Annotated in this window: 54 protein-coding genes, 1 tRNA gene and 1 riboswitch (2 of these 56 cut by a window edge); of the genes, 38 read left to right on the top strand and 17 right to left on the bottom strand. The window is 65.7% G+C overall.

Translation table 11 applies throughout. The annotated features are described in order from the left end of the window. The 5 genes from CK489_RS02105 to CK489_RS02085 form a co-directional block, all read left to right on the top strand. Positions 1-387, top strand: partial view of a UPF0262 family protein gene (locus CK489_RS02105; protein WP_050630088.1) — the 3' portion only. Its footprint begins 120 nt before the window's first position; only the last 387 of its 507 coding nucleotides appear in the window; the start codon falls outside the window, past its left edge; its stop codon occupies positions 385-387. Positions 388-498: 111 nt separating this feature from the next. Next, complete coding sequence (locus CK489_RS02100; protein WP_021076517.1) at positions 499-960, top strand: arsenate-mycothiol transferase ArsC; 462 nt, start codon at positions 499-501, stop codon at positions 958-960. Positions 961-1,147: 187 nt separating this feature from the next. Further along, complete coding sequence (locus CK489_RS02095) at positions 1,148-1,777, top strand: Maf-like protein (RefSeq protein WP_050630089.1); 630 nt, start codon at positions 1,148-1,150, stop codon at positions 1,775-1,777. A gap of 63 nt (positions 1,778-1,840) precedes the next feature. Then, the gene (gene yacG / locus CK489_RS02090) at positions 1,841-2,023 is read left to right on the top strand and encodes a DNA gyrase inhibitor YacG (RefSeq protein ID WP_050630090.1); all 183 of its coding nucleotides are present in this window, start codon (positions 1,841-1,843) and stop codon (positions 2,021-2,023) included. Positions 2,024-2,163: 140 nt separating this feature from the next. Then, positions 2,164-2,239, top strand: a tRNA-Phe gene (locus tag CK489_RS02085). Positions 2,240-2,995: 756 nt separating this feature from the next. Here the strand turns inward: CK489_RS02085 and CK489_RS02075 are convergent. The 3 genes from CK489_RS02075 to CK489_RS02065 form a co-directional block, all read right to left on the bottom strand. Next, positions 2,996-3,202, bottom strand: coding sequence for a hypothetical protein (locus CK489_RS02075; protein WP_143278072.1), 207 nt, complete (start codon positions 3,200-3,202; stop codon positions 2,996-2,998). Between the two features lie 14 nt (positions 3,203-3,216). Then, on the bottom strand, positions 3,217-3,651 hold the full coding sequence (locus tag CK489_RS02070; protein ID WP_143278071.1) for a hypothetical protein: 435 nt from the start codon (positions 3,649-3,651) through the stop codon (positions 3,217-3,219). A 364-nt stretch (positions 3,652-4,015) separates the two neighbouring features. Further along, positions 4,016-6,457 (bottom strand): bifunctional diguanylate cyclase/phosphodiesterase, encoded by a 2,442-nt coding sequence (locus CK489_RS02065; RefSeq protein WP_095731101.1) that lies wholly within the window; start codon positions 6,455-6,457, stop codon positions 4,016-4,018. A 331-nt stretch (positions 6,458-6,788) separates the two neighbouring features. Between CK489_RS02065 and CK489_RS02060 the strand changes: the two genes are divergently transcribed. Together CK489_RS02060 and CK489_RS02055 are read left to right on the top strand one after the other, a co-directional pair. Then, positions 6,789-6,998 (top strand): hypervirulence associated TUDOR domain-containing protein, encoded by a 210-nt coding sequence (locus tag CK489_RS02060; protein WP_095731100.1) that lies wholly within the window; start codon positions 6,789-6,791, stop codon positions 6,996-6,998. Positions 6,999-7,010: 12 nt separating this feature from the next. Beyond that, positions 7,011-7,559, top strand: coding sequence for a DUF488 domain-containing protein (locus CK489_RS02055; protein ID WP_095731099.1), 549 nt, complete (start codon positions 7,011-7,013; stop codon positions 7,557-7,559). A 42-nt stretch (positions 7,560-7,601) separates the two neighbouring features. On the opposite strand, the gene CK489_RS02050 is transcribed toward CK489_RS02055, so the two are convergent. Further along, entirely contained in the window at positions 7,602-8,762 is a 1,161-nt protein-coding gene (locus CK489_RS02050) for a caspase family protein (RefSeq protein WP_095731098.1), read from the bottom strand. Between the two features lie 73 nt (positions 8,763-8,835). Next, a complete protein-coding gene (locus CK489_RS02045) occupies positions 8,836-10,068 on the bottom strand; it encodes a hypothetical protein (protein ID WP_143278070.1) in 1,233 nt (410 codons plus the stop codon). 210 nt (positions 10,069-10,278) lie between these two features. Here CK489_RS02045 and glf point away from each other — a divergent pair, with 210 nt between their 5' ends. Together glf and CK489_RS02035 are read left to right on the top strand one after the other, a co-directional pair. After that, positions 10,279-11,484: a UDP-galactopyranose mutase gene (gene glf, locus CK489_RS02040; RefSeq protein ID WP_095731096.1), complete on the top strand. Its 1,206-nt coding sequence runs from the start codon at positions 10,279-10,281 to the stop codon at positions 11,482-11,484. Positions 11,485-11,546: 62 nt separating this feature from the next. After that, positions 11,547-12,818, top strand: coding sequence for a serine hydrolase domain-containing protein (locus CK489_RS02035; protein ID WP_095731095.1), 1,272 nt, complete (start codon positions 11,547-11,549; stop codon positions 12,816-12,818). Positions 12,819-12,922: 104 nt separating this feature from the next. Here the strand turns inward: CK489_RS02035 and CK489_RS02030 are convergent, their stop codons facing one another. Beyond that, positions 12,923-13,204: a hypothetical protein gene (locus CK489_RS02030; RefSeq protein ID WP_050631361.1), complete on the bottom strand. Its 282-nt coding sequence runs from the start codon at positions 13,202-13,204 to the stop codon at positions 12,923-12,925. A 450-nt stretch (positions 13,205-13,654) separates the two neighbouring features. Between CK489_RS02030 and CK489_RS02025 the strand changes: the two genes are divergently transcribed. After that, positions 13,655-14,956: a PQQ-dependent sugar dehydrogenase gene (locus tag CK489_RS02025; protein WP_050631360.1), complete on the top strand. Its 1,302-nt coding sequence runs from the start codon at positions 13,655-13,657 to the stop codon at positions 14,954-14,956. Positions 14,957-14,972: 16 nt separating this feature from the next. On the opposite strand, the gene CK489_RS02020 is transcribed toward CK489_RS02025, so the two are convergent. From CK489_RS02020 to CK489_RS02010, 3 genes are read right to left on the bottom strand one after another with little or no spacing between them, the layout of a single operon-like run. Further along, positions 14,973-15,836, bottom strand: a complete 864-nt coding sequence (locus CK489_RS02020; RefSeq protein WP_095731094.1) for an alpha/beta fold hydrolase — start codon at positions 15,834-15,836, stop codon at positions 14,973-14,975. A 40-nt stretch (positions 15,837-15,876) separates the two neighbouring features. Next, on the bottom strand, positions 15,877-16,476 hold the full coding sequence (locus tag CK489_RS02015) for a TMEM175 family protein (protein WP_095731093.1): 600 nt from the start codon (positions 16,474-16,476) through the stop codon (positions 15,877-15,879). Between the two features lie 33 nt (positions 16,477-16,509). After that, entirely contained in the window at positions 16,510-17,217 is a 708-nt protein-coding gene (locus CK489_RS02010; RefSeq protein ID WP_095731092.1) for an alpha/beta fold hydrolase, read from the bottom strand. Positions 17,218-17,378: 161 nt separating this feature from the next. On the opposite strand from CK489_RS02010, the gene CK489_RS02005 reads away from it, so the two are divergent. From CK489_RS02005 to CK489_RS01970, 8 genes are all read left to right on the top strand, one after another. Next, entirely contained in the window at positions 17,379-17,981 is a 603-nt protein-coding gene (locus CK489_RS02005; protein ID WP_095731091.1) for a CGNR zinc finger domain-containing protein, read from the top strand. A 30-nt stretch (positions 17,982-18,011) separates the two neighbouring features. Next, positions 18,012-18,695, top strand: a complete 684-nt coding sequence (locus CK489_RS02000; protein ID WP_244486408.1) for a haloacid dehalogenase type II — start codon at positions 18,012-18,014, stop codon at positions 18,693-18,695. Between the two features lie 191 nt (positions 18,696-18,886). Beyond that, complete coding sequence (locus CK489_RS01995; RefSeq protein WP_050631357.1) at positions 18,887-19,246, top strand: hypothetical protein; 360 nt, start codon at positions 18,887-18,889, stop codon at positions 19,244-19,246. Positions 19,247-19,764: 518 nt separating this feature from the next. Next, the gene (locus CK489_RS01990; RefSeq protein WP_128089670.1) at positions 19,765-21,228 is read left to right on the top strand and encodes a phenylacetate--CoA ligase family protein; all 1,464 of its coding nucleotides are present in this window, start codon (positions 19,765-19,767) and stop codon (positions 21,226-21,228) included. A gap of 120 nt (positions 21,229-21,348) precedes the next feature. Beyond that, positions 21,349-22,146, top strand: coding sequence for an ABC transporter permease (locus CK489_RS01985; RefSeq protein ID WP_095731090.1), 798 nt, complete (start codon positions 21,349-21,351; stop codon positions 22,144-22,146). Positions 22,147-22,157: 11 nt separating this feature from the next. After that, entirely contained in the window at positions 22,158-22,985 is an 828-nt protein-coding gene (locus CK489_RS01980; RefSeq protein ID WP_095731089.1) for an ABC transporter ATP-binding protein, read from the top strand. Beyond that, complete coding sequence (locus CK489_RS01975) at positions 22,985-23,578, top strand: GNAT family N-acetyltransferase (RefSeq protein ID WP_095731088.1); 594 nt, start codon at positions 22,985-22,987, stop codon at positions 23,576-23,578. The genes CK489_RS01980 and CK489_RS01975 overlap by 1 nt, the downstream gene beginning before the upstream one ends. Positions 23,579-23,764: 186 nt before the next feature. Then, the gene (locus tag CK489_RS01970; protein ID WP_095731087.1) at positions 23,765-25,813 is read left to right on the top strand and encodes a DEAD/DEAH box helicase; all 2,049 of its coding nucleotides are present in this window, start codon (positions 23,765-23,767) and stop codon (positions 25,811-25,813) included. Between the two features lie 263 nt (positions 25,814-26,076). Here CK489_RS01970 and CK489_RS01965 read toward each other — a convergent pair whose 3' ends face one another. After that, the gene (locus CK489_RS01965) at positions 26,077-27,573 is read right to left on the bottom strand and encodes a GGDEF domain-containing protein (RefSeq protein ID WP_095731197.1); all 1,497 of its coding nucleotides are present in this window, start codon (positions 27,571-27,573) and stop codon (positions 26,077-26,079) included. 116 nt (positions 27,574-27,689) lie between these two features. On the opposite strand from CK489_RS01965, the gene CK489_RS01960 reads away from it, so the two are divergent. Continuing rightward, on the top strand, positions 27,690-27,947 hold the full coding sequence (locus tag CK489_RS01960; protein ID WP_095731086.1) for a DUF7662 domain-containing protein: 258 nt from the start codon (positions 27,690-27,692) through the stop codon (positions 27,945-27,947). Between the two features lie 96 nt (positions 27,948-28,043). Here CK489_RS01960 and CK489_RS01955 read toward each other — a convergent pair whose 3' ends face one another. From CK489_RS01955 to metG, 3 genes are all read right to left on the bottom strand, one after another. Continuing rightward, positions 28,044-30,920, bottom strand: a complete 2,877-nt coding sequence (locus CK489_RS01955) for an EAL domain-containing protein (protein ID WP_050631352.1) — start codon at positions 30,918-30,920, stop codon at positions 28,044-28,046. Between the two features lie 120 nt (positions 30,921-31,040). Then, entirely contained in the window at positions 31,041-32,039 is a 999-nt protein-coding gene (locus tag CK489_RS01950) for an NAD(P)H-quinone oxidoreductase (protein ID WP_095731085.1), read from the bottom strand. A 69-nt stretch (positions 32,040-32,108) separates the two neighbouring features. After that, complete coding sequence (gene metG / locus CK489_RS01945; RefSeq protein WP_095731084.1) at positions 32,109-33,788, bottom strand: methionine--tRNA ligase; 1,680 nt, start codon at positions 33,786-33,788, stop codon at positions 32,109-32,111. 272 nt (positions 33,789-34,060) lie between these two features. Here metG and CK489_RS01940 point away from each other — a divergent pair, with 272 nt between their 5' ends. From CK489_RS01940 to CK489_RS01920, 4 genes are all read left to right on the top strand, one after another. Then, positions 34,061-34,252, top strand: a complete 192-nt coding sequence (locus CK489_RS01940; RefSeq protein WP_050631350.1) for a DUF1192 domain-containing protein — start codon at positions 34,061-34,063, stop codon at positions 34,250-34,252. A 501-nt stretch (positions 34,253-34,753) separates the two neighbouring features. Next, entirely contained in the window at positions 34,754-35,266 is a 513-nt protein-coding gene (gene rcdA, locus CK489_RS01930; RefSeq protein ID WP_021081334.1) for a protease adaptor protein RcdA, read from the top strand. A gap of 5 nt (positions 35,267-35,271) precedes the next feature. Continuing rightward, positions 35,272-35,589, top strand: coding sequence for a hypothetical protein (locus CK489_RS01925; protein WP_095731083.1), 318 nt, complete (start codon positions 35,272-35,274; stop codon positions 35,587-35,589). Between the two features lie 65 nt (positions 35,590-35,654). Further along, positions 35,655-36,191, top strand: coding sequence for a hypothetical protein (locus CK489_RS01920; RefSeq protein ID WP_143278069.1), 537 nt, complete (start codon positions 35,655-35,657; stop codon positions 36,189-36,191). A 31-nt stretch (positions 36,192-36,222) separates the two neighbouring features. Here CK489_RS01920 and pdxR read toward each other — a convergent pair whose 3' ends face one another. After that, positions 36,223-37,716, bottom strand: a complete 1,494-nt coding sequence (gene pdxR, locus CK489_RS01915; protein WP_095731081.1) for a MocR-like pyridoxine biosynthesis transcription factor PdxR — start codon at positions 37,714-37,716, stop codon at positions 36,223-36,225. 98 nt (positions 37,717-37,814) lie between these two features. On the opposite strand from pdxR, the gene CK489_RS01910 reads away from it, so the two are divergent. The 3 genes from CK489_RS01910 (at position 37,815) to CK489_RS01900 (ending at position 39,830) form a co-directional block, all read left to right on the top strand. Next, complete coding sequence (locus CK489_RS01910) at positions 37,815-38,441, top strand: FMN-binding negative transcriptional regulator (RefSeq protein ID WP_095731080.1); 627 nt, start codon at positions 37,815-37,817, stop codon at positions 38,439-38,441. A 13-nt stretch (positions 38,442-38,454) separates the two neighbouring features. Then, on the top strand, positions 38,455-39,072 hold the full coding sequence (locus CK489_RS01905) for a LysE family translocator (RefSeq protein WP_095731196.1): 618 nt from the start codon (positions 38,455-38,457) through the stop codon (positions 39,070-39,072). A 263-nt stretch (positions 39,073-39,335) separates the two neighbouring features. Continuing rightward, a complete protein-coding gene (locus tag CK489_RS01900; protein ID WP_245350233.1) occupies positions 39,336-39,830 on the top strand; it encodes a hypothetical protein in 495 nt (164 codons plus the stop codon). 485 nt (positions 39,831-40,315) lie between these two features. Here the strand turns inward: CK489_RS01900 and rpmE are convergent, their stop codons facing one another. After that, positions 40,316-40,543: a 50S ribosomal protein L31 gene (gene rpmE / locus CK489_RS01895; protein WP_016845230.1), complete on the bottom strand. Its 228-nt coding sequence runs from the start codon at positions 40,541-40,543 to the stop codon at positions 40,316-40,318. A gap of 194 nt (positions 40,544-40,737) precedes the next feature. Here rpmE and CK489_RS01890 point away from each other — a divergent pair, with 194 nt between their 5' ends. The 6 genes from CK489_RS01890 (at position 40,738) to CK489_RS01865 (ending at position 49,947) form a co-directional block, all read left to right on the top strand. Further along, a complete protein-coding gene (locus CK489_RS01890) occupies positions 40,738-42,594 on the top strand; it encodes an ABC transporter ATP-binding protein/permease (RefSeq protein WP_095731079.1) in 1,857 nt (618 codons plus the stop codon). A 152-nt stretch (positions 42,595-42,746) separates the two neighbouring features. Further along, positions 42,747-43,139 carry a hypothetical protein gene (locus CK489_RS01885; RefSeq protein WP_245350225.1) on the top strand — a complete coding sequence of 131 codons (393 nt, stop codon included), beginning with the start codon at positions 42,747-42,749 and terminating at the stop codon, positions 43,137-43,139. A 152-nt stretch (positions 43,140-43,291) separates the two neighbouring features. Continuing rightward, positions 43,292-44,782 carry an amidohydrolase family protein gene (locus CK489_RS01880; protein ID WP_095731077.1) on the top strand — a complete coding sequence of 497 codons (1,491 nt, stop codon included), beginning with the start codon at positions 43,292-43,294 and terminating at the stop codon, positions 44,780-44,782. A gap of 1 nt (position 44,783) precedes the next feature. Beyond that, positions 44,784-45,710, top strand: coding sequence for a CobW family GTP-binding protein (locus CK489_RS01875; protein WP_095731195.1), 927 nt, complete (start codon positions 44,784-44,786; stop codon positions 45,708-45,710). A gap of 96 nt (positions 45,711-45,806) precedes the next feature. Further along, positions 45,807-46,002, top strand: a riboswitch (cobalamin riboswitch). 106 nt (positions 46,003-46,108) lie between these two features. Further along, positions 46,109-48,388, top strand: coding sequence for a TonB-dependent receptor (locus CK489_RS01870; protein WP_095731076.1), 2,280 nt, complete (start codon positions 46,109-46,111; stop codon positions 48,386-48,388). A gap of 2 nt (positions 48,389-48,390) precedes the next feature. Beyond that, positions 48,391-49,947 carry a PepSY-associated transmembrane domain-containing protein gene (locus CK489_RS01865; RefSeq protein WP_095731075.1) on the top strand — a complete coding sequence of 519 codons (1,557 nt, stop codon included), beginning with the start codon at positions 48,391-48,393 and terminating at the stop codon, positions 49,945-49,947. Between the two features lie 104 nt (positions 49,948-50,051). On the opposite strand, the gene CK489_RS01860 is transcribed toward CK489_RS01865, so the two are convergent. Together CK489_RS01860 and gspD are read right to left on the bottom strand one after the other, a co-directional pair. Then, complete coding sequence (locus CK489_RS01860; RefSeq protein WP_095731194.1) at positions 50,052-50,525, bottom strand: tetratricopeptide repeat protein; 474 nt, start codon at positions 50,523-50,525, stop codon at positions 50,052-50,054. A 76-nt stretch (positions 50,526-50,601) separates the two neighbouring features. Next, positions 50,602-52,977 (bottom strand): type II secretion system secretin GspD, encoded by a 2,376-nt coding sequence (gene gspD, locus CK489_RS01855; RefSeq protein ID WP_198960802.1) that lies wholly within the window; start codon positions 52,975-52,977, stop codon positions 50,602-50,604. Between the two features lie 336 nt (positions 52,978-53,313). On the opposite strand from gspD, the gene CK489_RS01850 reads away from it, so the two are divergent. The 6 genes in view from CK489_RS01850 to CK489_RS01825 are tightly spaced (at most 53 nt apart) and all read left to right on the top strand, a layout consistent with a single transcriptional unit that may run on beyond the window. Further along, positions 53,314-54,990, top strand: a complete 1,677-nt coding sequence (locus CK489_RS01850) for a GspE/PulE family protein (RefSeq protein WP_095731074.1) — start codon at positions 53,314-53,316, stop codon at positions 54,988-54,990. A 4-nt stretch (positions 54,991-54,994) separates the two neighbouring features. After that, the gene (locus CK489_RS01845; RefSeq protein WP_095731073.1) at positions 54,995-56,206 is read left to right on the top strand and encodes a type II secretion system F family protein; all 1,212 of its coding nucleotides are present in this window, start codon (positions 54,995-54,997) and stop codon (positions 56,204-56,206) included. A 53-nt stretch (positions 56,207-56,259) separates the two neighbouring features. Next, positions 56,260-56,739 carry a type II secretion system major pseudopilin GspG gene (gene gspG, locus CK489_RS01840; RefSeq protein WP_198960801.1) on the top strand — a complete coding sequence of 160 codons (480 nt, stop codon included), beginning with the start codon at positions 56,260-56,262 and terminating at the stop codon, positions 56,737-56,739. A 15-nt stretch (positions 56,740-56,754) separates the two neighbouring features. After that, positions 56,755-57,219: a type II secretion system protein gene (locus CK489_RS01835; protein ID WP_050631338.1), complete on the top strand. Its 465-nt coding sequence runs from the start codon at positions 56,755-56,757 to the stop codon at positions 57,217-57,219. Then, positions 57,194-57,604, top strand: a complete 411-nt coding sequence (locus tag CK489_RS01830; protein WP_143278068.1) for a prepilin-type N-terminal cleavage/methylation domain-containing protein — start codon at positions 57,194-57,196, stop codon at positions 57,602-57,604. Before CK489_RS01835 ends, CK489_RS01830 begins: the two co-directional genes overlap by 26 nt. Beyond that, positions 57,601-57,671, top strand: the start of a protein-coding gene (locus CK489_RS01825; protein ID WP_050631336.1) for a PulJ/GspJ family protein. 637 nt of this gene lie beyond the right edge of the window; the window shows 71 of its 708 coding nt (coding positions 1-71); the start codon lies at positions 57,601-57,603; the stop codon falls past the right edge of the window. The genes CK489_RS01830 and CK489_RS01825 overlap by 4 nt, the downstream gene beginning before the upstream one ends.

Raw genomic sequence — 57,671 nt, 5'->3', positions numbered from 1 at the left:
GACCTGGTCGAGCAGAACCTGTTCGCGCCTGAGGGCGTCGCCGGGCCGGGGCCGTATACCCTGCATATCGCGATCACCGGCAACCGCCTGATGTTCGATATCAGGAAGGAAGACGGCACGCCTGTCGTGGCGCATCTGTTGTCGCTGACGCCGTTCCGCCGCGTCGTGAAGGACTACTTCATGATCTGCGACAGCTACTATCAGGCGATCCGTACCGCGACACCGGACAAGATCGAGGCGATCGACATGGGCCGCCGCGGCATCCATGACGAGGGCTCACGCACGCTGCAGGAACGGCTCAAGGGCAAGGTGCGCGTCGACTTCGAGACCGCGCGGCGGCTGTTCACGCTGATCACTGTGCTGCACTGGAAGGGTGAGGGCGCATGATCCCGAAACGTGGCTACCGGTTTTCGGATCGGATCATGCGCCGAAACGAGGGGCGCATGATCGTCGACGCGATTGACGGGGGCGTACCCCGGTCGAAAAAAGCCTGATCGCATGGCAGCGCCAAGCGCGCGCACCCCGCAGGCCGTGCTGTTCGCATGCGGCCACAATGCCGTGCGCTCGCCGATGGCCGAAAGCCTGCTGCAGCAGATGTTCCCGCAAGGCCTCTATGTGCGCTCGGCCGGCGTCAAGAAGGGCGAGCTCGATCCGTTCGCGGTCTCCGTCATGGCCGAGTTCGGCCAGGACATTTCCGGCCACAAGCCGCAGACCTTCGAGGAGCTCGAGGACTGGGAGGGGCTGAACTTCGACCTCATCATCACACTGTCGCCGGAGGCGCACCACAAGGCGCTGGACCTGACCAGGACGCTCGCCGCCGATGTCGAGTACTGGCCGACGCACGACCCGACCGGCACCAGCGGCAATCGCGAGCAGAAGCTCGCCGCCTATCGCGAGGTCTGCGACGGCCTCCTGATGCGGATCCGCCGCCGCTTCGCCAAGGCCGCGGCGAACCTGTGAGGCGAACACGCGGCGTGTTCCGATTCGCAGGTTCGGCCCTTGTCGCCAGACTGACAAACAGCTGTGCTTATGGGGCCTTGTCTCCAAGCGGGAGCGCGATTCGCGGCCGGTTCCAAGGTTGTGCATCCATGCCCCATCCGATAGGTTCCGCCCGCGTCCGTCCCCCCGATTCAGCCCAAAAGCCCGCATGCTAGGCCGTCCCAAATTCGTTCTTGCTTCCGGTTCGCCGCGGCGGCTGGCCCTGCTCAACCAGGCCGGCATCGAGCCCGACGCGCTGCGCCCGGCCGATGTCGACGAGACCCCGCGGCGGGGCGAGTTGCCGCGCGCCTGCGCCAACCGCCTGGCGCGCGCGAAAGCCGATGCGGCGCTGAAATCGGTGCAGCTCGACGACGATCTGCGCGGCTCCTTCATCATCGCCGCCGACACCGTGGTCGCGGTCGGCCGCCGCATCCTGCCCAAGGCCAATCTGGTGGACGAGGCCGCGCAGTGCCTGCGGCTGCTGTCGGGCCGCAACCACCGCGTCTACACCGCGATCTGCGTGGTGACGCCGCGCGAAGCGTTCCGCCAGCGCCTGGTCGAGACCCGCGTGCGCTTCAAGCGGCTCAGCGAGGACGATATCCAGGCCTATATCGGCTCCGGCGAATGGCGCGGCAAAGCCGGCGGCTATGCCGTGCAGGGCATCGCCGGATCCTTCGTGGTCAAGATGGTCGGCTCCTACACCAACGTCGTCGGCCTGCCGCTCTACGAGACCGTGACGCTACTCGGCGGCGAAGGCTTTCCGATCCGCCACGGCTGGCTCAACTCCGTCGCGGTGTGAGGCCGAGGAACCTCGTGCCCTCAGCGCCCTTGCATCTCGATTGATGTAAGCTACCTCCGAGCCATGACCGACCAAGCCCGAACGCCCCCGGCTACCCCGCGCGCCTGCCCGATCTGCGGCAAGCCGGTCGAGCAGGCCTTCCGCCCGTTCTGTTCGTCGCGCTGCCGGGATGTCGACCTCAACCGCTGGCTGACCGGCCACTATGTCGTTCCCGGCCGCGAGGACGACGCCGACGACCCGGAATAGCCAAGTTTTCCCAACAAGTTGGGGAAATTTCACAGAGCGGGCCGCGCCCGGCAAAGCGTTTCGCGAAGCCGGGTGGACACGGCGCTCCGACCTCTCTATAAACCGCCCGCTCGCTTCGGCCTTTCCGGCCCCGCGGGTATGCCCAGGTAGCTCAGTTGGTAGAGCATGCGACTGAAAATCGCAGTGTCGGTGGTTCGATCCCGCCCCTGGGCACCACTCCTTTCTACTCCCAAACCTGTCCGTGGTTCGGTTCCTGTTTGCCCCTCTCCTGTTCGCGCTATGAGCAATTATGGGCGCCGATGGTGTGAGTAGGAGCGGGAGTAATCCCGCTTCCGAAGAAGCCTACTCACACATTTGGGTGGTGGTTCGATTCCACTTTTGATTCACAGACGGGTTGTTCCAGGATTTCTAGTTCGTGATTCAACAAGGGCATGTACGAATATGTGGTGTACAGCTACTCGACAGTTGGCGGATTTCAATTTGTCTTCACCGACCGAGGCAGACTGTTCAGAGCACCAACAAATTCGTTTGGACTCTGGAAGCTTATTCCGGGTCCGAACTACGAACAGAACCTATGAGCCCGGTCTTATCGTTTAATCGGTAATTGAAGCACTGGCCTTCCCGGACAGTACGCTTTGAAAACCCTTGCAAGCTCATCCTGGGCAAACTTCTTTTGGGCCGGCGTCGGTTTGCCGCCTGTCGAGCTGTAATCGATCTGTCCCGGCCACCCGGTGTTTGCTTGCAAGACGATGATGGTAACGTCGGGTTTGGTGAAGCTGATTTCGTCTAACACCGCCTTCCACAAAGTCCACCTAGGAGGCTTCCCGATAGTCGCACCCAGGTCTTTGTAGTACGTCACTCGTCCGGCACGAGCTAATCTTTCAAGCTCCCTCTGAACAGCCGGAACGTATTGCGATGCATTAGACATCCTGTGCCCCACCATGTGAACACGCGAGCTGCGGCCACAACTCTCTACGAAAAGTAGTAGCTCGCCGTGCCTCCATCCATCGAATAGAGATACTTGCCACGCTGATAAAACAACGCTCCGTTTGTCTCCATTGAGTAGAAGTAGTCGCCGTTTTGATAAAGCGCGCACTCGTTGGTCTCTGCAGAGTAGAGATATTTCCCTCGCTGATAAAAGCTGCAATCGCCATTCATGCTGTAGAGATTGCCAGACACGCTCCTCTCCCCTCTTAATCAGTGTAAGTACGAAGCCCGTCGTACCTTCCTTTGCAATTAGGACATTGAAGAGCCTGGATGCCTTTCCCAGCGATTGTCGCGGTCTCCATCAACAAGGCTTCTTTCTGAAAGCAGACGTCACACATCGGGTTGCCGGCGACGGGTCCCTTGTCGTCTTTGCGGTTTCGATAACGGTAGCCGTATTGCTCAACAGTGTCCTCGAGTACGCGACGTTGTAGCTTTTTCAGCCGATTGATTTCTGCGTCTTTTTCCGCGGTGTCAGTCCGAGCTTCGGTCAAGATGATCTTTAGGTCAGCCAACGTGCTCGTGAGGTCAGCGACCTTCAGCTTTAGCTCGGCCTGGCTCACTTCCTTGTCAATCGATCGCAGCTCATCGGCAAACTTGAAGGCTTGTGAAGCCGTAGAGAGTGCGAGTGCCCAATCAATCACATTTGTCTCCAATCGACTCACTGACACGATGGAGTATCATAGCGTCTCACTGTATCTCGCGCTTGTGTGGGTAGCCGTGCGAGTAGGTTTTTTGAGATTGAGAGAATCGGTAGCGATGTTAGCTACTTATAGCCAACCGATTCGCCGCCCCTGGGCACCACGCTTCGCCCTTGCGGGCTATGCGTGGCGGCGCCACGCAAGATTGCGATGGCGAAGCATGTCCGGCGTAGCTTGAACGAAGCGAAAGCGAAGACGGACGTTTCGATCCAGACGCTGGGCGTCATCACCTCGACTTGACGGTAGCCTGCAGTCGCTCGACGCAAATGTGCGCGATGCTTTCATGAAAGCCGCAGGCAGTGCTGGCCTAGAGGCGATTCCGTCTCGGCTGGATCCGGTACGCCTCGCGCTCGATGCCGGCGGCGACCTGGGGCGCCTTGTCGGCGGCGACCGGCGGTGAAAACACGAAGCCCTGTACCAGGTCGCAATCGAGCCCGCCGAGCACGTCCACTTCGGCCGCCAGCTCGGCGCCCTCCGCAACCACGGTCATGCCGAGCCCGTGCGACAGGGCGATGATGCCGCCGAGCAGCTTGCGCTTCTCCGGTGCGGTGGAAATGCCGTCGACGAAGGCGCGGTCCACCTTCAGGCAGTCGAACGGCAGGCGCGTCAGATAGCCGAGCGAGGAATAGCCCGAGCCGAAATCATCCAGCGCCAACCGGGCGCCGAGATCGGAGAGCGCCGTCAGCGTGCGGCTGATCCGCTGCTCGGTATGATCCACGAACAGGCTTTCGGTCAGCTCCAGGCAGAGCAGCTCCGCGGGAAAGCCGGTCTCCGCCAGCGCGGCCCCGACGGCCGTCTCGAAATCCACGTTCCAAATCTGCGCCGGCGAGACGTTGACCGAGACGGTGCGCGGCGGCAGCCCGGCATCCAGCCAGGCGCGGCCCTGCCGGCACGCCTCGCGCAGCACCCAGAGGCCGAGATCGACGATGAGGCCGGAGCTTTCGGCGATCGGGATGAACTCCGCCGGCGGGATCGGCCCGCGCTCGGGATGGGTCCAGCGCAGCAGCGCCTCGAAACCGGTGACGCGGCCGGTCCGCAGATCGAGCTGCGGCTGGTAATGGGCCTCCAGCGCGCCCGTCTCCACGGCGTGGCGCAGGTGCCGGCCGAGATCGAGCCGTTGATCGACCGCCTGGGCATAGACCGGCTCGAACAGCTGGGCCCGGCCGCGCCCGGCCTCCTTGGCCATGTAGAGCGCGAGGTCCGCGTTGCGCACGGCCGTCTCCGCCGTCGCGCCATGCTCCGGCAGGCGGGCGATGCCGATGGTGGCGCCGACGACGGCCTCGCCCTCGGTGAGATCGACCGGGACCGACAGCTTGCCGATCAGCCGGTTGGCAAGTCCGGTCAGCGCGGCGTCGGACATGCCGCGTCCCTCCGCGAGCACGGCGAATTCGTCGCCGCCGAGCCGGGCGATGAAGGCACGCGGTCCCAGATCCTGGCGCAGCGCCGCCGCCACCCGGATCAGCAATTTGTCGCCGGCGGCATGACCGAGGGAATCATTGACCTCCTTGAAGCGATCGAGATCGATCAGCAGCAGCGCGCCGCCGCGGCCTTCCACGGCGCAGCCCTCGATCATGGCGGCGAGCTGGCGCGTGAACAGCGCGCGATTGGCAAGCCCGGTCAACGGGTCGCTGTAGGCGAGCTGCTCGAGCTGGCGCTCGGCCTCCTTGCGCTCGGTGACGTCCTGCACGGTGCCGATGATGCCGATGACCTTGTCGTGGGCGACCTCCGCCTTGCAGATGACGGCCAGGTCGCGCGCGGTGCCGTCCGCGTGCAGGATGCGCAAATCCGTGGCCTCGGTCCTGCGGGTGCGGAGCACCCGCTTCTGCACGTCGCGGAAGCGCTCGGCATCGCCGCCCAGGAAATGGGGCATCACGCTTTCATTGGTCGGCTCGAACGTCGCGGGGTCGAAGCCGAGCAACTGATAGAGCTCGGGTGCCCAGGTCGTGCGGCCGGTGTCGAGCCGATAGCTCCAGGTGCCGATCTTGCCGAGCCGGTGGGCTTCCTCCAGCGCCCGCGTGCGCTGGTCGAGCAACGCCTTGGCCGCTCTGAGCTGGGTGATGTCGCTGGACGTGCCGCGATAGCCGAGAAAGTTGCCGTCATCGGCGAAGATCGGTTTGCCGCTGGTGCAGATGCTGACGCGCGAGCCGTCCTTGCCGATCAGCGTATAGGTGAAGTCGCGAAACGGGCGACGGGCCTCCATGTCGGCCCGGTGCCGCGCCATCGCCTCCGCGTCCTCGGGCGCATAGGCCAGTTCCCAGCGCGCCTTGCCGCCCGAGGCCACCGTCTGGAAGGCGGCGTTGCCGGTCAGCGATTTGGGATATGGCAGCAGCCGATGGGCGGCGTCGCTTTCCCAGCACCAGTCCGAGGCGGTAGAGACAAAATCGGCCAGCCGCTGCTCGCTCTCCGCGAGGCGGCGCAGCGCGGCGGTTTCCTCGGAGACATCGCGGACGATGCCGGACACCCGCCGGACCTGGCCGCGTGCGTCGAATTCCGGCTCGCCATGCACGACGCAGTCGAGCACGCTGCCGTCGGACCTGCGCAGTCGCGTCTGCACCGCATAGGGCTGCCCCTCCGCCCAGCAGGCCGCGTAATGCGCCTCCAGAAGCTTCCGGCTCTCAGGCAAATAGCGCTCGCGCACCGTGGCGATGGGGATGAAGCCGTCGACCGTCTTGAATTCGTAGAACGAGGCGAATTCGGGCGAGATCCAGACATCGGTCGCAGTGGCACTGTGCGATTCCCAGTACCCCATGCGGGCCATCCTGATGGCACACCGCAGCGACCGTTCCTCATTCCAGCGTCGACGCGCTACCCGCGTTGGGGCCTGCCCTTGCGGCAATTTACGAGCGGCCATCGGTCCCCAACCAAAAACGCCAACGTACAATTACGCGGCAAACTCGTTAGCATATCGCGCGACAACCTTGGAGCGATGCAGCTCACAGTCGGGGGGTCTTCCGCAGATTTGGTATAGTATCGGTGAATCCTGCAACCAGCATTAGGTGCGGGAGGAACTTAACCTGGATGAAACTCTTTGTTGCCGCGGTAGCTTGCCTGGCATCCCGCGCGCGAAGGACGCTTGAAAAATGACCAGGAGATTCAAGGTCGGCGATCACGTCAGCTGGAATTCCGAGGCCGGACGCGTCTCGGGCACCATCATCAGGATTCACACGCGTGATTTCGACTACAAGGGGCACATCCACCGCGCCTCGGCGGCCGATCCGCAATACGAGATCAAGAGCGACAAGACCGACCACGTCGCGGCCCACAAGGGCGGCGCGCTCCATCCTGCGTAGCAGGGGCGCGGCGTGGCACTCCCGTTCTTCACGATAGGTCATTCGAACCGCAGCCTCGAGGATTTCGTCGCGGTCCTCACCGCGGCCGGCACGGACCGTGTCGTCGACATCAGAACGGTGCCGCGCTCGCGAACCAATCCGCAGTTCAACAAGGACACGCTTCCCGGCTCGCTCAACGCGGCGGGCATTTCATATGAGCATCTGGCCGATCTCGGCGGGCTGCGCGGCAAGGCGCGCAGCGTGCCGCCTTCGGTCAACGGCTTCTGGAGCAACGAGAGCTTTCACAATTACGCCGACTATGCGCTGTCGCCGCAGTTTCACGCTGCCCTGCAGCGTCTGCGCGACGAGGGCCACGCGCAACGCTGCGCGATGATGTGCTCGGAGGCGGTGTGGTGGCGCTGCCACCGCCGCATTGTCGCCGACCACCTGATCGCGGCCGGCGAGAGTGTCGTCCACATCATGGGAGAGGGCCGGCTCGAGCCTGCCCGGTTCACCGAAGGCGCCATCGTGCAGGGCGATGGGATGGTGGTCTATCCGGCGACGGGGCAGCTCGATCTATGAGAGCGTGATGCAACCCGCGGCGACCGCGGTGTGCCATGCGCTTCACTCCACGCTGCGCTTCCAATAGCCGGTGCCGAGCTTACCGGTGATGACAGCAGTTGCGTCATGGACCTCGTAGGAACCGGCGTCGCTGTAATTCCGCATGCCCTTCAGCGCGTGTAGCGTCCAGCGGCCGTTGGCGAAGGTCACGGTGCCTTCATGGGCTTGCGCCGAGCGGAACGGCTCGGCGTGGAATTTGTAGGTGCCGTCGGCCATGATCTGCCAGATCCAGCGCGACTGGCCGCGGCCACTCGCCACCATGATCTCCCAGGTGCCGACCAGCGCGGGATCGATGGCACCGACTGGCGTTGCCGGCGGCGCCGACAATGCCGGAGCGGCCGCTGCCGGCGCATTGTTCGCCTGCTTCGCGCTTGCCGTCTCGGCGGGCGGCGCTGCCAGATAGATCGCCTTGCGCGACAGCGAGCCGTAGACGAAGGGCTGCTGCTCGTTGCGCGTCGCCTCCATCACGTCATCGCGGACGTTGCGGAACATGAACGTGACCTCGACGCCCGGCGCCTCGATGTTGCGCAGCAAGGCTGCGGCGAACGGGCTGTTGCGGCCGTCGCCGTCGAGCGCGGTGGTGCCGTCGCGCGCGGCATAGGCGACCAGCACGTTGCCGACCGGCTCGATGCGGCCGAGCCCGCTGGTCGTAGCGGCGCGGGTCGCGATCGAGCGGCTCATCTTCGCCGCGAACGGATTGTTGCGGCAGGCGTCGAGGATGACGAGGCCGAGACTTCCGGTGTTGGAGACCTGCAGCATCACGCTCTGCAGGCTGATCGCTTCATTCGCGGCATCGGTGTCGCGCTTCAATTCGGCATCGACCGGGATCAGCCAGTTGTCGCCGTTGATCTCCATGCCATGGCCGGCGAAATACACCGTTGCCATGTCGGCGCCGGCGGCCTCGTGTCCGAATGCGATCAGGCCGCGCCGCATCTCATCGAAGCTGCCGTTCCTGATCAGGGTGACGGCGAAGCCGAGGCGCTTCAGCGCCGCGGCGATATCGCCGGCGTCAGTCGGCGGGTTGGTCAGCGCCGGCACGCTTTTGTAGGCGCCGTTGCCGATCACCAGCGCCACCCGCTTGCCGTCGGCGGCGGCCGGCGGCGAGGCAAGGCCGACGAGCGCCGCGGCAACAGCCAGTCCCGTAACAAACGCGCGGCGGTTCATGCTGGACCCGTTCGGAGGTGACGGGTGCAGGGTATCGCAGCCGGCGCGAGCCGGCCATGGAAATGGCAATGCGTCAGGCCGCCTGCTTCGGCATCCAGACGCCGGCCGGCACCGGCTCGGCGGGCAACAGGCCGGCGCCGGCGGCGCCCGCGATCGACATCGTGATCTCGTGGATGTCCTGCACCGACCGCTGCATCGAGAAGCGCGGATAGAGCTCGCTCATCGTGGCGGCGGTCGCCGCCTGCGCCGCGGCAGGGTCGGCCAGCACGGCCTCGACGGCGGCGGCGATGCTGGCCGTGTCCTGGCCGAAGCTGTAGCGGGCAAGATGCGGCATCTCCGCTGCCGAGAAGCGGTTGGCGTCGAACACCGGCACGGTGCCGGCGCCGAGCGCGAAGAATACCCGGTCATGCACCGACAGGTCGATATTCGGATTGAGCGAGACCGCGGCGAGATAACTGCCGAGGCTTTCGCGCATCGCATCGAAGGTCATTGCGCCGAGCACGCGGGCCGGACGTCCGCTGACGTCGAGATCGCTCCAGCCGCCGCCGATGAAGTCGACGGGATAGTCGGCAAGCACGGCACCGACCTCACGGGTGCGCACGCCCCTGGTGTAGTTGTCGAGCCGGGTCAGGATCACGTTGAACAAATCGCCGCCCGGCGTCAGATAAACCAGATGCCGCTCGGCGACGTCGACGATGATCTTGGGAAACGCGCCGCAGGTCTTGCCGCGCGCCTCGGCGATCGCATCGAACAGCAGCGCGAACAGTTTTGGCGGCATCGTCTTGCGCCAGCCGCGCTCGAGTCCCAGCGGATTCCAGCCGGACTTGGCGAACATCAGCCGGCCGTTGCGCTGCTCGGGCGGCAGGCCGCCGAAGAAACCGGGATCGGGGATGCCCATATGGGTCGCAAATACGCTGCCATTGGCTTGGAGATGGTCGCGGTTGAACGCGGCGTGGTCCGGAAACACGTAGCCATGCGCGGCGTAGCGGCTTTCGAGCCCGTGCCGCTTGGCGAAGTAGCAGGGGTGGTCGCAGAACCAGGTGAAGACAGGAATCTGCGCGACGTCCCAGAACAGCCTGCCGTCCTTGGTGTGGATGTCGAGCCCGATGCCGGAGAAGCCGAGCGCCATCGTCTCGGCCTTCCGCGGCAGCAGGGCGTTGAGCCGGGCCGAGAAATCCGGCGCCAGCATATCGAGCATCTTGACCTCGTGCCCGAGCCGGTCGAGCTCGGCGGCGGCCATCGCGAGGATGCCGCGCAGTGAATCATAGGTGGTGTTGCTGGAATACAGGACGCAGATCACGGACATGGAGCCCCCGCGCATGATGCTGTTGCCGCGCGCGCGGACAAATCCATCGCCTCGCATGCTGTCAGTTGAACGGCCAAGCCGGCCGTTCCGGGCTCGGAATTATCGTGGCCTTAACCAAAATCTTCGCCGGAAGTCGACCGCAGCGCCGTTGAAGCTCCGTCGGGATGTCGCGGCGGGCTGCCGCCTGGGCCCGCGCGGGGCGGGGGCCACATGCAGCTTGAAAGCTTCGACGTCGTCGTGGTGGGGGCGGGCTTCTTCGGCGCCGTGGTCGCCGAACAGGTAGCGAGCAAGCTCGGCCGCTCGGTCTGTGTGCTCGATCGCCGGCCGCATATCGGCGGCAATGCGTATTCGGAAGTCGATTCCGACAGCGGCGTCGAGGTGCACCGCTACGGCACCCATATCTTCCACACCAATTCCGAGACGGTCTGGCGCTATCTGCAGCGCTTTACGTATTTCACCGACTACCGTCACCGCGTCTTCACGGTGGCGAGCGGCCGCGTCTACTCGATGCCGATCAACCTTGCGACCGTGTGCGCCGCGTTCGGCCGCATCATGTCGCCCGACGAGGCGCGCGCCGTGATCGCGGCGGAGGCTGCCGCGCACGGCACGGCCGGCATCGGCAATCTCGAGGACAAGGCGATCGCCTCGGTCGGCCGCACGCTCTACGATCTCCTGATCCGCGGCTATACGCAGAAGCAGTGGCAGACCGATCCGCGCGAGCTCTCCGCGGACATCATCGGCCGCCTGCCGGTGCGCTTCAGCTTCGACGATCGCTACTTCGCCGACCGCTATGAGGGCATGCCGGTCGACGGCTACACCGCGATCTTCCGCCGGATGCTCGAGCATCCAAAAATCGCGGTCGAGCTCGGCGTCGACTATTTCGACGTCGCTGAGCGCATCACGCCGCGCCAGCTCGTGATCTATACCGGGCCGATCGACCGTTTCTTCGGCTATGCCTGCGGCCATCTCGGCTGGCGCACCGTCGACTTCGCACGCGAGGTGCACGAGGTCGCCGATTTCCAGGGCGCCGCCGTCATCAACTACGCCGACGCCGAGGTGCCGTTCACAAGGATCCACGAGTTCAGGCATCTGCATCCCGAGCGCGCGCATGCCGAGAAGCGGACCACGATCTATCGGGAATATTCCCGCTTCGCCGGCCGCAACGACGAGCCGTATTATCCGATCAACACCGCTGCCGACCGCGCCATGCTCGTGTCCTATCACGCCATGACGGCGGCGCATCCGAACGTGATCTTCGGGGGCCGGCTCGGCTCCTACAAATATCTCGATATGCATCAGGCGATCGGCGCGGCGCTGAAGACGTTCGAGCACGAGGTCGAGCCGTTCTTCGCAGGGGACATGCGCACCGGCGGTACCGCCGCGCGCCGCCACGCCTTGTCGCCCTTGTCGGCGTGATCTAATCCTGCGAGCTGCGGGCACCAAATCGCATAACAATCGCCCGCCCCGGTGAGGAAACAATGCGAAAGATCGTCATTGCCGCGGCTGCCGCCGCCACGAGTCTTGCCTTCAACATCGCCCACGCTGCGCCGCCGCTCCCGGAAGCTTCGGCGCATCAGGCCGGCTTCTCGGACCAGGGGCTGGCGCGGCTCGACGACTTCTTCGCGCGCGAGATCGCAGCCAAGCGGGTGCCCGGCGCCGTGGTGGCGATCGCGCGCGACGGCAAGCTGGTGCACTACAAGGCCTATGGCCAGCTCGATCCGGTCAAGGGCACGCCGATGCCGATCGATGCCGTGTTCGCGCTGGCCTCGATGACCAAGCCGATGGCGGCGGTCGCGGGGCTGACGCTGCTGGAGCAGGGCAAGTTGCCGCTGCAGGCGAAGGTCGCCGAGTTCTATCCGGCGTTCGCCGACATGAAGGTCGGCGTGCAGCAGGCCGACGGTTCGCTGACGATGGAGCCGCAGGCGCGCCCGATCTTCATCCACGATCTCTATCGCCACACCTCCGGCCTGATGTATGGCGGCCGGCCCGACAGCTCGAGCGCGCTGGCCCGGCTCTATCCCGACGGCACCGCGCCGGCGGTCGAAGGCGACACGGCGGCCTTCATCGACCGCATCACCAAGCTGCCGCTGGTGCATCAGCCCGGCACCGAGTTCGAATACGGCTTCTCGATCGACGTGCTCGGCGCGGTCGTCGAGAAGGTGTCCGGCCAGCGGCTCGGCGACTATCTTGCCGCCAATGTCTGGAAGCCGCTCGGCATGAAGGAGGCGACGTTCCACCCGAGCGACGCCCAGCGCGCGCGGCTGGCGCGGCCGTTCCCCAACGATCCGCTCACCGGCAAGCCGCAAGCCATCAAGCTGCTCGACACGCCGACCAGGTTCGACTGCGGCGGTGCCTGCTCGTTCGCCACCGTCGGCGACTATGTCCGCTTCGGGCAGATGCTGCTCAATGGCGGCGAGCTCGACGGCAAGCGCATCCTCAGCCCGCAGATCGTGCATCACATGACGTCGAACCACCTCGGGCCCGAGATCAAGAACAAGGTCGCCGCGATCGAGCCGCATCGCGGCGGCTTCGGCTTCGGGCTGGCGGTCGCGGTGCGCACCAGCGAGGGGCTGTCGTCGGTGCCGGGCAATCCCGGCGAGTTCACCTGGAACGGCGCCTACGGGACGCAGTTCTTCTGCGATCCGAAGGAGCGCCTCGTCGTGGTGGTCGGAACCGCAGCGCCCGGCGACCTGCGCAAATATTATCGCGAGAACGTGCAGGACATCGTCTACGGCGCGATGGTGAAGTGATCGTCCTCCAAATTTCTGGAGAGTGGTTCACAGATGTCGGTTCGCCGAAAATGGCAAAAGGCCCGCCGCTCAATCCGAGCGACGGGCCTTCAAATTTGCGTGGGCTACCACCGCCGGTAGACGCCGGTCAGCGTGCCGTTGTTGTTTCCTTCCGGACCAACGTCGCCCTGGGTCGAGCTCGGCGCCGGATGGTTGCTGCCGTTCATCGCGCCAGACCAACCGGGTTCATTGTACATGACCTGCGGCTGATAGGTCTCGTAGCGCGGGCCGCCGTAGTATCGTGGGCCGGGGTTCCCGTTGGGATAGTAGCCCTGCGCGAACGCACCGGCCGTCGTTGCGATCAGCGACGCCGCGGCCAGAGCCAGGATCTTGGTGTTCCATTGCATTCATGCACTCCTTGCTGGTGTCGCGACCAACGACCGCCGCGGACCAGCGTTCCTGATCCGCCATACAGTTGACGAAGGTGAATTTGCTCGGAGCTGGGATCAGGATTTGGTGAGGTGGGCTTGCGCTGTGAGATTGGCGCGCCGGCTCTGCCCGGTCGCATGCATTCGCCGGATCGCTATGCTTTTCCGGCTATAACGGTCCACGGCAAGCTGCGCCCGAGCTGGGCGGTTCGTAAAAGGAAGCCCGCCGACCGGGGCGGGCAAGGTCTCAGGGAGGAAAACGCTCTGACAAGGGAGCGTGCAGCCAGTCTCCTCGATTCGAGTGCGGCTGCGAAGATCGTATAACTACTGTCATCAGGGCCGGCATTATGCGAATGCTGCTGCAGGCCGCGGCCGGACGGCAAGGCAATAACAAGGCGCAATAACCGGCGCGAATAACAGGGGAAGTTCATGAGCACGTCTGGAGTTTTTGCCCGCGTCGTCGCGGCGATCGGGGCCGGCGCGGTGGCGTGGCGGCGGATGCAGGGCGCACAGCCCGCGCCCGCCTGGGGCAACGCACCGCAGATTCCGGCGGCGAAGTCGCAGGGCGCGATTCCGACCTTGAAGATGCCGACCGCCAGGGGCTGGGACAAGGGCCAGCTTCCGACCGCTGCGCCCGGGCTCAGGGTTAACGCCTTCGCGGCCGGGCTCGATCATCCGCGCTGGATCAACGTGCTGCCGAACGGCGACGTGCTGATCGCGGAGGCGACGCAGATCGCGGGGACACCGCGCAGCGTCTTCCACTATGCGATGCAGGCGACGATGCGGCGCGCCGCGGCGCTCGGCGTCAGCGCCAACCGCATCACGCTGCTGCGCGACCGCGATGGCGACGGCGTCGCCGAGAGCCGCGGTGCCTTCATGGAGGGATTGCGCCAGCCGTTCGGCATGGCGTTGATCGGCGACACCTTCTATGTCGGCAATACCGACGGCGTGGTCGCGTTTCCCTACACCGCGGGCGCCGACCGCATCACCGCCGAAGGCCGCAAGCTCGTCACCTTCAAGCCCGACGGACACTGGACCCGCAGCCTGCTGCCGAGCGCCGACGGCAAGAAGCTCTATGCCGGCGTCGGCTCGCTCAGCAACATCGCCGAGAACGGCATGGCAGTCGAGGAAGGCCGTGCCGCAGTCTACGAGCTCGATCTCGCCGCCGGCACCAGCCGCATCTTCGCCGGCGGCCTGCGCAACCCGGTCGGGCTCGCCTGGGAGCCGAACACCAATGTGCTTTGGACCGTCGTCAACGAGCGCGATGGCATCGGCGACGAAACGCCGCCGGATTATCTGACCTCGGTGCGCGACGGCGGCTTCTACGGCTGGCCCTATTGCTACTGGGGGCAGACGGTGGACGATCGCGTGCCGCAGGATCCGGCGATGGTCGCCAAGGCGATCCAGCCGGACTACGCGCTCGGCGGCCACACCGCCTCGCTCGGCCTGTGCTGGATGCCCAAGGGCACGTTGCCCGGTTTCCCCGATGGCATGGCGATCGGCCAGCACGGCTCGTGGAATCGCTCGACGCTGTCGGGCTACAAAGTGGTGTTCGTGCCGTTCGAGAACGGCCGCCCTTCGGGGCCGGCGCGCGACATCCTGTCGGGCTTCCTCGCGCCCGACGAGAAGGTCTCCTACGGCCGCCCGGTCGGCGTCGCGCTCGGTCCCGACCGCTCGCTGCTGGTGGCCGACGACGTCGGCAACGTGATCTGGCGCGTCACCGGGGCGTAGGCGGCGCGCGTCGAGGTCAGCGGGCCAGGAATTCGCGGATGGCGTTCGCGATCTCGGCGGCGTGCGTCTCCAGCGCGAAGTGACCGGTGTCGAAGAATTTGACCACCGCCTTCGGATTGTCGCGCTTGAACGCCTCGGCGCCCGGCGGCAGGAAGAACGGATCGTTCTTGCCCCACACCGCGAGGAACGGCGGCTGGTGGGTGCGGAAATAATTCTGGAAGGCCGGATAGAGCGCGACGTTGCTCTTGTAGTCGCCGAACAGGTCGAGCTGCACGTCATGCGCGCCGGGACGCGCCATGTAGTAATTGTCGAGGTTCTGGCCATCGGGCGACACCGCCGCCGGATCCGACGTGCCGTGGGTGTACTGCCAGCGCGTGGTCTCCGGCGTCAGGAAGGCGCGTAGCGCATCGCGATTCGCCTGCGACGGGTCCTGCCAATAGGCCTTGATCGGCGTCCAGCCGTCGCTGAGGCCTTCCTCATAGGCATTGCCGTTCTGCGAGATGATGGCGGTGATCCGCTCCGGATGCTTGAGCGCCAGGCGGAAGCCGGTCGGCGCGCCATAGTCGAACACGTAGACCGCGTAGCGATCGAAGCCGATCACCTCGGTGAAGCGATCGATCACGCCGGCGATGTTGTCGAATGTGTAGCTGAACGTGTCGCGCGGCGGCGTGTCCGACTGGCCGAAGCCGGGCAGGTCCGGCGCCACGATGTGGAATCTGTCCGCGAGAAGCGGGATCAGATCGCGGAACATGTGGCCCGCGCTCGGGAAGCCGTGCAGCAGCAGCAGCAGCAGCAGCTTCGGCGCACCCGGCGAGCCGGCCTCGCGATAGAACACCTTGAAGCCGTCGACATCGGCGGTGCGGTATCTGACCTGGGACATCTGTCACTCCTTGTGATCGTGATGTGGTGGTGAGTTGGTCTTAGGGTTTGATCTGCGTCGCTAGTCCGCTGATTGCCTCGGGCCTGAGGTAGAGCAGCAGCGCGCAACACACCGTGGCGAAGCCGAGCAGCGGCACGAAGGGGGCTATGGCCGCGCCGGCCGCGAACACCAGCAGCGCGAGCAGCGTGCGGCGCCGTGTCCAGGTCCGCACGCGTTCGGAAATCATCGTCTGGTCCGCCTGCGCGAGCACCGCGCGTTCGAAGCCGAGATATGCGAGATCGATCAAAAGAAAGATGACCGCATAGACCACCACCGGCGCGGCAGCCATGTGTGACCGCGCGACCCACGCCGTTGCAAACGGCAACAGCGAGACAGCGAACAGGTGGACGAAGTTCAGCCAGATCAGCCGCGGCGTCGGTTGCCGCACCAGCTGCAGCAGATGGTGATGGTTGACCCAGATCACCGCGATGAACAGATAGCTTGCCGCATAGCTGATCGCGGTCGGCCACAATGGCAGCAGGTCCGCGAACGCCGTACCCTCCGGCGCCTTGAGCTCAAGCACCATCACGGTGATGATGACCGCGATCACCGCATCGGAAAAAGCGCCTAGCCGGTCGGCCGATAGAGGTTTGTCCTGCATGGCAGCTCTCCTGTCCTGATTGCGGAACGAGTTTCACGCCGCGACAACGCCGCGGATGGCCTCCCGGATCACGTCAGTGACGAGCCTCGGCGCCGTGACGATCGGCGTATGATCGACGGCATGTGAACGGACGGTCGCCCTCATGCGGGCCGCCATGCCGCGCTGGGTCTCCGGCGCGATCATCCGGTCCTCCTCGGCGACCAGGAACCAGCTCGGGACGTCCTTCCACCGGGGACGGCCGACCGGCACGGTGATGCAGGCGGGCGAGATCGGCCGCTGCACGGCGGCGAGCACCGCGAGGTCCTCGGAACGCGCGCCTTGCGCGAAGGCCGACGCGAAAGCGGACTCGGGCAGCCAGATCAGGCCGTCGGCGTCGGGCGCGAGTGTTGGCGCGAACGGATGCGGCGGCAGGCGATAGAACACGTCGGCGACCGTTTCGCCCTCGTCCGGCGCCAGCGCCGCGACATAGACCAACGCCTTGACCCGCGGCGAGCGGGCCTCGGCGATCACGGCGCCGGCATAGGCATGGCCCGCCAGCACGACCGGTCCCTCGACGCGATCCAGCGTGCGATTCAGCGTGCGATTCAGCGCGGCGACATCGTCGGCGAGCGAAGTCAGCGGCAACGGTGCCGCCACCGCGGTGATGCCTTCGGCGTCGAGCGCCGTGATCACCCGTGCCCAGCTCGACCCGTCGGCCCATGCGCCATGGGCAAGCACCACGCTGACATCCTTGTTCGACATCGCTCGCTCCCTTGTATTAGTAACCTATCAAATTGCATTTGACAGGTTACGACGCTTATGATCCAGTGCTCGTAACTTGTCAACTAGCTTTAATCAGGTTATTTCGGCGGCGCCGGAAAGTCCGTGCAGGAGGCATCACCGTGCAATCCCACCCGCCCGCGATGTTCATCGCCGACAGCCTGGGCCTCGATTTCATCAATTCGATCGCGACCCCGGTCGATACGCCGGTCGACTGGATCGCCGACAGCGGCGGCCTGCTGCGCTGGCTGGCGCAGGCGAAGCTGGTGCCGTCAGATGTGCTCGACGAGCTCGAGGCGCGGGCGAGGCCGGGCGAGCTCGACGATGTCGCCGCTCAGGCGCGCGATTTGCGCGAATGGTTCCGTGGCTTCGTCCGCAAGCACATGGGCCGGCCGCTGGCGCCGCGCGCGCTCAGGGAGCTCGAGCCGCTGAACCAGCTGCTCGAAAGCGATCAGGCATACAGCCGGATCGTGGCGCATCGCCACGACGATCATGACGGCTTCGCGCTGGAGCGCACGCGGCGCTGGCGTCCTGCGGAAACCTTGCTGCTGCCGATCGGCGAAGCGATGGCCAGGGTCGTCTGCGAGGAAAGCTTTTCCGACATCAAGGCGTGCGAGGGCCCGGCCTGCACGCTGATGTTCGCCGATCATACGCGAGCGCGCGCGCGCCGCTGGTGCAGCATGGCGATCTGCGGCAACCGCGCCAAGCAGGCCGCGCACCGCAGCCGGATGAAGGACAGGGGCTGAGACCAAGAAACAAGCAAAGGAGAGCAACAAGTGGCGCTTCCTCTGATCGTGTTCGACGTCAACGAGACCCTTCTCGACCTCGAGACCATGGAGCCGGTGTTCGCGCGCATCTTTGGCGACAAGAGCGCGATGCGGCTCTGGTTCGCGAACTTCATCATGTATTCGGCCGCGCTCACGGTGGCGGGCTGCTATGTGCCCTTCACCGAGATCGGCGCTGCCGTCATGAAGATGCTGGCCGACACGCGCGGCATCAGCATCGACGAGGCAGACAGGAAGGAGCTGACCGAGAAATTCTCCACCATGCCGCCGCATGCGGAAGTGCCGGCGGCGCTGCGCAAGCTGCGCGCGGCGGGCTTCCGGCTGTTCACATTGACCGACAATCTCCTTGAGGTGCAGACGCGGCAGCTGACGCATGGCGGCATCGTCGACCTGTTCGAGCGGCGCTTTTCCGCCGACGGCGTCAAGCATCACAAGCCGTCGCGGCAGGCCTATGGTTATGTCGAGCAGGAGCTCGGCGCGAAACCTTCGGAGTTCTGCCTGATCGCCTGCCACACCTGGGACACGCTGGGTGCGGTCGCCGCCGGCTGGGAGGCCGCGCTGATCAAGCGTCCCGGCAATGATCTGCTCGGCGTCGGTCCGCAGCCGCAGGTCGTGGGCGACAATCTCGACGACGTCGCCGATCAGCTGATCCGGCGCTATGGCGCCAAAGGGTAACGGCCGCTGACGGATTTTGCGGCGGCAGGGGAGCAGGCAACAACCCCTCCCGGCCCGATCGCTCGGAAGCGCATAAAACCGGAATGAATTCCATAGCGGTTTTCAACCATGCCCCTTGAGCCTTCCTCAACTTCCCCGGCCGATGCTCGGCCTGCCGCAGGGATCGACAGGGATCGACAAGGAGCTTGAGCATGCCGGCCAAGGCACGAACGATCGGACGGGCGACCGCGACCAACGCCACCGCGCAATCGCGCGAGGATATCCTGAACGCGCGAGCCATCAGCACGCTGGGCGCCGGCGTCGTCAACGCGATGAGCGCGGTCGGCGCCGCCGTCATCAAGAAGCACAAGCCGGCGCTCGGCAAGAGTCCGGATTGGTTCTGGCACATGTTCGCGAAATGCGAGGCCAAGGCTGCGCGCGTCGCCGAGCAGGCCGCGCGCGATCCGCAAGGTTGCGGCGATGCCACCTTCATCGAGGTCTATGCCGCGCAATTGCCGAAGCTGATGGCGGCAGCACTCGAGAGCCACGAGAAGGCGCTCAAGGCGAAGTGACGCGACGCAATAGAGAGAGGGCGATAACGGCGGTCGTCCCGCCGTCGTTCCCTTGACCTCTCGAATGCGCTGCCGCGCAGGGCAGCCATGCAGCTGAAACCACGACCCGGCTTTGTTCGTAACCTGCGGTGGCGGAAGCCCGCGCCCGCGGGCTTCGGATTTTTTCAATCCGGGACGTTCGATGGTGAAGCACCTTATTTCCGATGAAGAGAAGTGTGACGCGTGCAACGGCACAGGTTTTCCCGAGGTCAGGCAGCCGAGCGAGCCGGGACGGAAAATCTATCCCGAGCCCTGCAAGAAATGCGGCGGCAAGGGGCGGATCAGGAAGGCGACGTGGGGCAAGTAGCCATCGCCTAACGACAATCAGCGAACGTCACGGGCCGCAGCCGCGAACGACCGCGACGGGTGGGGTGCGCGCGGGCTGCGGCCGCGTGTGACACGCGTCACGGCGGGCACCAGCGCCGCGCGCCATTGATAGCGCCATGAACGGGCGGTCCCCGTCAATCATGGAGCTGAAGATGACGTCCACCCTTGCAATCAGCACTTCCGATGACGGCCTTGCTCTCGTGCCGGAGCACGATCAGGCCGCCGCGTCCCTCGTCCCCTCCGATGCAGCCGCTGTGCCGCAGCGCCAGTTCTGGGAGACCGAGCACACCCGGCCGGACTTCCAGCCGTCCAACGACGCGGCGCCCGAGCTGGTCGCGGCGACCGCGAACTATCTCGGCGAATGCATGCGGCATCCCTATCTGCCGGTGTCCGAAATCCGCGCGCGGCAGTTCGCCCGCATCAAGGAGCTGGTCGAGCTCGCCTACCGCGACATTCCGGTCTACCGCAACAAGTACGATGCGGCGGGCTTCAAGCCGGAGCATCTGCGCGATTATGACGACATCCAGAAGATTCCGGTCATCACCAAGCCCGAGCTGGTCGCGGCCTTCCCGGACCAGTGCGTCAACAAGAAGTACAAGCCGGAAAACCTGTTTCCGACCCGTTCATCGGGCTCGTCCGGCCAGACCCTGCTGATCCGTGTCGACTATGACGCCGTCATCACCGACACCATCCAGGGCGTCCGCCAGTTCGCGATGCAGAGCGGCGGCAATTACCGCGCCGAGGACCTGCTCGCCCATGTCTATACCGTGCCGTGGTGGTTCGATTCGATCGGCGGTGACTATCCGACCGCGTTCATCTCGAACCTGATCCCGCCGGCCCGCGTCGCCCAGCATCTGCGCTATCTCGGGCCCAAGATTCTGTCGCTCTATCCGTCGAGCCTCGATGCGTTGATGCCGCATGTCGACGAGTTCCGTTCGTCGCTCAATCTCGCGGTGACGCATTCGGAATACTCCTCGCGCGCCGCCCGTCAGGAATGGTCGCGTCAGCTCGGCGTTCCCGTGCTCGACGAATATTCCTCCGAGGAAGCGACGCGGATCGCGCTGGAGATGCCCAACGGCCAGTATCATGTCTGCGAGGACACCGTGCATCTCGACGTGCTCGACCCCGTCACGATGGCGCCGCAGGCCGACGGCCAGTCCGGCATCGCCGTGATCACCAACCTGCTCAACGAGGCGATGCCGTTCATCCGCTACGTCCAGGGCGACTACATCACCCGGCCGGCCAATCCGGCGCCATCCGATATCAACTGGTCGCAGATCGCCAGCATCGACGGCCGGCTCAACGACGCCTTCGTCAACCGCGACGGCCGCAAGGTGCCGGCCGGCAGCATTCTCGATGCGACCTATCGCTGGATGTTCGACTGCAACCTGCATCTGGCGCAGTTCGAGATCGTGCAGCGTGGCGTCGACCTCGTCGAGGCGCGCGTCGTGCTCGGCCAGGATACGCCGCTGTGCCGGCTGCACGGCTCGGTTTCGCATCTGCAGGACCTGCTCGCGGCGTGCCTCGAGCATCCGGTCCGGGTGCAGGCCAACGCGCTGCTGGCGTTTCCGCCCAAGGTCGGCAAGCGCCGCCCGATCCGCCGCGAGTTCGACTAATCGAGAGTGCCGTTCCGATCGAATCGGAACGGCACTCTCCATCTTGTCTTGACGCGTTTTCTTCACGCGAACCGGTATCCACTTCGCTCGAAAACGCTTTAGCAAACGGAGGTGCGTGCCATGACACAGTCACTGAACCGCATCGCCGCGATGACGGCGCGTTATTACTACATCCTGCGCTCGTCATCGCTGCGGCTGCTCGAGATCATCTACTGGCCGGCGATGCAGATGATGGTGTGGGGGTTCCTCTACACCTACCTCTATGACAGCAAGTCGGCGATGGCCTCCACCGCCGGCCTGCTGCTCGGCGCCGTCCTGCTTTGGGACGTGCTGTTTCGCGGTCAGCTCGGCTTCACCTTCACCTTCCTGGAGGAGATCTGGTCGCGCAACCTTGCGAACCTGATGATGAGCCCGCTGCAGCCGTTCGAGCTTGCGGCGTCGCTGATGGCGATGAGCCTGATTCGGCTCGTGATCGGCACGCTGCCGGTGATGCTGCTGACCTTCGTGCTGTTCGGCTTCAACGTCTTCGCGATGGGGCCGGGGCTGCTCGCCTTCTTCCTCAATCTGGTGCTGACCAGCTGGGCGATCGGGCTCGTGATCGCAGGCCTCGTGATCCGGCAGGGCTTTGGCGCCGAGAGCCTCGCCTACTCGATCATGATCGTGCTGCTGCCGCTGTGCTGCGTCTATTATCCGGTCACCGCGCTGCCGCTCTGGCTGCATCCGGTCGCCTGGTCGCTGACGCCGACCTATGTGTTCGAGGGCATGCGCGCCGTGCTGCTCGACGGCACCTTCCGCACTGACCTGATGATCGAATGCCTCGCGCTCAATGCCGTCTATCTCGGCGTGGGCTTCATCACATTCGTCGCCCTGCTGCAGAGCGCCCGCCACAAGGGCGGCCTGCTCACCATGGGCGAGTAAGGGAGACATCCATGAGCCGCATCGAACGCTTGCTGCCCCGCAGACATCTGACATCCGTGTCGCCGAACACCGCCCCCGCACAGGGCAATTCGTCGGACCTATCCAGTCCCGATGAAGTGCCAGCCATCGCGGTCGAGGATCTCTGCAAGCAGTACCGCACCCATTGGGCGGTCGACGACGTGAACTTCATCGTGCCCAAGGGCTGGACCGTCGGCCTGCTCGGCGGCAACGGCGCCGGCAAGACCACCACCATCGCCATGATCATGGGCCTCGTGATCCCGAGCTTCGGTCGCGCCATGGTGCTCGGCCATGACATGGCGACCGAGCGTCACAAGGTGCTCGGCCGAATGAATTTCGAGAGTCCCTATGTCGCGCTTCCGGGGCGGCTCACCGTGCGCCAGAACCTGACCGTGTTCGGCCGGCTTTACGGCGTCACCAACCTCAAGACGCGGATCGAGGAGCTGATCGAGGATTTCGAGCTCGGCGACGTGCTCGACCGCGTCACCGGACGGCTCTCGGCTGGCCAGAAGACCCGCGTCGCGGTGGCGAAGGCGCTGATCAACGATCCCGACGTGCTGCTGCTCGACGAGCCGACGGCCTCGCTCGATCCTGACCGTGCCGAGTGGGTACGCAGCCGGCTGCGCGCCTATCAGAAGCGCCGCGGCGCCACCATCCTGTTGTCCTCGCACAACATGACCGAGGTCGAGCAGCTCTGCGACTTCGTCGTGATCATGAGCCACGGCCGCGTCGTCGCGATGGGGCGTCCGCAAGAGCTCGCCGAGCGCTTCAAGTGCCGCGACCTCGACGAGGTCTTCATCTATCTGGCGAGGGTGGCGTGATGTCCTCATCTGGTTCTCCGAACGACAGACCGGTTGCGATCCGCAGGGAACGCCGTTCGGACGTGGCGGCGCGGGAGAGTCTGCTCGACGCCGCATTCGGTCCTGGCCGCTTCGCCAAGACCTCGGAGCGGCTGCGCGAGGGCCGCAAGCCTGCGCGCGGCCTCGCGTTTGTCGCGCGCCGTGGCCGCCGCCTGGTCGGAACATTGCGGCTATGGCCGGTCGTGACCGGTACCGGTCATGCCTGCCTGCTGCTCGGCCCGCTCGCGGTGGCGGAGGAGGTGAGGTGCCTCGGCATCGGCGCCGCGCTGATGCGCCAAGCGTTGCAGCGGGCCGATCTGCTCGGTCATCGCGCCGTCATCCTGGTCGGGGACGCCGGCTATTACGAACGCTTCGGCTTCTCGGCGGCGTCGACCGGCGCGCTCCGCATGCCCGGCCCCTACGAACGTGAACGTCTGCTGGCCTGCGAGCTGGCGCCGGGCGCGCTTCGCGGGGCGGGGGGCCTGATTGCTCCAGCCAGCCCGCCGCCATCGCGCTTGTCCGGATTGATGGACCGGATCGCCGGCAGCCAGGCCCCGATCGGACAACCGGCCTGATCCGGCACCTTTTCCGCCGTGGAGGGCCTTTTCCGTCACGGGAAGGCCTTGGGGGCATGGCGATTTGGCCGGTCTTGGCGTAAAGCAGCGCCAAATCGTCATGCGGCCGTGCCGCCTGCCGGGGTCGCAGCTTCAGGTCGTCCCGCTCGACGTTCTGCGCCCGGACCAATCAAGGTTTCCCATCTCGTGCCCTTTCCGACCACAAGTCCGCCGCTCGCCCATGCCCTGGCTGAGCGCAACTACGAACAGCCGACCCCCGTCCAGCTCGCCGTGCTGGCCGACGACGCCGCCGGCCGCGACCTCCTGGTTTCCGCCCAGACCGGCTCGGGCAAGACCGTTGCCTACGGATTGGCCATGGCAAGGGATCTGCTCGGCGACGCCGAGCGGTTCGAGCCGGCCGCCGCGCCGCTGGCCCTGATCGTGGCGCCGACGCGCGAGCTCGCCTTGCAGGTCCAGCGCGAGCTGGCATGGCTTTACGAGCATGCCGATGGCCGCGTCGTCTCCTGCGTCGGCGGTATGGACCCGCGCCGCGAGCAGCGCGAGCTGGCCCAAGGCGCCCACATCGTGGTCGGCACGCCCGGCCGGTTGTGCGACCATCTGCGGCGCGGCCGGCTCGACATTTCGGGATTGCGCGTCGTCGTGCTCGACGAGGCCGACGAGATGCTCAATCTCGGTTTTCGCGAGGACATGGAATTCATCCTCGAGACCACGCCGGATACTCGCCGCACGTTGTTGTTCTCGGCGACGTTTCCGCGCGGCATCGTCGCGCTGGCCAAGCAGTATCAGCAGCAGGCGTTCCGGATCGAGGTCGCCGGCGACGAGGGCGGTCATTCCGATATCGAGTACCGTGCCATCCGGGTCGCCGCCGACGATGTCGAGCACGCGGTCGTCAATGTGCTGCGCTTCCATGAAGCGCCGAGCGCGCTGGTGTTCTGCAACACGCGGGAAGCCGTCAGGCACTTGCAGGCGGCGCTGCTGGAGCGCGGCTTCTCCGTGGCCGCGCTGTCGGGTGAAATGACCCAGAACGAGCGGACCCAGGCATTGCAGGCGTTGCGCGACGGGCGGTCGCGGGTGTGCGTTGCGACCGACGTCGCAGCGCGCGGCATCGACCTTCCGAGCCTCGATCTCGTGATTCATGCCGACCTGCCGAAAGACCCGGAGGTCATGCAGCATCGCTCGGGCCGCACCGGCCGCGCCGGCCGCAAGGGCGTCAGCATTCTGCTGGTGCCGCCGGCACGGCGGCGGCGCGCCGAGCTGCTGCTCGATTTGGCCGGCATCGATATTGTCTGGGGCACCGCGCCGCAGGCCGACGAGATCCGCAAGCTCGACCATGAGCGCCTGTTGAAGGATGCGGTGTTCTCCGAAGAGGCGACAGCGGACGACCTGGTTCTCGCGCAGGCCTTGCTCGCCGAACGGTCGCCCGAGGCGGTCGCCGCTGCGCTGGCCCGGCTCTATCGCGCGCGGCTTCCGGCGCCCGAAGACATTCTCGATCCCGGCGAGGGGCGGGGCCGCGATCGCGGCGATCGCGCCTCGTGCCGCGATGAGCGCGCCGCCGGGCCGCGAGCGAAGACCGGCAAGTCTCCGCGCCATGGCATGGAGGAGGCGACCGTCTGGTTCCGCGCCGCGATCGGGCGCCGCAAGAATGCCGAAGCGCGCTGGCTGCTGCCGATGATCTGCCGCCGCGGCGGCATCGACAAGCGCGACATCGGCGCCATCAAGATCATGGATACGACGACCGAATTCGAGATCGCCACGCGGGTTGCGGATTCCTTCGCGGTCAAGATCAAGCGTCCGGACAAGGAAGACAGCATCCGCATCGAGCCGCTGGCGGACGCACCGCAGGGGGAAGCGCGCGCGGAGAAGCCGGCGCGCAAGCCCAGGCCCGAGCCTTGGCGCGATCGGGATGACGGCGGCCACCGCGCTCCGCGCAGCGACGCGCCGCGTGACGAGGCGCCCGGCAAGCGGCGCGGCAAGCCGGATCGGGAGATGAGAGCGTTTTCCAGCGAAGCGCCAAGCGGTTCGCGCGAAGACTATGCGCCTAGACAGGAATCCAAGGCGCCGTCCCGCTTCGATCGCGAAGCAAGAGGCTCGAGGCCGACGTCCGGCGACGAGCCTAGGTTCGGGAAGAAAAAGAAACATCGGGGCAAGTCCGGCCACGCTGGCCCCACGCAGTGGCCGGACGTGTCGGCGAAGCCGAAGTTCGGCAAGAAGCCAAAGAAGAAGCGGCGCGGTTGAGTTGGCGTGCGGTGTTGCCGCGCGTTCAGAATGCCGATGTGTGAGTCTCGACGCTGCAGCAAACTCAGCGTCGTCCCGGCGAAGGCCGGGACCCATTACCCCGAATGCCCGTTGTTGCGTGACGCTGCGGCTACAATCCCATTCACAATCACATGCGGCGGTTATGGGTTCCGGCCTTCGCCGGGACGACGATGTGGAGGAGATTGCGCGACGAACTCAATTGCGTATGCAGCGCGGCGTCTTTGCCGCTGTCCGCTCGACTGCTACGCCACCAGCGCGATCTTCGGCACTGTTGCGAGCACCGACTGGTTGCGGCCGTTGGCTTTGGCGGCGTAGAGCGCCTTGTCGGCGGCTTCGATCAGGTCGGACCATTGCTGGCCCGCGAGCGGGCGCATGCTGGCGACGCCGATGCTGACCGTGGTGATCAACTCGCCCTCGCACCATTGCTGGACCTTGTTGCGGATCATCTCGGCCAGGTTGAAGGCCTCGAGCGCGGTCATGTTGGGCAGCAGCACGGCGAATTCCTCGCCGCCGAAGCGCGCCGGGCAATCGCCGGCGCGGCGCACCGCGTCCGAAATGCAGATCGCGATTCCGACCAGCACCTGGTCGCCGGCCTGATGCCCATAGGTGTCGTTGTAGGCCTTGAAATGATCGGCATCGATCATCAACAGCGCGACCGGCTGGCCATAGCGGCCGGCGCGCCGCCATTCGCGGTCGATCTCGGCATCGAACTTGCGCCGGTTCTTCAGGCCGGTGAGCGCGTCGGTGGTCGCCATCTCCTCCAGCCTGTCCTCGGCGTCGCCGCGGCGGACGATCTCGCGCGCGAGCACCAGCGTCGCGCTGAGCACGAACAGGACCAGAAAGCCCATGATCGCGCCGATCCGGATCGCCTCGGTGCGCCAGAGATTGAAGACGGCCTCGAGCGGCTTGCCGACCACGACGTAAAGCGGCCCGCCGCTGCTGCTGCGCCTGACATAGAGCCGCGGCGTGTCGTCGACCGGGCCCTTGCCGGAGAACGCACCGCCCACCTTCAGGTTCTCGGATTTCCAGTCCAGCTGCTCGGCGAGGTTCTTGCCGATCACGTCGAGATCGAACGGTGTCCGCATGATGATGGTGCGGTCGTTGCGCAGCACGGTGATGGTGTCGCCCGGCACGAGGTTCAGGCGCCCGAACAGATCATGGAAATAGCTGAAGCGGATCGAACCGACCACGACGCCGAGAAAGCGGCCGCCCTCGCCGACGATGCGCCGGCTCAGCACGATGGCGTAGGCGCCGCGATGCAGCATCGGCCGGCTGACATACAGCCCGGTGTCGGGATGGTCGCGCTGGACGGTGAAATACTCCTCGTCGCCGCGGTTCTCCGGCTGCGGATCGAGGCTCGCCGCGTCGATGGTCAGATCGCCTTTGCTGTCGAACACCTGGATCGCGCCGAAGTGCTTTGCGGTCGCGGCGTGGTCGAACAGGATCAGTTGCCGCAGTTCCTTGCTGACATTGCGGATCTCCGGCATTTCCAGGTTGCTGGCGACCGCCCGCAGCGACAGGTCGTAGAGCTCGATGTTGCGGCTGATGTCGGCCTCGATGCCCGACGCCAGATTCTCCAGGGTGCGGCGGGCCAGTTGTTCCTCGCCGCGGCGCATGTCGAACATCACGCCGGCGCAGACCGCGGAGAAGCCGAGGACGGCTGCAACCGACGCAACGACCAGCAGCCTTGCCGATAGCCGCCAGCGCCGCCTTGCGTCGTGTCCCCGTCGAAATGGCATGTCCCGCTCCAAAGCGCCGTCATGCATCGGGAAATCTTGTTGTCGCCTTAAATGGCGACAGCGGCCGCCGAATGGGTTAACGGGTGGTTGCTGGAACCCTGAGCCCAGAGGATGACGTGAACGATTACGACGCGCTGCGGGATTATCTGAAGAAGCAGCATCTGCCCGAATTCGTACTGACCTTCGAGGAGATCGAGGCGATCATCGATGCGGCGCTGCCGCGTGCCGCGCACCGGGCGTCGTGGTGGGAAACCCTGCGCAGCCCGCAGGAGAAAATGCCGCAGCGCGAGGCCTGCATCGAGGCCGGCTACATCGCGACGCGCCAGACCGACGGCAAGAGCGTCAAGTTCAAGCGCATGCCGAAGCCGCGCTAGAGCGCGATCGCTTTTTTCAAACCAGACCGTGGAGCGCTGCTTCACCTCTCCCAGGGAGAACGGGGCGAGGGAGCGACTGGCGTCGCTGTTCGCGCCTTAGCTCGCGGCTTCCAGCCGTTCCTCGGTGAGCAGCCGCGTCGCGGCGTCGGCGTCCATCGGCTCGCCGAAGGCGAAGCCTTGCGCGTATTCGCAGCCGAGCTGATAGAGCTCGACGGCATCGGAGTCGGTCTCGGCGCCTTCCGCGACCACTTCCATCCCGAGATCGTGCGCCAGCGCGATGATCGATTTCAGGATCACCGGGCGGGTGCCGCGGCTGGTGGTGCGGACGAAGGACTGGTCGATCTTGATGGTGTCGAACGGGAAGCGCTGCAGATAGGACAGCGATGAGTGGCCGGTGCCGAAATCGTCGAGCGACAGCCCGGTGCCGAGCTCGCGGATCCGCGCCAGCATCTGGGCGGCGTGCTCCGGATTCTCCATGACAAGCGATTCCGTCAGCTCCAGCTTCAGCGTGCCGCGCGCCACCGAGGAACGCGACAGCACGGTGCGGATGTCGTGGATCAGATCGTGGCGCAGCAATTGCCGCGACGACACGTTGACCGAGGCGAAGATCGGCTCGCGGGCGCGCATCGCGCGCTGCCACACTGCGAGCTGCCGTGCGGTCTGGTCCATCACGAACATGCCGAGATCGACGATCAGGCCGGTCTCCTCGGCGACGTTGATGAACTCCGACGGCGCCATCCGGCCGAGCTTGGGATGGTCCCAGCGCGCCAGCGCCTCGAAGCCCGCGATCGCGCGATCCTCGAGCCGCACGATCGGCTGGTACAGGATCGTGATCTCCTGCCGCTCGATGGCGCGGCGCAGGTCGCTCTCAAGCGTCAGGCGGTCGGTCTTCCGCGCCCGCATCGCCGGCTTGTAGACGTCGATGCGGTCGCCGCCGATCCGCTTCGAGTGATACATCGCAAGCTCGGCGTCCTTGATGATCTCGTCGGTCAGCGGCGCCGCCGGGTCGGACAGCGCAAGACCGATCGAGGCGGTCAGGAAGATCTCGCGGTCGTTGAAGGCGATCGGGGCGCGGATGGTCTTGCGGATGGTCTCGGCGAAATTGGTGATCCGCGCCGGGTCCTGCTCGGACAGCAGGATCAGGCCGAACTGGTCGCCGGCCATCCGCGCCAGCGTGTCCTGCGGCTTGAGGATGCGGGTCAGCCGGCGCGCCAGCGTCAGCAGGATGGAGTCGCCGACCGCGATGCCGACGGAATCATTGACCTGCTTGAAGCGGTCGAGATCGATCACCATCAGGGTCGGCCGCAGGTTCGGCATGGTTTTCGCGAGGTTCGCCACCGCGCCGAGCCGATCCATGAACAGCCGGCGGTTCGGCAAGCCGGTCAGATTGTCATGCACCGAGTCATGCAGCATCCGCTCTTCGGAGTTCTTAAACTCGGTGACGTCGGTGAGGGTGCCGACCACGCGGGAGACCTCACCGTCGGAGCCGACGACGGGCCGCGCCTTCAGCGCGAACCACATGAAATGGCCGTCGGGGGTACGCAGCCGGAAATCCTGCACCAGGCGGCCGCGGCGCTGGTCGAGCACGCTGTCGAGCGCGGCGCGGAAGCGGTCCTGGTCGAGCGGGTGCAGCACTTCGAGCCATTTCGCGGCCGGGCCTTCCAGCGTGCCGCGCTTGAGGCCGAGCAGCGCCTCGGTCTCGGGGCTCGTGAACACCTTGTCGGCGGAGACGTCCCAGTCCCAGATCAGGTCGCCGGAGCCGGTCAGCGCCAGCGCGCGGCGCTCGACATCGGAGACGACGCCGGTGGTGGCGCCGCCGCCGGCGAAGGCGTGCTGCATCACCGTGAAGCCGATCAGCATCACGATCAGCACCAGGCCGCCGAGCAGCGCCGGACCGACGATGTCGTTGGTGACGGAGCCCGCGACCGTCATGCCGGCCGCGACCACCCAGACCACCAGCAGGAACCAGGTCGGGATCAGCAGCACCGCGCGGTCGAAGCCGTGGGTCGACAGATAAACGATCAGCGCGAAGCCGGCGAAGGCGATCATCACCAGCGACATGCGCGCGATGCCGGAGGCGACCGCGGGATCGAACAGCGCCAACGCCACCAGCGAGCCGAGGAAGACCAGCCAGCCGATCGTGATGTGCGAGTAGCGGACGTGCCAGCGACTGAGATTGAGGTAGGCGAACAGGAACACCAGCAATGTCGCGGCGAGGATCGCCTCGCCCGCCGCGCGCCAGACGCGCTCGGCGTTGTTCGACATGTCGAGCACCTTGCCCCAGAAGCCGAAGTCGACGCCGATATAGACCAGCACCGCCCAGGCCAGCGCGGCGGCGGCCGGGAACATGATGCTGCCCTTGACCACAAACAAAATCGTGAGCACGAGCGCGAGCAGGCCCGAGATGCCGATCACGATGCCCTGGTACAGCGTGAAGGAGTTGACCTTGTCCTTGTAGGCGTCGGGTTCCCACAGATAGAGCTGCGGCAGCTTGTCGGTGCGCAGCTCCGCGACATAGGTGACGACGGCGCCGGGATCGAGCGTGATGCGGAACACGTCGGCGGTCGGACTCTCCTGCCGCTCGGGACGATCGCCGACCGACGGCGTGATGGTTGCGATGCGCGACAGGCCGAGGTCGGGCCACAGCAGGCCTGACGACACGATGCGATAATGCGGCGCAACGATCAGGCGGTCGAGCTGGTCGTCCGTGTTGTTGGCAAGCGCGAATACCACCCAGTTCTGGCCGCCTTCGCGGGCGCGAACTTCGATGCGGCGCACGATGCCGTCGGTTCCCGGTGCGGTGGAGACCTGGATGCGGTCGGTTTCACTACGTTGATGGTCGAGAACCGCCGTCAAGTCGATCGCCGGCGCATCGCTGCGCACGCTGACGGCGTCGATCGCATACGCGTCAGGCGCAGCGGCAAACATCATGAGGCCCAGCGCGAGCAGCGCAAGGCACCTGATCAGACGCAATGTCAGTACTCCGCGATCGACAAACTGCCCGGGCCCGGCGACCGGCCCGGAGGTGGCGCGATAAATGACACGAAAGCGAAGGGAATCAAAGGGTTTCCGCCCCCGCTTCGGTTGCGAGAGTTAAACCACCAACACAATTTTGCCAATATGTTCGCTGGTCTCCATGCGCCGATGCGCGTCGGCGGCCTTTTCCAGCGGGAATGTGCTGTCCATTAGCGGTTTGACGCGTCCTTCGCGCAGCAGCTGCAGCACCTTTGCCTCGATCGCCGCGACCATCGCCGCCTTGTCCGCATTACTACGGGGGCGCAGCGTCGAGCCGGTGTGGTGCAGCCGCTTGACCATCAGCTTGGCGAAATTGGCCGTGGCCTTAGGTGTTCCCGACAGGAACGCGATCTGGACGATGCGGCCCTCGACCGCGGCGGCGTCGTAGTTCCGGTCGATATAGTCGCCGCCGACCATGTCGAGGATCACGTTGGCGCCGGCACCATCGGTCGCCTTCTTCACCGCCTCGACGAAATCCTCGGTTTTGTAGTTCACCGCGTGATCGGCGCCGAGCTTGAGGCAGGCATCGGCCTTGTCCTGCGAACCGACGGTGACGATCACCTTGGCGCCGAACGCCTTGGCGAGCTGGATCGCCATCGTGCCGATGCCCGAGGAGCCGCCGTGAATCAGCAGCGTCTCGCCGGCCTTGAGCGCGCCGCGCTCGAACACGTTGTGCCAGACCGTCATCAGCGTTTCCGGAATGGCGCCGGCTTCCTGCATCGACAGTGAGGCCGGCACCGTCATCGCCTGCGCGTCCTGCGCGATGCAATATTGCGCGTAGCCGCCGCCGGCGACCAGCGACATCACCTTGTCGCCGATCTTGTGCTTGGCGCCTTCGCCGAGCGCGACCACTTCGCCCGCGATCTCGAGGCCGGGCAGGTCGCTGGCGCCGGGCGGCGGCGGATAGGAGCCGGAGCGCTGCGCGACGTCGGGACGATTGACGCCGGCGGCCGCGACCTTGACCAGGATCTCGCCGGCCTTCGGCACCGGCAGCGCGCGGGTCTCCGGCACCAGCACCTCCGGGCCACCGGGCTTGCTGATGGCAACGACGGTCATTTGCGCGGGCAGGTTTGTCATGGTTGGTCCCTGGTCAGAGAAGAGGATTGGCGGATGGCATACCGCCTTTTCCAACGAAGCGAAACGCCATTACGCCCCGAACCGGGCCGTCAGATGGTCAGCTTTTTCAGGGCTGATTTTCTCGACCAGCGGGCCGAAGCTCGCGACCGGCGTGGCGGCACCGCGATCCAGCAGCGGGAGCAGTGGGCCATTGGGCCAGCGCGGCACGGCCTCATCGCGACTGAGCGCGCCGAGCACGCGCGCCGACAGGGCGGGCACGATACTCCACGCGAGCGTCGCGCTGAGCGCGACAAGGTTGATCCCGACGCGCGTGATGACCGCCGCGCGGTCAGGATCGGACTTGATCGCCGTCCAGGGCGCTGCGTGTTGCAGGTAGGCGTTCGCGACGTCCCAGATCGCGCGCGTCGTCGCCGCCGCGGCGCGAAACTCCAGCGCGGTGTGATGGCGGTGAAGCGCTGCGATGCGTTGCTCCAGATCATGCGCGAGCCGGCGCTCGGCATCACCGGGGACGCCACCATCCGGAATGCGGCCGTCGAACGCGCGATGCGCGAAGCTGACGATACGGTTGACGAGGTTGCCGAAAATGTCGGCGAGGTCCTTGTTCACATCGGCAACGAACCGCGAGACGCTGAAATCGGTGTCGGCGCTTTCCGGCGCGTTGGCGATCAGCCACCAGCGCCAGAGATCGGCCGGCAATTCCTCCAGCGCCGCATCGGTGAAGATGCCGCGCTTCCGGCTGGTCGAGAACTTGCCGCCCTCGTAGTTCAACCAATGGAATCCCTTGATCACGTCGGCGGTCTTCCACGGCTCGCCGGAGCCGAGCAGCGTCGCCGGAAAGCTCACCGTGTGGAACGGGATGTTGTCCTTGCCGAGAAACTGGATGTAGCTGACCTCGTCGGCCTGCCACCACCATTCCCGCCAGTCGCGGCCGGGCGCGGCAGCGGCCCACTCCTGCGTCGCCGCGATGTAGCCGATCGGCGCATCGAACCAGACATAGAACACCTTGCCGTCAAAGCCCTCGCGCGGCACCGCAATGCCCCAGTCAAGATCACGTGTAATGCAGCGATCGCGCAAATCGGCGTTGAGCCAACTCTTGGCGGTCGACACCACGAAGGGCGGCCAGCCGGTGCGGCCGTCGATCCATGCGCCGATGCGGTCGACGAGCTGCGACTGACACAGGAACAGATGGCGGCTCTCGCGGATCTCGAGCGCACGGTCGCCTGACAGCGCCGAATGCGGATCGATCAGCTCCGGCGGATCAAGCAGCGCACCGCAATGGTCGCATTGATCGCCGCGTGCCGATCCATCGGCGCAATGCGGGCAGGTGCCGAGCACGTAGCGATCGGGCAGAAAGCGCCGGTCGGCCGGCGAGAACACCTGCCGCGTCGTGCGCGCCTCGATCAGCCCGGCCGCGTCGAGCCGGCGATAGAAGTGCTGCGTCAGCGCATGGTTATGCGGCGTGCTGGTGCGGCCGAAATGATCGAAGGACAGGCCGAAGCGGCGGTAGATGTCGGCCTGGACGGCGTGCTGTGCATCGCAGAATGCTCTGACGTCTTGTCCGGCCTCGATGGCGCCGAGCTCGGCCGGGGTGCCGTGCTCGTCGGTCGCGCAGATGAACAGCACGTCATCGCCGAGCTGCCGGCGGAAGCGGGCGTGGACGTCGGCGGGCAAGAGCGAGCCGACGAGATTGCCGAGATGCTTGACGCCGTTCACGTAAGGCAGGGCGCTGGTGATGAGAATCCTGGTCATGGGTCGAAGTCTTTCGCGTTTCGGTGATGCCGACCCCGAAAAATCAAATCGGGAAAATCAAAAAGCCCTCCCGCATGATCGGAAGGGCTTGGGGTCGGCTCATGCCTGGCGCGCAGGCGCGCACTATCCCGTCCGGTCAGACTCCTTGCGGTCGGGCCGGGGCATTCGCGTCAGATGTTGCACGCACACGAAAGTCACTGCAAAATTCTCCTCGACCCAACATTTACCATCTCTGGACGCATGGCGCCAGATCACATCGCCGGGAGGACAACATGCCGATTGAGGATGACGACCGGCCGAAGAAGAAGATCAGCCACGAGATCGGACAAGATCTCTACCTGCTGTCGGTCGAGGATTTGACCGAGAGGATCGCGCTGCTCAACGCAGAAGTCGACCGATTGAAAGAGGCGATGTCGAAGAAGCGCGCGTCAAAGGACGCCGCGGACGCGTTCTTCAAATCGTAAGCGCTGCAACCTCACATCACGGCGTCCCGGACAAGCGAGCAAAGCAAGCGCGATCCGGGACCCATAACCACCGCTGCTCCTCGTTGCGTAGGGTTGGGCCACAGCCTCGTGCAACGCGGGCACCGGTGGTTATGGGTCCCGGCCTTCGCCGGGACGACGCGTGGGGACCAGCGCGCAGCTGTCCCAAACTAGGTCAATGGCCGACATGGCAAACAAAGCCTGAAGAAATCCGCTCATTTACGATCGGTTAAGCTTTCTCGATTATGACTGCATTGTCCTCGTTTGGACACCGAGTGGCTCCTGTCCACTCTGTTTGACGCCTCCCTGTTATCAACTTCAAAAGCCGCCGGAAACGGCGGCTCTTTTTTTGTTGCATCCACGGCTGGAAACCATAAATCCGGTTGCGGCTGGACTCTTCGGCGCGCCCGCGCAATGATTTGTTCATCATAAGCTGGCGCGTGAGATGCCAGCGGGCGTTACGATGGTGTGAGGGCGTTAACCATGGCCGATCGTTCCCAGAACGAAGCCGGGCTTGTGCTGTTCAGTGAACGGCTGACCAATTCTGCGGCATTCGGCGTGCTGTTCCGGGAAGGCATGGACCTGGTCGAGCAGACCGCCGCCTATCTCGACGGCGACGGCCGTGCCGAGGCCAAGGCGCTGGAACGGTCCGTAAGCCTGACCTATGCCACCGAAAGCATGCGCCTGACCACGCGGCTGATGCAGCTCGCGTCCTGGCTGCTGCTGCATCGCGCGGTCAAGGAAGGCGAGATGACGCTGACCCAGGCCAACCGCGAGAAGACTAAGGTCAAGTTGTCGGCCGCCGATCCCGGCCCAGCCGACATGGTGACGAAACTTCCGGAGCAATTGCAGCAGCTGATCGCCCGTTCGATGGATCTGCAGGCGCGCGTCCGCCGGCTCGACACCACGATCCACGCACCGGCGCCGGATCGCTCCTCGATCGGCAACCCGCTGGTGCCGCAGCTCAACCGCCTCAAGGCGGCGTTCGAGCAGTAGGGTCGGTGCCGAGAGGCATCGCTGGCGCAATCAGCTTCGCCCTGCCGAGGACGATCATTGGACACTTTCTTCTCGCCTGGGTCATGCTCGGATTGCTGATCTTTGCGTGGACCCTGCTGCGGATGATCTGGGCTGCGTACCTGGCCGGCGACCTTAGTCCGTCATCGTATTTCGGCGGCACCTTCTTGCTGGCTGACTACAACCGTAAGCGCTTTCGCATTCTTCTTTGCGCCTTTGGCTGGTTCATGTTTGGCGGGGTCCTTTACAATGTCCTTCAACCCACAGCGCCTTCCGAACCAGGTGTTGCGCATGTCGGGAAATAGCGGGCCTGCAGCATGTTCTCTCGGCGAAAGTCGCTCATAGCGCAGCCGCTTCGGTACCGCTTCTTGTGGCCGCAATTGGCAATGCCGGCGGCCAGACGGTCAGCCATCCGGAGCCCAAGCCGCCCTCCAAGACGCCCGCGGAAATGGCGCAGGCTATTGCTCATTCTATCGAAGCGATGGCTCACGCGTTTGACGCGAAGGCGCCGAATAGGGCGACGCCGCCGATCGCCTTCCAATCTGCAACGTCGCGCGACAACGTCGTCGATGTGCATTACAGGGCGAATGATGCGGGATTGCTTCCTCACAACAAAGCCGAAGGTGAGGAGGAGCGACTTCGATTTGCCGGCAGGTTTTGCTTTGATCGCCTCGTATCGCTGTTTCAAAAGAATGGAGTGGTGATCCATCGGGTCCTTTTCGCGCCCGATAATAGCGTCCCCTTCGAATTCACTATTGATCAATCGACCTGCGCCGCTTTGATTGAAGACGCGAAAGCTCGCGCCGAAACCGCCGAGCGGGAACGAGGGGCGGGGTCGAACTCGCTGGATGAGCCGAAGCGTGTCCACACCATAACCGTTCGGCCGGAGCAGGCCGAACAGAAATAGTTCATGTGGCATCGAACAGCGGCTGACCAGTTCATGCTCCGGTCCGCCGCGTTGGTCTGTTCCGATCCAGGATGCTACGTAACCGGATCGCCGCCGCCTCCAGTTCTTCCGGCTCAAACCCGCCGAAGCCGAGCATCAGGCCGGGCCGCGCCGCTGCGTTGTACATCGGTGAGATCGGCCGCACCACGATGCCGTCGGCGAGCGCTGATTTCGCCAGCTGCACGTCGTCGAAGCGACGCGGCAGCCACAGCAGCAGATGCATGCCCTGGTCGCTCGGCTGCAGCGTGACGTCATCGGGTATGTGTCGTTCGAGCGCCGCAATCAGTGTTGCGCGCCGCGCGGCATAGACGCCGCGGATGCGCCGGATGTGGGCTTCGAACAGGCCCTCGCGCATATAGGCCGCCAGCACATGCTGGTCGGCAGTCGGTGAATGCCGGTCGAGCAGCGCCCGCGCGCCGGCGAAGGCGTCGATCAGCGGCGAAGGCGCCACGACGTAGCCGAGCCGCAGCGAGGGAAACAGCACCTTGCTCAGCGTACCCAGATAGATCACGCGCGACGGCGCGAGGCCCTGCATCGACGGGAAGGGATGTCCTGCATAGCGCAGCTCGCTGTCGTAATCGTCCTCGACGATCCATGCATTGCTACGCTGCGCCCACGCCACCAGCGCGTTGCGGCGGGCCATGCTCAAGGGCATGCCGAGTGGATACTGATGCGACGGCGTCACGAACGCCGCGCGTGCATTGGGACACGCCGCGATCGCGGCATCGATATCGATGCCTTGCGCATCGACGCCAACGCGCGTGGTGACGAGGTCGAGATCGTCGAGTACGGCAGTCATGCCCGGATAGGCGGGATCCTCGGCCCACACCCGATCGCCCGACGACAGCAGCACGCGGCCGGCGAGATAGAGGCCCTGTTGCGTGCCGGCCGTGATCACGACCTGCTCCGGCTCGCAATGCACCGCGCGGGATTTGCGCACATAGTCGGCGATCGCCTGCCGCAGCTCCATCAGTCCGCGCGGATCGCCATAGCTCGCGGGCGCCGCCGCGCGCGATGCGCGCACACGGTTGCCGAGGCGGCGCCAATTGTCGTCGGGGGCGACCGCACCGCCGGGGACCGCGATCGCAAACGGGATTTCGGGCATCGGCGTGAAGGCCGTCACCACTTTGGCAAGTCGCGCCGCGCGCGGTGGCAGCTGGATCGGCGCAGATTTGTTCGGGCGGCGATCGATCGCAGCCGGCCGCGCTTGTTCCGCGAGCGTCGGCGCCACCCGCGTGCCGGCGCCGACCTGCGATTCCAGATAGCCCTCGGCCTGCAACTGCTCGAACGCCTCGGTGACCGTGCCACGCGCAACGCCGAGCGAGGCCGACAGCGCACGCGTCGACGGCAGCAATTCTCCGGCCTTCAATTCGCCCTTGGCGATCGCCGCGCGCAGGGCCTGCGCGAGCTGACGCCCGACCTGTCCGGCGGCGCGGTCGATTGCGCCGAGTGAGGGGATGCTGATGGTGGCGCGCAGGCGCGGCATAGTGGACCAATCAAGATGATCGAAAGTGGCTCTTATCATAGGCCACTTCGGCGCTATGGTGCGAGCAGCAATAGATCAGGTCGACCAAGAGGTTCGCGATGTACCTGCCGCCGCATTTCAAGATGGAAGAGCTCGGCCCGATCCATGCCGCGATGCGGGCCTCACGGCTCGCGACGCTGGTCACCGCGACCGCGGACGGCTTGATCGGAACGCCGCTGCCGCTGATCCTCAATGAGGACGAGGGCGAGTACGGCACGCTGTACGGTCACGTCGCGCGGCCCAATCCGCAATGGAAGCTGCCCGCGACCGGCGAGGCGATGGCGATCTTCATGGGCCCCGACGCCTATGTGACGCCGTCCTGGTATGTGACCAAGGCCGAGCACGGCAAGGTGGTGCCGACCTGGAATTACGTCGCCGTGCACGCCTATGGAGTGGCCGAGTTCTTCGAGGATGCCGACCGCTTGCTCGAAATCGTCACCCGGTTGACCAGGCTGCACGAGAGTTCGCGCAAGGAGGCCTGGCAGGTCAGCGATGCGCCCGATGATTTCATCAAGGCGCAGCTGCGCGGCATCGTCGGCTTCCGGATGCCGATCAGCCGGATCGACGCCAAGAAGAAGATGAGCCAGAATCGCAAGCTCGAGGATCGCGCCGGCGTCATCTCGGGTCTCGGCGAAAGCGACAATCCTCATGACCGTGAGGTCGCAGCGTTGATTCCGGCGAACTGAGATGAAAGCCACAATGGAATTGTACCTTGCCTTCGCGATCACGACCGCGACCTTCGCACTGATCCCGGGTCCCGCCATGCTGTACGCCGCTGCCCGCACGCTCGCGGGCGGCCGGCGCGCGGGGCTGATGGCCTCGCTCGGCCTGCATCTCGGCGGCTATGTCCATGTCATCGCCGCGGCTGCGGGGCTCGCGCTGCTGTTTCACGCGGTGCCGCCGCTATTCATGGCGATGAAGCTCGCCGGCGCGGCCTATCTGGTCTGGCTCGGCCTGTCGCTGTTTCGCGATCGCGACAACACCAAGCGTCCCACACTGGCGCCGCTCTCCGCGGAGCGTGCCTTCGCGCAAAGCATCGTCGTCGAGGTGCTCAATCCGAAGACCGCGATCTTCTTCCTGGCGTTCCTGCCGCAATTCGTCGATGCGTCGGCAAGCCTGCCGGTCTGGGCCCAGCTGTTCCTGCTCGGCACCACGGTCAACCTGACCTTCTCGGTGGTCGATATCGTCTGCGTGTTCTTTGCCAGCGCCGTGATGTCGAGGCTGCAGCGCTCGCGTACCTCGCAGCGGATCATGCAGCGGATCGGCGGCAGCATCCTGGTTGCGCTCGGCGCGCGGCTGGCGTTCGGGGATCGCTAGGCGCAGGCGCTGTCGATCAGTGGCAACGGGGTCGATCGACGCTTCGCCGACCTGCGCTGCGAGCTGCTTCCGCAGATCCACGGCGTGTATTCATGAAGCGGCCAGCAACCGGCGGAAATATCCTCAACCCTCGGTAGCGCAATCCGGGATGTATGGTACCGTGCGCCTCTCGGGACGGCTGTTCCGTCCCGCATTTGGGAGGGCAAGTCATGAGATTGTCGTCACGCTTTGTCGCGCCTTCAGCTGCCTCCGTCTTGTCGACCGTGTTGCTGTGCGGCCCGGCAGCATCACAAACCGATTCCGCCAAGCCGCTTCCTTCCATCACGGTCGAAGCACCGAAGCCGGCGGTGCGGCCAAATCGGCCGACGCAGGCGGCGACCACAGGGGCGTCGCACCGGAGATCGAGAACCGCTCAGACGTCATCGTCGTCAGCGCGCGCGCCGTCGCCGGATTCCGTGCTGGGCAGGATTGCCGCGCTGGAGAAGGTCGCCAGCAATTGCAATGGTGGTTGCGAGTCGAGCATGCCGCACGGCAAGGACCCCTGGGTGGGGTGCAGCGAGTCGGCGGGCGGCCAAGCATATGGACCGTTCTCGACAACATGCCGCGACAATCTGACCTACAAATCCTACGTGGATTGCGTCGAGACCAAATGGTTCCTGGGCGAATACCGCAACAGGGCCTGGTGGCTTTGCAGCAGCCTGCAGGCCGCAGGGAAGTTCAAAGTCGCCGAACTCAAGCGACCGAAACATCCGCGCTAGGTTGGACCTCCCGCAGGCAGTCTGTTCCGGTTGAACACAAGCTCTGCGTCTCTGGACATCGCGAGCGTGCCACACATTCACTGTCGTCCCGGCGAAGGCCGGGACCCATAACCGCCGAAGGTGATCGTTGTGCGACGCTGGGGCCACGGCTCTCCGTAACAACATTGCCCTGTGGTTATGGGTCCCTGCTTTCGCAGGGACGACGGTTGTGGATGCAGGTCGTGCCATACATTCGGTGTCGTCCTGGCGAAAGCCAGGACCCATTGCCCCGAATCCCAATTGTTGCGCGGCGCTGGGCCGCAATCCCGTTCATCACCGAACGCGGTGGTTATGGGTCTCGGCCCCCCGTGCGCAATTGCGCACTAGGCCGGGAGGACGGGATGGAGAGGCCGCCCGTCGCGCCGATCCGGAGCGCTCCCCCAAAACAAAAACGCCCCCGAGTTGGAGGCGTTTTGCGTTCGATCGAGAGGATCCCGAAGCGGACTTTAGTCCTTCTTGAGGAAGCCCGAAAACTTCTTCTGGAAGCGCGAGACGCGGCCGCCGCGGTCCATCAGCTGCTGGGTGCCGCCGGTCCAGGCCGGGTGCGACTTGGGATCGATGTCGAGGTTCAGCGTGTCGCCTTCCTTGCCCCAGGTCGAGCGGGTCAGGTATTCGGTGCCGTCGGTCATGACGACCTTAATCGTATGATAATTCGGATGAATATCGGCTTTCATGACAGTTCCTTCGGCGCGCCGGCGCCCATCTCAAGACATTCAGGTACGGGATTTGGGCGGCTCTATAACCCATAGAGACCCCCAAAACAAGCCAAGAAAGGGCTTAAGCCCATCACCGCATTGGGACTTTACCGGATTTGCCAGCCGGGGGTCGGCGGGCCTATGTGGGGGGCGATAGAACCGGTCTAAGAATAATGAGTGTAGCCGAACAGCTTGAGACCCCTCGCGGCGCCCCCGAGCCTCCGCGCGACGCGCTGCTCGATGAAGAAGCCTTCATCGAGAGCCAGATCGCGGAGCCGGCGAAGAGCCGTGCCCGCCTGCGCCCGCTGCTTGCGCTCGCGCCCTATGTGGCGCGCTACAAGGGGCGGGCGATCCTGGCGCTGATCTCGCTGACGATTGCGGCGATCACCACGCTGGTCGTGCCGGTCGCGGTGCGGCGGATGATCGACCTCGGCTTCACGCCCGAAGGCATCGCGATGATCAACAGCTATTTCAGCGTGATGATCGCGGTCGTCGCAGTGCTCGCTTGCGCCAGTGCTTCCCGCTACTACCTCGTGATGACGATCGGCGAGCGCATCGTCGCCGATCTCCGGCGCGACGTGTTCGCGCATCTGATCTCGCTGTCGCCCTCGTTCTTCGATTCCGCCCGCTCAGGTGAACTGGTGTCGCGGCTCACCGCCGACACCACGCAGATCAAGTCCGCGGTCGGCGCCTCGGTCTCGATCGCGTTGCGCAACCTGATGCTGTTCTTCGGCGCCGCCGCGATGATGGTGATCACGAGCCCGCGGCTGTCCGGCTTCGTGCTGCTGGCGATTCCGATCATCGTGATCCCGCTGGTCGCGTTCGGCCGCTGGGTGCGGCGGCTGTCGCGCACCGCCCAGGATACGCTGGCCGACGCCAGCGCCTATGCGAGCGAGCTCGTCAACGGAATCCGCACCGTGCAGGCCTATACCGGCGAACGGCTCGCCAGGACGCGCTTTGCCCGCGAGGTCGAGCAGGCCTATGACGCCGCGCGCAGCTCGACCAAGGCGCGTGCGGTACTGACGCTGATCGTGATCTTCATCGTCTTCGCCAGCGTCGTCGTGATCCTGTGGGTCGGCTCGCATGACGTGCTGACGGGGGCGATCAGTCCAGGCCGGCTCGGCCAGTTCGTTCTCTATACGGCGTTCGCGGCGAGCGGCCTCGGCCAGCTCAGCGAGGTCTGGGGCGAGGTCTCGGCCGCATCCGGCGCCGCCGAGCGTCTGTTCGAGATCCTGCGCGTCAGGCCGCAGATCGCGGCGCCCGCGTCGCCGCGCGCGCTGCCGCAGCCGGCACGCGGCGATGTCGGTTTCGACAATGTCGGCTTCGCCTATCCGACCCGGCCCAACGCGCTTGCGGTCGACGGCGTGTCGCTGAAGGTCGGATCCGGCGAGAAGGTCGCGATCGTCGGTCCCTCCGGCGCCGGCAAGAGCACGCTGTTCCATCTGCTGCTGCGCTTCTACGATCCGAAATCGGGCATCATCTCGCTCGACGGCGTGCCGATCCGGCAGGCCGATCCGGCCGAGGTGCGGGCGCGGATCGCGCTGGTGCCGCAGGATTCCGTGGTGTTCGCCGCCTCAGCCCGCGAGAACATCCGGTTCGGGCGGCCCGATGCCACCGACGCCGAGGTCGAGCGCGCCGCTGACCTCGCCCATGCCACCGAATTCCTGCGCCGCCTGCCGGAAGGCTTCGACGCCCAGCTCGGCGAGCGCGGCGTGACGCTGTCGGGCGGCCAGCGCCAGCGCATCGCGATCGCGCGCGCGATCCTGCGCGATGCGCCGCTGCTGCTGCTCGATGAGGCGACCTCGGCGCTCGACGCCGAGAGCGAGACGCTGGTGCAGACCGCGCTGGAGGAATTGATGCGCCATCGCACCACGCTTGTGATCGCGCATCGGCTGGCGACCGTGCTGTCCTGCGACCGCATCCTGGTCATGGACCAGGGCAAGATCGTCGAGCAGGGCACCCATGCCGAACTGGTCGCCGCGGGCGGCCTCTATGCGCGGCTGGCGCGCCTGCAGTTCGAGGGAATCTGAGCGGATCGGGACTCCGTGCGCTCCACCTATGCGATTCCTATGCGATCGCCCGCGCGCTCCCCTCGAAAACCTACTCCCGCGTGGGGATAGTCGCGCCGCGTCTGACCTCCCCCGACAGCCGAGGCAGGTCAGTCGCGCGGGGTGTTCGACTGATGCGCGAGATGGTGAGCGAACCGGAGAGCAAGCTGCTCCGTGCCTGGCAGCTTGCCGTGCTGCGCTTCGCCGTGACGCTCGACGACGACGATCGGATGCACGCGCTCGGTGTTGCCGGCGAGGTCGATCGGCTGGGCGGCGCCGCCGATGACGCTTTCCACTTCTTCCGCAGGACGACCGCGGAGTTGTGCGCGGCGATCTCCGGCCGGAGCGTGGATCAGGACGCCGTGATCCGGCGATTCCTGGCGCAGATCGACAATGTCAGGCTCAAGCGTGCATTCGAGGCGGCGATCTCCAGGGACCGTACGCCGCCAAAACTGGTGGCGAGCCGCATCAAGCCAGGCAACGATCTCTGGCGAGGGTTGCCGTCGCGGCGTGCAACCGGATCGTAGGGAAGGGCTCCCCTGCAATCGCCATCACGGCGCGGCGGATATTCCGCCAGAGCATGTCGCCACAACCCTGGCCGGGTTGCCGCGATGCGTGCGATGCGCTTCTCTGTGCGCGAAAAGAGACCGGTCGGTTTCGGAATGCGGGGAGTGGTGAGATGGGTGGTTTGGTGATCAGCGGCGGCCGGGTGGTGGATCCGGCCAGCGGGATGGACGCGGTCGGCGATGTCGCCGTGGTCGACGGCAAGATCGCCGCTGTCGGCACCGGCCTTGGCGGCGCCGCGCGCCAGATCGACGCGACCGGGCTCGTCGTGGCACCAGGCTTCATCGACCTGCACGCGCATGGCCAGACCATTCCGGCTGATCGGATGCAGGCGTTCGACGGGGTGACGACATCGCTCGACCTCGAGGCCGGCGTGCTGCCGGTGGCATCCTGGTACAAGCGCCAGGCCGAGAAGGGGCGGGTACTGAACTACGGCGCCGCGACCAACTGGGCGTTTGCGCGCATCGGCGCGATGACCGGCTCCAATTCGGAAAGCTCGCTGGAATCATTCGGCGCGGCGATGCGCGATCGCCGCTGGATCGAGAACGTGGCGACCGAGAGCGAGGTCGGCGGCATCCTCGAGCGTCTCGCCAACGGTCTGAATGAAGGCGGCATCGGCATCGGCATTCTCAACGCCTATGCCCCCGGCGCCGGCGTGCAGGAATTGACCGCGGTGTGCCAGCTCGCGGCCGATCACGCGGTGCCGACCTTCACCCACGTCGCCTACATGTCGCGCATCGATCCCGAGAGCGCGGCCGAGGCCTATATCCGCCTGATCGGCTATGCCGGCGCCACCGGCGCGCATATGCACATCTGCCACTTCAACTCGTCGAGCAAGACCGATATCGAGCGCTGCGTCGCGCTGATCGCGAAAGCGCAGGCGCAGGGCCTGCCGATCACGGTGGAGGCCTATCCCTACGGCACCGGCTCGACGGTGCTGGCGGCGACCTTCTTCAGCGATCCCAAATTCGAGGAGCGCAACGGCCTCGGCTACGATTCGGTGCAGCGTGTGACCGACGGTCACCGCTTCGGCAGCCGTGAGGAGCTGCTGGCGGCGCAGGCCGAGGAGCCCTCGACGCTGGTGCTCTGGCATGTGCTCGACATCGAGAACAACGCGCATCATCGCGATCTGCTCGACATGGCGGTGCTGTATCCGGGCGGTGCGATTGCCTCCGACGCGATGCCGTGGACACTGTCGGATGGCCGGCCCTACACCGGCGACGCCTGGCCGCTGCCGGACGACGCCACTTCGCATCCGCGCTCGGCCGGCTGCTTCACGCGTTTCATCCGCGAATGGGTGCGCGAGCGCAAGAAGGTGTCGCTGCTCGAGGGCATCCGCAAATGCGCGCTGATCCCGGCCGAGATCCTGTCGGCGAGCACGCCGGCAATGCGTGCCAAAGGTAGATTGCAGGCGGGCGCCGATGCCGATGTCGTCGTGTTCGACTACGAGACGCTGAGCGATCGCGCGACCTTCTCGGCGATGAACCGTCCGGCGGAAGGCGTGCGGCACCTCGTGGTCAGCGGCCAGCCGCTGATCAATGACGGCGTGCTCGATGTCGCGGCGCGGCCCGGCCGGCCGGTGCGCCGGCCCGTCATCGGGGGCTGACGTGCCGGTCCCGATCCTGCTGGTCGCGGGCTTCCTCGGGGCGGGCAAGACCACGGTCGTCAACCATCTGCTGGCGCATGCGCAAGGCAAGCGCATCGCCGCCGTGGTCAACGATTTCGGTGCGATCAACATCGACGCGGAGTTGATCGCCGGCGCCAGTGATGGCGTGGTCAGTCTGAGCAACGGCTGCATCTGCTGCACGCTGGAGGGCGATCTGCTGCGCACGCTTGCAACCTTGTTGCGGCGTGATCCGCGTCCCGAGTTCATCGTGATCGAGACCAGCGGCATCGCCGATCCCGCCGACATCGTCCGCAACCTGATGGATCCGGTGATCTGGAAGGAGGCGCCGCTGGAGACGGTGCTCTGCGTCGTCGACGCGACGCAGCCGGTGGCGATGCTGGATGACGCGCTGCTGCGCTCGCAGTTGCGGGCGGCGGATGTGGTGGCGCTGAGCAAGGTGGATCTCGCCGATGCAGCCGCCTGCGCCGCGATCCGCGCCGCCGTGCGAACGGTGCGGCCGGCGGCGGTGATTGTCGATGCCTTGCATGGCGAAGTGCCAACGGAATTGCTGTTTCCGGCCGATCTCGATCATGTGCCGGCGCCGCGCGAGGCCGCGCCGCGACGGCCGGCAGCTGATCGCTTCGAGACGCTGAGCTGGACCTCGGAGCGGCCGGTGCGGCTGCCGCGCCTGCAACAGGCGATCGGCAAACTGGCGCTGAAGCTGGCGCGGGCGAAGGGATTGTTCGAAACGGTGGAGCAGCCCGGGCGGCTGACGGTATTTCAACTCGCCGGCGGACGCGCGACGCTGGCTGCCGGCGGCGTACCAGCGCCCGGCGTGCCGCGTACGCGAATCGTATTCATCGCCGAGATGGGTGCGCTCTCGCGCGCCGAGATTGATGCGATCATGGAGCATTGCGTCGAGACTTAGTGAGGTAAGCCCGCACTCTTTGTGACGTCGCGGCCACGTACATCGGCAAAGCATGTGTGCGACAATCGCATCGAATTGACAGCTCTGCGTCCGCCACCTATCGTTTTTCTCGACGGTTCCCTTCGGGGATCAAAAGGGAATGCGGTGCGAGGGTAACCCCAATGCCGCAGCTGTCCCCGCAACTGTAAACGGCGAGCCTTTCGTCAATTTGCCACTGGGCCATCAGGCCCGGGAAGGCGTCGACAGGCGATGACCCGTGAGCCAGGAGACCTGCCGTCAGTCGTGGTCACACGCGAGCACATCGGGCGGGGGCGTCCTGGTGGGATCGGAGCACTGCCTTTTGGGCAATGCGCCAGTCCGCGTTCGCGGTGACGTGCCACGTTACCGCGAGTCGTTTCATGTCCTCGTCTCCCTCCGTTGCGCGCAACTGGCGCCTCGGTCTCGTCTGCTCCCTGTCATCGTTGCTGCTGCCGGCTGAGGCTTCGGCACAAACAGCTCCACCCACCACGCTCGATCCGATCGAGGTCGCCCCCTCGACATCCGCAAAGTTCAAACCCGCTGCGCGAAGCAGCAACAGCGCGGCGGCGCCGCGACGCGCCAGATCGGCGACGGTCGCCGCAGCCGGCGGCGCGCCGCGTGCCGCAGCGTCAGGCGCATCGGGGCCGGCATCGCCGACACTCAATGCAACGACGCAGGGCGGCACCGGCAGCCGCCTCAATCTGACGCCGCTGCAGACGCCGGCCAGCGTCGAGATCATCACGGCGCAGACCATCGCCGAACGCGGTCAGCACAATGTGCTCGATGCCGTCACCCAGAACGCGGCCGGCTTCATCGCCACGCCGGCGCCCGGCAATGGCGGGCTGTCGTTCAGCACCCGCGGTTTTGCCGGCAGCAACTCGGTGATGACGCTGTATGACGGCACGCGCTTCTATATCGGCTCCGGCACGCTGACGTTCCCTTACGACACCTGGTCGACGCAGCGCATCGAAGTGCTGCGCGGCCCGGCCTCGGTGCTGTACGGCGAAGGCGCGATCGGCGGCGTCATCAACGTGATCCCGAAGAAGCCGTTAGCCACGCCGTACAACGAGGCCGAGGTCTCGCTCGACAGCAACATGACGCGGCGGCTCTCGGTGGACTCTACTGGTCCGATCAATCCCAATGTGTCGTACCGCATCAACGCCACCGGCAACATGTCGGACGGCTGGGTCGATCGCGACACGACCTCGAATGCAGCGGTCTCGGCCGCCGTGCGCGTGCAGGCGTCGGACAATCTCGCCTTCACGCTGTCCGAGGACTATGGCGATCGCAGCCCGTCACGCTACTTCGGCACGCCGTTGCTCAACGGCTCGATCCAGGACGCGCTGCGCTTCAAGAGCTACAACGCATCCGACAGCGCGATCCGCTACCAGGACAGCTGGACCCAGTTCAAGACCGAATGGGATGTCGCCGACGGCATCAAGGTCAACAACACGCTCTACTATCTGACCAGCGAGCGGCACTGGCGCGACATCGAAAACTACACCTTCAATCCGAAGACCCAGCTGATCGATCGCTCCAGCTATATCGAGATCTTCCACGACCAGAAGCAGCTCGGCAACCGGATGGATACGACCTTCAGCGGTCACGTGTTCGGCCTTGCGAACCAGTTCGTTGCCGGGTTCGACGTCAACCGGATCGATTTCACCCACACCAACAACTCGCCCTATGGCGGCGCGTCGTCGGTCAACCCTTACGTGTTCGATCCAGGGTCGTTCTTTGCGACGACCACGGCGACCACGCCGGGCTTCAACGCGATCGTCAATCAATACGCGCTGTTCGCAGAGGATCGGCTGTCGCTGACCGATCAGTTGTCTGTTGTCACCGGCGTCAGGTACGATCGTCCGGAGGTCGATCGCACCGATTACAAGACGCCGTCAAACAGCTTTGAGACCACGCTGTCGGGAACGAGCTGGCGCACCGGCCTCGTTTACGAGCCGATCAAGAACCTCGCGTTCTATGGTCAGTACGCGGTCGGCGTCGATCCGGTCAGCAATCTGATCTCACTGTCGACCTCGCAGAAGACCTTCCAGCTCGCGACGGGCAAGCAGACCGAGATCGGGGTCAAACAGTCGTTCTGGGGCGGCCGCGGCGAGTGGACGCTGGCGGGCTACGATATCGTCAAGACCGGGCTGACGATTCCTGATCCAGCCAATCCCGGCACCGGCTTGGCGCTGCAGATCGGCCAGCAATCTTCCCGCGGGGTCGAGGCGTCGGTCGGGCTTGCGCTGGATTACGGCTGGCGCATCGACGCCAATCTGGCGCTGCTGCGCGCCCGATATGACAACAACAGCCAGCTGGTCGGCGGCAAGATCGTCAGCTATGCCGGCAATGTTCCGGTCAACGTACCGCAGCAGGTCTCGAACGTCTGGCTGACCTGGGATTTCGCACCGAACTGGTCTGCCTATGGTGGCGTGCAGATCGTCGGCGCGATGTACTCCGATCTCGCCAACACCCAGTTGCGGCCGGGCTACAATGTGGTCAATGGCGGCATCAAGTGGAAGCCGGATGGTCGCACCACGGTCGCGTTCCGGGTCTACAATCTGTTCGACAAGGTCTACGCGGTGACCTCGAACGGCACGGGGCAGTGGCTGCTCGGCATGCCGCGCACCGCGGAACTGTCCCTCAACGTGAAGTTCTGACGATGCGCAAGGCTCTGATCCGGCGAGCGCGGCGATGGCTCTATGTCGTCCATCGCTGGATCGGCATCGCGACGTGCCTCCTGTTCGCGATGTGGTTCATCTCCGGCCTCGTCATGATGTACGTGGCGTTTCCGCGCCTCACCGACGGCGAGCGCCTCGCTGCGCTCCCGGTCCTTCTCTGGAACAAGGTGCAGATCTCACCGGATCGCGCGATGGCGATTGCGGGCGCGGAGCTTTATCCGCGCGACCTGCGCCTCGCGATGATGGACGAGACGCCGGTCTATCGCGTGATCGGCTGGAACGGCACCGCCGTCACCATCTCGGCGATCGATGGCCGGATCATCGACGGCATCACGGCCGATCAGGCGCTCGCCGTCGTCCGCCATCATCCGCGCGCGGTGCAGCCGCGGCTGCTCGACACCGTGACGCGCGATCAATGGTCGGTCACGGCGCGGTTCGATCCGCTGCGGCCGCTTTATCTGATCGGCCTTGGTGATGCCGACGGCACCGAGCTCTATGTCTCGTCGCGCAGCGGCGAGATCGCGCTCGACACCACGCGGCGGGAACGGGTCTGGAACTGGCTCGGATCGATCCCGCACTGGATCTATCCGACGGTGCTGCGCAAGGACGGGCCGCTGTGGCGGGATGTGGTGCTGTGGATCTCGGGCGTGTGTCTGGTGGTCGCCGTCACCGGCTTCTGGATCGGCATCCTCCGCCTGCGGCTGACGCGTCGTTACGCTGATGGCGGCGTCTCGCCCTATCGCGGCTGGATGGCCTGGCATCATATTGCCGGCCTCGTCGGCGGCATCTTCGTCCTCACCTGGATGTTCAGCGGCTGGCTGTCGCTCAATCCCGGCGGGGCGTTCGCCGGGCGCGGCCTCACGCGCGAGATCGCGGTCGGTTACAGCGGCCACGATACGCCCGATATCGTCGCGCACTTGCAGTCTCCGCCGCCGATACCGGCGGTGGAGGCGCGCTTCGTCTGGATCGGCGGACGCGCTCTGATGGTGCTCGATGACGGCAACGCCCACCGCAGCCTCGCCGATCCCGCAACCGGTGCGCCCGCGGCTCTCTCGCGCGACGAGATCATCGCGGCGGCCCGACGCGCGGTGCCGGGCGTTGCGATGACATCGGCGCATCAGCTCGATGAGCCGGATGCCTATTGGTACACACTGCACCATCAGCGCGAGCTCCCGGTGCTGCGGATCGGCTTCGACGATCCCGCCCACACCTGGCTGCACATCTCTCCGGTCACCGCCGAGATCCTCGACCGCAGCGACGACAGCCGACGATCCTATCGCTGGCTGTTCAACGCGCTGCATAGCCTCGACGTCCCGTTGCTGCTGCGCATCTGGCCAGCGCGCGACGTCGTGGTGTGGCTGCTGTCCGTGGTCGGCACGGTCGTCTCGATCAGCGGTATCGTGATCGGATGGCGCCGGCTGCGGCGGAAGATGCGGCCGGAGCAGAAGCGCAAGCGTCGTGAGAAGCAGACCTATAACGAGAACAGCGCCTTCCAGGTCATCGGGCTCGGCGATGCGGCGGGCTCGTCCGGCAGGTGACGGCAGGGAGCGGGATCGCAGGCGGGAGGAGCGACAGCGCGATGCAAATCTCGCTGTCGCAGCAGCGCAACGGCTCGCGCGCAGTGCGGGCTTGCGATCGGTGATTACTTGACCGTCAGGTGCACGTCCGGCGCCGGCCGGTCCGGGACCCATTCCAATGCAAACCGCTGGCCGGCAATGATCTCATAGGTCGAGAGCTTCGATGCGACGGCGTCGCGGAACCTGAGATAGACGTCACGCTGCCGCCCGCCGGTGCGGGCCGCTGCGAGATTGAGCCATTTGTAGGCCAGCACAAAATCGGTTGGGACGCCGTGGCCCTTGTCGTAGATCAGGCCGAGCTGGGCTTGCGCGAACGGGTCCCCCTGCACGGCGCCGCGATAATAGAGATCGGCGGCAGCGGCGTAGGCCTGCGGCACACCGAAGCCGTGCTCATACATGAAGCCGAGCATGCCGAGCGCTCTCGGGTTGCCGCGCTCGGCGGCCGGCGCAAGCTCCTGAGCCGCCCTGACATAGTCGCCGCGATGGAAGGCGGCTGCGCCCCGCGCAACACCGTCGGCACTCGCGACTGACGCGGTCACCGCCCAAAGCGCTACAGCAAGCGAGGCGCAGAGCGACTTGCGCGATGTGAAAAGGCTGCGTGCGCGCATGCCCGGCTCAGTGATAGCTGGTGGTGATCGGCGCATTGGTCGTTGTCGTGGCGATGCTGCCGCGCAGCTTCGATCGCAGCTCTTCGGCCACGGTCTGGGCGTCGGAACCGTTGCGGATGATCTGCGGGCGGATGAAGATGATCAGCTCGGTGCGCTGGGTGCCATTGCTCTGATGCCCGAAGGCATCGCCGAGGCCGGGGATCTGGTCAAGCACCGGAAGCGCGTTGCGGGCGCCGCTCTGCTGTTCGCTGATCAGGCCCGCCAGCAGCACTGTCTGGCCGTTGGCGACCGAAATTTGGCTCTTGACCCGCCGCTCAGACACGGTCGGCGTCAGGTTTACCGTGCTGCTCTGCGGAACGTTGCTGATCTCCTGCTCGATATCGAGCCGCACCGTGCCGTTGACGCTGACACGCGGCGAGACCTTCAGGATGATGCCGGTGTTGCGATAGTCGATGGTGTTGACCACCGTATTGCTGGTGGTCAGCACCGTCGCGCTGCCGGTCGACACCGGGACGACGTCGCCGACCTGCAAGGTCGCGACCTGGTTGTTGATCACGACCAGCGATGGATTGGAGAGCACCTTGACGCTGGTGACGGCATGCAACGCATCCAGGATGAGGCTCGGCTGCGTCTCGGACCCGACCAGGAAGTTGAAGCCCGGGAAGGCCCGGTTGATGAAGGCGTTGGTGACCGAGCCGGCGACGGTGGCGACGCCGGTGGTTGCGTCCGTGGTGGTCGCGGGCGCCGTGGTGGCCTGGGTGCCCGTGAACGAGCCCATGTTCGGCTTCAGGCCCAGGCTCCGGCTGGTGAGATAGGTCTGCACGCCATAGGACAGGGTGTTGTTGAGCGTGACCTCGGCGATCGTCGCGTCGATCGCGACCTGGAGCTGCGGCTCGTCGATCTGCACCAGCGTCGCCTCGATGATGCGATAGTTGGCCTGGTCGGCATAGATCAGGAGATTGTTGTTCACGACATCGGGCGTGATCCGCACGTCCTGCATGACGGGCTGGCCGTTGCCGGAGCCCGACGCGCCGCGCCCGGCATCCAGCGCGGCATTGTTGCCCTGGCCTTGATTGTTGGGATTGTTCGCTTGCCCGCCGGCGCCAAATCCTTGGCCGAGGCCCTGGCCCGTCCCCGACGTGCCGCGTGACGCGAAGCCGTTCATACCCGAATTCGCGCCGTTGTTGTTGTTGAGCGACAGGCGGTCGGCGACGCTCGACGTCGACGAGGTGCCGGAGCCGGGCGCGAGCTGGCTGTCGGCGCTGTCGAGCAAATTGCCGGAGGAACCGCCGAGGAACATGTCGGTCAGAACCCGCGCGATCTGGCGCGCATCGCCGTATTTGACGCGGTAGACATGGACCGAGGTACGCGCAGTGTCGTTGCGATCGAGGCGCTTGATCCAGGTCGCAGCCGTGTGCAGCATCTCCGGCTTCTTGGTCACCACCAGCACCGCGTTGAGGCGCTGGATCGGCATGAACTTGATGACGTTCTGGCTGAGGCCGTTCTCGCCGGAATCGACGATCTTCTCCAGCTCGGCAATGACGGGCGCAGGCGACCCGCTCGAGATCGGGAAGATGCCGACGGACTGGCCGCGCATCCAGTCGACGTCGAAGCTGAGCACGGTGTCGACGGCGGTGCGGCGCTCGGCGCCGGTGCCCTGGATCAGCAGCAGGTTGCGCGATGTGTCGGCACGAACCGAGCCGGCCCGGGTGGCGAAGCTGTCGGTCAACTTCAGCAGTGTCTGGGCCGACACATATTGCAACGGGACCACCGAGATGCCGAAGCCGGCTTCGGGATTGGCTGCCGCGGAATCGACGCGGCCGCCGCCGACGGCGTCGCCGAGCGGCGTCAGGCGGTAGCCCGACGTATCCTTGAGCAGCACGACGCCGCTCAGGCGGAGCGCGTTTTCAAGCACGAAGACCATGTCGGATTTCGGCACCGGACGGACCGACACCAGGCTCACCGTGCCCTGCACCCTCGGGTCGATGGTGTAACCGACATGCAGGATGTCGCCGAGCACGACCTTGGCGACGGTCGCCACCGGCGTGCTCTCGAAGTTCAGGTCGAAGCCGTTGCCGTTCGAGGCCGGCTGCGGCCGCGCATCCGCCAGCGCCGTCACTTCGCTTCCGTCATACATCGCCGCGCGCACGCTGCCGCCCTGGCTGCCGCTCGTGGCCGCCAGCGCGTTCGCCGGCGCCGGCTGGCGCTGCGTCAGATCCAGCGAGCGCACCTTGTCGGTGACGTCGAGCTGGGACGCGTCGACGCTCTCGCCGACCGTTGCGGAATTGCAGGACGCCAGCAAACCCAATGACGTCAAGGCAAAAATGGCTGCGAGGCCGCCACGGATCGTCGGGCAGCGGCCCACTGTGCCTACGCGTTGCATGAAGGCCCTTCGGTCTGACTAACTGAGATTTCGATTGCTTGCGACGATCGGTCCTACCCCGGGAGGACTCTTAGCGATCGAACATGACAGAAATAAATTGGTTACATGATTGTCGTTCGCGACCTGCCCAGCGCATCGCACCAAAGCTGTGCAGTCGATGGCCCCCCGGCGTGTCCGCGAAGCCACGTCAAGGCTTCTTGAGCGAGGCGAACGATGTGACTTCGCACAGCTGTCACACTTCGGATCGATAACCGCAGAATTGCCGGGAGCCGAACGCGACCGCGCGCAGCGGCCTCGGCACGAACTGATCCGGGATAGTGTGGCGGGATATCGAGAATGGCCAACGACCTGTCCGTTCGGTTCGTGGATTATCTCCGTCAGAACAATTACCTGACGCCGACCGACGGAGCGTCCGACCGGACCGGGCCGGGCGCCGACGTCAGGCAATTGAAACTGTGGGAGATCACAAGTCTCTCACCGACCGAGTTCACCGACGAAGCCGCGCGCTTCTTTGCGCTTGGCCGCCTGACGCTCCAGGATATGACCTCGGCCGAACCGCTGGTCGGCTCGTTCTCGCCGCGGTTCCTGCGCGAGACCATGGTCTATCCGTGCCGTGCGGTCGATGGTGGCACCGTGCTCGCGGTGGTCGACCCGACCGACCAGGCGACGCTGCGCGCGGCGCAGATCGTGCTCGGCGCCGACATCACCGTGAAGGTGGCCTCGTCGGAGGACGTCGCCATCGCGCTGAACAACGCCTCCAGCGCCGAGGAGGCTGAGGCCGCCGATACGACGGCGGCGCTGCCCCGGGAAGACGACATCGAGAGCCTGCGCGATCTTGCCAGCGGCGCCCCGGTGGTGCGCGCGGTCAACGATCTGATCGAGAAGGCAGTCGAGCTTCGCGCCAGCGACATCCATATCGAGCCGTTCTCCGCCGGCCTCATGGTCCGCTTGCGCATCGATGGCCTGCTACGGCCGGTTGCGGCGCTGTCAGGCGTGCTGCCGCAGGCGGTGGTCTCCCGCATCAAGATCATCGCCAATCTCAATATCGCCGAGCGGCGCCTGCCGCAGGACGGTGCGGCGCGGCTGCGGGCCGGGCGTACCGACATCGATATCCGCGTCGCGATCATGCCGACGCAGCACGGCGAATCCGCCGTCATCCGTATCCTGCCCAAGGATCGCGGCCTGCTGGTGGTCGAAAAGCTCGGCTTCTCCGAGCCCGACGAGGCCAAGCTGCGGCGGCTCTTGAAGCTGCCGCATGGCATGATCGTGATCACCGGGCCGACCGGCAGCGGCAAGACCACGACCTTGGCGACGATCCTGTCGATCCTCAACGAGCCCAGCCGCAAGATCCTCACGATCGAGGATCCGGTCGAATACGAGCTTCCCGGCGTCAACCAGTCCCAGATCAAGCCGGCGATCGGCCTGACCTTCGCCACCGCGCTGCGCTCCTTCGTTCGCCAGGACCCTGACGTGATCATGGTCGGTGAAATCCGCGACACGGAGACCGCCCACGTCGCGGTGCATGCGGCGCTGACCGGGCATCTGGTGCTGACGACGCTGCACACCGAGACCGCGGCGGCCGCGGTGCCGCGGCTGCTCGACCTCGGGGTCGAAGGCTATCTGCTGCGTTCGGTGCTGCGCGGCGTGATCGCGCAGCGGCTGGTCCGGCAATTGTGCGAGCGCTGCAAGGCGGCGCGGCCGCTGGCATCGGCCGATTTCACCGAGGATCCGCGGCTCGCCGCGCTCGGCTTTAAGGCCGACGAGATCATTCAGGAGCCATGCGGCTGCGAACGCTGCGGCGGCACCGGCTATCGCGGCCGCCTCGGCGTGTTCGAACTGCTCGAACTGTCCAATGAACTGCGTGAACTGATCGGAGAGCGAACCGACGGGCTGAAGATCGATACGATGGCGATCCGCGCGGGCATGACCACGATGCTCGATGACGGGGTCGCCAAATGCCGCGCCGGATTGACCTCGCCCGCCGAGATCCTCCGCGTTGCAACGGTGCGGTGACGCCGTGCCGAACTATCGCTATCGCGCTCTGACCCAGGCCGGCGAGATCGTGAACGGCACGATCTCGGCGCCGACCGCGGCCGAGGTGGCGCGTCGCATCGAATATCTCAAGCTGCTGCCGATCGAGACCACCGAGGACAAGCGCGCATCAAGCGCCGGCGGCGGCCGCAGCCTGTTCGGCGGGCCGAGTGCCGCCGAGGTCACCACGTTCACGCGCGACCTTGCGCTGCTGCTGAAAGCCGGCGCGCGTCTCGACGATGCGCTGGAGCTCCTGTCCGGCGATGCCGATGTCGGGCGGATGCGCCCGGTGGTCGCCAAGATCCGCGCAGCGCTGCTCACCGGCGAGAGCTTTGCCGATGCGGTCGCCGACCATCCGACCTTGTTTCAGCCGATGTACATCGCGCTGGTCCGGGTCGGCGAAATCTCCGGCACGCTCGATTCCGTGCTGGAGATGCTCGGCACCGAGCGCGCGCGGTCCGAGCAGATGCGGCGCAAACTGACCGACGCCATGCAGTATCCGGCCTTCGTGCTGGTTGCGGCATCCGGCGTGATGCTGTTCTTCCTGCTGTTCGTGCTGCCGCAGTTCTCGACCGTGCTCGGCGATTTCGGCGGCAAGTCGGACACGGCGCTCGCCAGCTTCATCGCGCTGTCGGATTTCCTGCGCGCCAACGCCACCGCGGCAAGCCTGATCAGCGCGGCGACGATTGCGCTCGCATGGTGGCTGCTGCGGCAGGCGCGGGTGCGCGCCGCGCTGGTCAATGGCATTTCGCGGGTGCCTGGCATCAGCAGCGCGTTCCAGTTCTATCGCGCCAGCCTGTTCTGCCGCAATCTGGGCGTCCTGCTCGGCAGCGGCGTCAACCTCACGGCCGCGCTGCGCATCCTCGTCGACATCATGGCGGTGACCGGGAGCGAGGCGAACTGGACCGCCGCCGCGGACCGCGTCCGCCATGGCGGCAAATTGTCCGAAGCACTCGCGGTGGCGGACAGCCTGCCGCCGATGGCGGTGCGCATGCTGCGGCTCGGCGAAGAGACCGGGCAGCTGCCGGCGCTGGCCGGGCGGGTGGCGGAATTCTACGAAGCTAAATTGCAGCGCAGCCTGGATCGTGTCGTCGGCATCGTCGGTCCGCTGGCGATCATCACGATCAGCACCGTCGTCGGCGGGCTGATCGTCTCGGTCATGACGGCGCTGCTCTCGGTCACGCAGCTAGTCGGTTAAAGCAGAGGTCATCGGTCATGATATCGCGCAACAGCATCATCGAAGCATTATCCATGCGAGCGGGACGCGGTCGCGTGCGGCCGCAAACGGCGAGGCGTTCGGGCGAGGCGGGCTTCACCCTGGTCGAAATGCTGGTGGTGATCGCGATCATCGGCCTCATCATGGGGCTGATCGGACCGCGCGTGCTCAACTATCTCAGCGAGTCCAAGGTCAAGACCGCGCGCATCCAGCTGCAGAGCTTCTCCAGCGCGCTCGATTTGTTCTATCTCGACGCCGGGCGCTTCCCGTCGACGGCGGAGGGGCTCGCCGCGCTGGTGCGGCGCACGCCCGGGGTCGCGGCCTGGAACGGCCCGTATCTGAAGGGCGGCAACGTGCCGAACGATCCCTGGAATCATCCCTATCTCTATCGCTCGCCCGGCGAGCACGGGCCTTACGACATCGTCTCCTACGGGTCTGACGGCCAGGAAGGCGGCAGCGGTGCCTCGGCCGATATCTCGCTCGAGAAGACCACGGCCGCCAACAACGACCAGTAAGGATGCATGGCAAGCATGAATGACGCGGCGCAGCGCGGCTTCACCCTGCTCGAGATGGTGTGCGTGCTCGCCATCATCGCGCTGCTGGCGGCCGTGCTGCTTCCGTTCATTCCGCACCAGACGTCGCGGTCGCGCTTGCAGGCCTATGCGCTGCAGACCGCGACGCTGCTTAAGGCCGACCGGAACGCCGCCATCGAGCGTAGCACCAGCGTTGCGACGCTGGTCGATGCGCCGAGCCGCGTGATCCATTCAGGGTCGTCGCGCATGACGGTGCGGATCCCCGATGACGTGCGGTTCGATGCGGTGCTGCCGCAGAGCTGCCAGCGCCGCGCGGCACTGTCGACCATCCGTTTCTTCGCCAATGGCGGTTCCTGCGGCGGCTCCATCGCGCTGACGCGGCTCGATACGGGATATGAGGTCCGCGTCAACTGGCTCACCGGAAGGGTTGAAATCGTTGCCCGCGACGTCGCCGCCAACTGACCGCAGTGAAGCGGGGTTCACCATCATCGAGGTGCTGGTGGCGCTGGCGCTGGTGGCTGTCTCGATCGTTGCGATCGGCGCCGTGATGGGCGTCAAGACGCGCGGCGTCCGGGCGATGGAGCAACACGTGGCGCTGATGCAGGCGGTGCGGACATTGATGACGGTCGGCATTCCGCCGCGCGCCGAATTGCAGTCGGGTACGACGACCGGACAGGCGGAGGGCTATAGCTGGACCATCGAGGTCAGTCCGCTCGGTGGCAACTGGACGGTGCCCGAAGGCAATCTGCCCTGGGCTCCGGAGCTGGTGCGGATTCGCGTCAAATCTCCAGGCGGTGCGCTGTCCGACATTCGCACCGTGCGCCTGATGCCGAGGTCTGCGGAATGATCCGGGCAAGGACAGCACAGCGAACCAATGAGCGCGGCTTCACGCTGATCGAGATGATCGTCGCGCT

This window comes from Bradyrhizobium sp. UFLA03-84, from assembly GCF_002289535.1.
GTDB classification, from domain to species: domain Bacteria; phylum Pseudomonadota; class Alphaproteobacteria; order Rhizobiales; family Xanthobacteraceae; genus Bradyrhizobium; species Bradyrhizobium viridifuturi.
This window is presented reverse-complemented; position numbering and strand designations above follow the sequence as displayed.

Coding starts and splice junctions, on each gene's coding strand:
- CK489_RS02100 (WP_021076517.1), top strand. CDS start 499: ATGGCAGCGCCAAGCGCGCGCACCCCGCAGGCCGTGCTGTTCGCATGC.
- CK489_RS02095 (WP_050630089.1), top strand. CDS start 1,148: ATGCTAGGCCGTCCCAAATTCGTTCTTGCTTCCGGTTCGCCGCGGCGG.
- yacG (WP_050630090.1), top strand. CDS start 1,841: ATGACCGACCAAGCCCGAACGCCCCCGGCTACCCCGCGCGCCTGCCCG.
- CK489_RS02065 (WP_095731101.1), bottom strand. CDS start 6,457: ATGGGGTACTGGGAATCGCACAGTGCCACTGCGACCGATGTCTGGATC.
- CK489_RS02060 (WP_095731100.1), top strand. CDS start 6,789: ATGACCAGGAGATTCAAGGTCGGCGATCACGTCAGCTGGAATTCCGAG.
- CK489_RS02050 (WP_095731098.1), bottom strand. CDS start 8,762: ATGAACCGCCGCGCGTTTGTTACGGGACTGGCTGTTGCCGCGGCGCTC.
- CK489_RS02045 (WP_143278070.1), bottom strand. CDS start 10,068: ATGTCCGTGATCTGCGTCCTGTATTCCAGCAACACCACCTATGATTCA.
- glf (WP_095731096.1), top strand. CDS start 10,279: ATGCAGCTTGAAAGCTTCGACGTCGTCGTGGTGGGGGCGGGCTTCTTC.
- CK489_RS02035 (WP_095731095.1), top strand. CDS start 11,547: ATGCGAAAGATCGTCATTGCCGCGGCTGCCGCCGCCACGAGTCTTGCC.
- CK489_RS02030 (WP_050631361.1), bottom strand. CDS start 13,204: ATGCAATGGAACACCAAGATCCTGGCTCTGGCCGCGGCGTCGCTGATC.
- CK489_RS02025 (WP_050631360.1), top strand. CDS start 13,655: ATGAGCACGTCTGGAGTTTTTGCCCGCGTCGTCGCGGCGATCGGGGCC.
- CK489_RS02020 (WP_095731094.1), bottom strand. CDS start 15,836: ATGTCCCAGGTCAGATACCGCACCGCCGATGTCGACGGCTTCAAGGTG.
- CK489_RS02015 (WP_095731093.1), bottom strand. CDS start 16,476: ATGCAGGACAAACCTCTATCGGCCGACCGGCTAGGCGCTTTTTCCGAT.
- CK489_RS02010 (WP_095731092.1), bottom strand. CDS start 17,217: ATGTCGAACAAGGATGTCAGCGTGGTGCTTGCCCATGGCGCATGGGCC.
- CK489_RS02005 (WP_095731091.1), top strand. CDS start 17,379: ATGTTCATCGCCGACAGCCTGGGCCTCGATTTCATCAATTCGATCGCG.
- CK489_RS01995 (WP_050631357.1), top strand. CDS start 18,887: ATGCCGGCCAAGGCACGAACGATCGGACGGGCGACCGCGACCAACGCC.
- CK489_RS01990 (WP_128089670.1), top strand. CDS start 19,765: ATGACGTCCACCCTTGCAATCAGCACTTCCGATGACGGCCTTGCTCTC.
- CK489_RS01985 (WP_095731090.1), top strand. CDS start 21,349: ATGACACAGTCACTGAACCGCATCGCCGCGATGACGGCGCGTTATTAC.
- CK489_RS01980 (WP_095731089.1), top strand. CDS start 22,158: ATGAGCCGCATCGAACGCTTGCTGCCCCGCAGACATCTGACATCCGTG.
- CK489_RS01975 (WP_095731088.1), top strand. CDS start 22,985: ATGTCCTCATCTGGTTCTCCGAACGACAGACCGGTTGCGATCCGCAGG.
- CK489_RS01965 (WP_095731197.1), bottom strand. CDS start 27,573: ATGCCATTTCGACGGGGACACGACGCAAGGCGGCGCTGGCGGCTATCG.
- CK489_RS01950 (WP_095731085.1), bottom strand. CDS start 32,039: ATGACAAACCTGCCCGCGCAAATGACCGTCGTTGCCATCAGCAAGCCC.
- metG (WP_095731084.1), bottom strand. CDS start 33,788: ATGACCAGGATTCTCATCACCAGCGCCCTGCCTTACGTGAACGGCGTC.
- CK489_RS01940 (WP_050631350.1), top strand. CDS start 34,061: ATGCCGATTGAGGATGACGACCGGCCGAAGAAGAAGATCAGCCACGAG.
- rcdA (WP_021081334.1), top strand. CDS start 34,754: ATGGCCGATCGTTCCCAGAACGAAGCCGGGCTTGTGCTGTTCAGTGAA.
- pdxR (WP_095731081.1), bottom strand. CDS start 37,716: ATGCCGCGCCTGCGCGCCACCATCAGCATCCCCTCACTCGGCGCAATC.
- CK489_RS01910 (WP_095731080.1), top strand. CDS start 37,815: ATGTACCTGCCGCCGCATTTCAAGATGGAAGAGCTCGGCCCGATCCAT.
- CK489_RS01905 (WP_095731196.1), top strand. CDS start 38,455: ATGGAATTGTACCTTGCCTTCGCGATCACGACCGCGACCTTCGCACTG.
- rpmE (WP_016845230.1), bottom strand. CDS start 40,543: ATGAAAGCCGATATTCATCCGAATTATCATACGATTAAGGTCGTCATG.
- CK489_RS01890 (WP_095731079.1), top strand. CDS start 40,738: ATGAGTGTAGCCGAACAGCTTGAGACCCCTCGCGGCGCCCCCGAGCCT.
- CK489_RS01885 (WP_245350225.1), top strand. CDS start 42,747: ATGCGCGAGATGGTGAGCGAACCGGAGAGCAAGCTGCTCCGTGCCTGG.
- CK489_RS01880 (WP_095731077.1), top strand. CDS start 43,292: ATGGGTGGTTTGGTGATCAGCGGCGGCCGGGTGGTGGATCCGGCCAGC.
- CK489_RS01870 (WP_095731076.1), top strand. CDS start 46,109: ATGTCCTCGTCTCCCTCCGTTGCGCGCAACTGGCGCCTCGGTCTCGTC.
- CK489_RS01865 (WP_095731075.1), top strand. CDS start 48,391: ATGCGCAAGGCTCTGATCCGGCGAGCGCGGCGATGGCTCTATGTCGTC.
- gspD (WP_198960802.1), bottom strand. CDS start 52,977: ATGCAACGCGTAGGCACAGTGGGCCGCTGCCCGACGATCCGTGGCGGC.
- CK489_RS01850 (WP_095731074.1), top strand. CDS start 53,314: ATGGCCAACGACCTGTCCGTTCGGTTCGTGGATTATCTCCGTCAGAAC.
- gspG (WP_198960801.1), top strand. CDS start 56,260: ATGCGAGCGGGACGCGGTCGCGTGCGGCCGCAAACGGCGAGGCGTTCG.
- CK489_RS01835 (WP_050631338.1), top strand. CDS start 56,755: ATGAATGACGCGGCGCAGCGCGGCTTCACCCTGCTCGAGATGGTGTGC.